The 42,781-nt window shown below is 70.3% G+C and carries 30 protein-coding genes (1 of these 30 only partly in view); 17 read left to right on the top strand and 13 right to left on the bottom strand.

Annotation, left to right across the window (positions count from 1 at the left end; translation table 11 throughout):
• Window positions 1-157: 157 nt before the first annotated feature.
• From ACFQ7F_RS08730 to ACFQ7F_RS08715, 4 genes are all read left to right on the top strand, one after another.
• Window positions 158-1,108 carry a serine hydrolase gene (locus ACFQ7F_RS08730; RefSeq protein ID WP_383268168.1) on the top strand — a complete coding sequence of 317 codons (951 nt, stop codon included), beginning with the start codon at window positions 158-160 and terminating at the stop codon, window positions 1,106-1,108.
• Window positions 1,109-1,228: 120 nt separating this feature from the next.
• Window positions 1,229-4,978, top strand: a complete 3,750-nt coding sequence (locus tag ACFQ7F_RS08725) for an ABC transporter ATP-binding protein (RefSeq protein ID WP_383268165.1) — start codon at window positions 1,229-1,231, stop codon at window positions 4,976-4,978.
• Between the two features lie 138 nt (window positions 4,979-5,116).
• Window positions 5,117-5,512 carry a hypothetical protein gene (locus ACFQ7F_RS08720; RefSeq protein ID WP_383268162.1) on the top strand — a complete coding sequence of 132 codons (396 nt, stop codon included), beginning with the start codon at window positions 5,117-5,119 and terminating at the stop codon, window positions 5,510-5,512.
• Between the two features lie 135 nt (window positions 5,513-5,647).
• A complete protein-coding gene (locus ACFQ7F_RS08715; RefSeq protein ID WP_383268159.1) occupies window positions 5,648-7,090 on the top strand; it encodes a S28 family serine protease in 1,443 nt (480 codons plus the stop codon).
• 117 nt (window positions 7,091-7,207) lie between these two features.
• Here ACFQ7F_RS08715 and ACFQ7F_RS08710 read toward each other — a convergent pair whose 3' ends face one another.
• The 6 genes from ACFQ7F_RS08710 to ACFQ7F_RS08685 all read right to left on the bottom strand — a co-directional run bounded on the left by ACFQ7F_RS08710 (window position 7,208) and on the right by ACFQ7F_RS08685 (window position 14,243).
• Window positions 7,208-7,858, bottom strand: coding sequence for a hypothetical protein (locus ACFQ7F_RS08710; protein ID WP_383268157.1), 651 nt, complete (start codon window positions 7,856-7,858; stop codon window positions 7,208-7,210).
• 113 nt (window positions 7,859-7,971) lie between these two features.
• Window positions 7,972-9,810, bottom strand: a complete 1,839-nt coding sequence (locus tag ACFQ7F_RS08705; RefSeq protein ID WP_383268154.1) for a glycoside hydrolase family 3 protein — start codon at window positions 9,808-9,810, stop codon at window positions 7,972-7,974.
• 351 nt (window positions 9,811-10,161) lie between these two features.
• Window positions 10,162-11,142 carry a LysR family transcriptional regulator gene (locus tag ACFQ7F_RS08700; RefSeq protein WP_383268152.1) on the bottom strand — a complete coding sequence of 327 codons (981 nt, stop codon included), beginning with the start codon at window positions 11,140-11,142 and terminating at the stop codon, window positions 10,162-10,164.
• Between the two features lie 106 nt (window positions 11,143-11,248).
• Window positions 11,249-12,052: a sugar phosphate isomerase/epimerase family protein gene (locus ACFQ7F_RS08695; protein WP_383268149.1), complete on the bottom strand. Its 804-nt coding sequence runs from the start codon at window positions 12,050-12,052 to the stop codon at window positions 11,249-11,251.
• Window positions 12,053-12,062: 10 nt separating this feature from the next.
• Window positions 12,063-13,025, bottom strand: coding sequence for a GNAT family N-acetyltransferase (locus ACFQ7F_RS08690; protein ID WP_383268147.1), 963 nt, complete (start codon window positions 13,023-13,025; stop codon window positions 12,063-12,065).
• 153 nt (window positions 13,026-13,178) lie between these two features.
• Window positions 13,179-14,243, bottom strand: coding sequence for a LacI family DNA-binding transcriptional regulator (locus ACFQ7F_RS08685; RefSeq protein ID WP_383268144.1), 1,065 nt, complete (start codon window positions 14,241-14,243; stop codon window positions 13,179-13,181).
• 121 nt (window positions 14,244-14,364) lie between these two features.
• Between ACFQ7F_RS08685 and ACFQ7F_RS08680 the strand changes: the two genes are divergently transcribed.
• From ACFQ7F_RS08680 to ACFQ7F_RS08660, 5 genes are all read left to right on the top strand, one after another.
• Window positions 14,365-15,531: a Gfo/Idh/MocA family protein gene (locus ACFQ7F_RS08680; protein ID WP_383268142.1), complete on the top strand. Its 1,167-nt coding sequence runs from the start codon at window positions 14,365-14,367 to the stop codon at window positions 15,529-15,531.
• Entirely contained in the window at window positions 15,528-16,691 is a 1,164-nt protein-coding gene (locus tag ACFQ7F_RS08675) for a dihydrodipicolinate synthase family protein (RefSeq protein ID WP_383268140.1), read from the top strand. Before ACFQ7F_RS08680 ends, ACFQ7F_RS08675 begins: the two co-directional genes overlap by 4 nt.
• Entirely contained in the window at window positions 16,688-17,521 is an 834-nt protein-coding gene (locus tag ACFQ7F_RS08670; protein WP_383268138.1) for a sugar phosphate isomerase/epimerase family protein, read from the top strand. The genes ACFQ7F_RS08675 and ACFQ7F_RS08670 overlap by 4 nt, the downstream gene beginning before the upstream one ends.
• 602 nt (window positions 17,522-18,123) lie before the next feature.
• Complete coding sequence (locus tag ACFQ7F_RS08665; protein ID WP_383268136.1) at window positions 18,124-20,490, top strand: ATP-dependent RecD-like DNA helicase; 2,367 nt, start codon at window positions 18,124-18,126, stop codon at window positions 20,488-20,490.
• 182 nt (window positions 20,491-20,672) lie between these two features.
• Window positions 20,673-21,965, top strand: a complete 1,293-nt coding sequence (locus ACFQ7F_RS08660) for a citrate synthase (RefSeq protein ID WP_363211302.1) — start codon at window positions 20,673-20,675, stop codon at window positions 21,963-21,965.
• A 510-nt stretch (window positions 21,966-22,475) separates the two neighbouring features.
• On the opposite strand, the gene ACFQ7F_RS08655 is transcribed toward ACFQ7F_RS08660, so the two are convergent.
• The 4 genes from ACFQ7F_RS08655 to ACFQ7F_RS08640 all read right to left on the bottom strand — a co-directional run bounded on the left by ACFQ7F_RS08655 (window position 22,476) and on the right by ACFQ7F_RS08640 (window position 26,751).
• Complete coding sequence (locus ACFQ7F_RS08655) at window positions 22,476-24,728, bottom strand: heavy metal translocating P-type ATPase (RefSeq protein WP_383268133.1); 2,253 nt, start codon at window positions 24,726-24,728, stop codon at window positions 22,476-22,478.
• Between the two features lie 99 nt (window positions 24,729-24,827).
• Complete coding sequence (locus ACFQ7F_RS08650; RefSeq protein ID WP_383268130.1) at window positions 24,828-25,148, bottom strand: heavy-metal-associated domain-containing protein; 321 nt, start codon at window positions 25,146-25,148, stop codon at window positions 24,828-24,830.
• Window positions 25,149-25,320: 172 nt separating this feature from the next.
• A complete protein-coding gene (locus ACFQ7F_RS08645; RefSeq protein WP_383268128.1) occupies window positions 25,321-25,518 on the bottom strand; it encodes a MarR family transcriptional regulator in 198 nt (65 codons plus the stop codon).
• Window positions 25,519-25,851: 333 nt separating this feature from the next.
• Window positions 25,852-26,751 carry a sugar phosphate isomerase/epimerase family protein gene (locus ACFQ7F_RS08640; RefSeq protein ID WP_383268125.1) on the bottom strand — a complete coding sequence of 300 codons (900 nt, stop codon included), beginning with the start codon at window positions 26,749-26,751 and terminating at the stop codon, window positions 25,852-25,854.
• A 175-nt stretch (window positions 26,752-26,926) separates the two neighbouring features.
• On the opposite strand from ACFQ7F_RS08640, the gene iolC reads away from it, so the two are divergent.
• From iolC to ACFQ7F_RS08600, 8 genes are all read left to right on the top strand, one after another.
• The gene (gene iolC, locus ACFQ7F_RS08635; RefSeq protein ID WP_383268191.1) at window positions 26,927-27,877 is read left to right on the top strand and encodes a 5-dehydro-2-deoxygluconokinase; all 951 of its coding nucleotides are present in this window, start codon (window positions 26,927-26,929) and stop codon (window positions 27,875-27,877) included.
• Window positions 27,870-28,775, top strand: coding sequence for a deoxyribose-phosphate aldolase (locus ACFQ7F_RS08630; RefSeq protein ID WP_383268122.1), 906 nt, complete (start codon window positions 27,870-27,872; stop codon window positions 28,773-28,775). Before iolC ends, ACFQ7F_RS08630 begins: the two co-directional genes overlap by 8 nt.
• A 9-nt stretch (window positions 28,776-28,784) precedes the next feature.
• Window positions 28,785-29,603, top strand: a complete 819-nt coding sequence (iolB, locus tag ACFQ7F_RS08625; protein WP_383268120.1) for a 5-deoxy-glucuronate isomerase — start codon at window positions 28,785-28,787, stop codon at window positions 29,601-29,603.
• Window positions 29,604-29,659: 56 nt separating this feature from the next.
• Complete coding sequence (iolD, locus tag ACFQ7F_RS08620; protein ID WP_383268118.1) at window positions 29,660-31,534, top strand: 3D-(3,5/4)-trihydroxycyclohexane-1,2-dione acylhydrolase (decyclizing); 1,875 nt, start codon at window positions 29,660-29,662, stop codon at window positions 31,532-31,534.
• A gap of 17 nt (window positions 31,535-31,551) precedes the next feature.
• Window positions 31,552-33,063 (top strand): CoA-acylating methylmalonate-semialdehyde dehydrogenase, encoded by a 1,512-nt coding sequence (gene mmsA / locus ACFQ7F_RS08615; RefSeq protein WP_383268115.1) that lies wholly within the window; start codon window positions 31,552-31,554, stop codon window positions 33,061-33,063.
• Between the two features lie 268 nt (window positions 33,064-33,331).
• Window positions 33,332-35,983, top strand: coding sequence for an alpha/beta fold hydrolase (locus ACFQ7F_RS08610; protein ID WP_383268112.1), 2,652 nt, complete (start codon window positions 33,332-33,334; stop codon window positions 35,981-35,983).
• A 47-nt stretch (window positions 35,984-36,030) separates the two neighbouring features.
• Window positions 36,031-36,891: an ABC transporter permease gene (locus ACFQ7F_RS08605; protein WP_383268188.1), complete on the top strand. Its 861-nt coding sequence runs from the start codon at window positions 36,031-36,033 to the stop codon at window positions 36,889-36,891.
• Window positions 36,892-37,350: 459 nt separating this feature from the next.
• Window positions 37,351-39,009, top strand: coding sequence for a von Willebrand factor type A domain-containing protein (locus tag ACFQ7F_RS08600; RefSeq protein ID WP_383268110.1), 1,659 nt, complete (start codon window positions 37,351-37,353; stop codon window positions 39,007-39,009).
• Between the two features lie 28 nt (window positions 39,010-39,037).
• On the opposite strand, the gene ACFQ7F_RS08595 is transcribed toward ACFQ7F_RS08600, so the two are convergent.
• The 3 genes from ACFQ7F_RS08595 to ACFQ7F_RS08585 all read right to left on the bottom strand — a co-directional run.
• Window positions 39,038-40,789 carry a hypothetical protein gene (locus ACFQ7F_RS08595; RefSeq protein WP_383268107.1) on the bottom strand — a complete coding sequence of 584 codons (1,752 nt, stop codon included), beginning with the start codon at window positions 40,787-40,789 and terminating at the stop codon, window positions 39,038-39,040.
• 132 nt (window positions 40,790-40,921) lie between these two features.
• The gene (locus tag ACFQ7F_RS08590; protein ID WP_383268104.1) at window positions 40,922-42,235 is read right to left on the bottom strand and encodes an acyl-CoA dehydrogenase family protein; all 1,314 of its coding nucleotides are present in this window, start codon (window positions 42,233-42,235) and stop codon (window positions 40,922-40,924) included.
• A 76-nt stretch (window positions 42,236-42,311) separates the two neighbouring features.
• Window positions 42,312-42,781, bottom strand: partial view of an SCP2 sterol-binding domain-containing protein gene (locus tag ACFQ7F_RS08585; protein WP_383268101.1) — the 3' portion only. 19 nt of this gene lie beyond the right edge of the window; only the last 470 of its 489 coding nucleotides appear in the window; its start codon lies off the right edge, out of view; its stop codon occupies window positions 42,312-42,314.

Raw genomic sequence — 42,781 nt, 5'->3', positions numbered from 1 at the left:
ACTTCTTTTGCAACCGCCTTGTCACAGGTCGGGTGTCTGATCCGATGGTGTGCAACCTCGTGGTGTTTTCGTTAGTCATGAGGGGCGAGTGCGCCGGGGGGCGTGCTTGTACGGGCCCCGAGGGTCTTGTACGGACCCAAGGGATGGGAAGACTCCGATGATTCACCCGATATCCGGGATACCCGGGATATCCAGGCGTGCCCGCGTGCTCTCGGCGGGCCTCGCCGCCGGGGTGCTCGTGCCGCTCGGCGCGGTCGCGACCGCCACGCCCGCCGCCGCTGCCGCGGCGGCGCCGAAGGTCACCTGCACATCCGCGCAGGCCGGCCTGGCCGCCAAGCTGACGAAGGACATCACGGCGGCCCTGAAGAACCGCAAGGGCACCGTCGCGATCGGCCTCCGCGACCGCACCACGGACACCACCTGCACCCTACGCTCGACCACCGCGTTCGACTCGGCGAGCGTCGTCAAGGCGACCGTCCTCTCCACGCTCCTTTGGGACGCCCAGAAGACCGGCCGCGCGCTGACGTCCCGCGAGAAGAGCCTCGCGACCTCCATGATCACCAAGTCGGACAACGACGCCACCAGCACGCTCTGGCGCCAGCTCGGCGCGGCCAAGGTGACGGCCTTCCTCAAGGCCGCCAAGATGACGAAGACCGTGCCGGGGTCCGGCGGCTACTGGGGCCTCACCCGGATCAACGCCACCGACGAGCAGAAGCTCCTCGCCCTGGTCACCGGCAAGAACACCGTCCTGACCGACGCCTCCCGCGCCTACGTCCTCAAGCTGATGGGCAAGGTGATCCCCTCGCAGCGCTGGGGCACCCCCGCGGGCGCGCCGTCCGGCGTCTCGATCCACGTCAAGAACGGCTGGCTGCAGCGGTCGACCCACGGCTGGCGTGTGCACAGCATCGGCGCGTTCAAGGGCGGCGGCCACGACTACACCCTCTCCGTGCTCACCCACGGCAACAGCACCATGAACTACGGCGTCGCCACCATCCAGGGCGTCGCCAAGGCCGTCCACAAGGATCTGGCGCCCACGACCCCCGCCGCCGCGCGCTACACCCCGACGGACACGCCGCGGGAGGCGTTCGTGGCGGTCCCCGCCGGCTGACCGAGGCCTAGGTCCTCAGACCCCTCTTTGTTGCGGCGGGATGAAATCCGCATCCCGCCGCGTTGGGCCTCTCGGCAGGTCAGGACGACGGGTCGACGGGTCGACGGGATGAGGCAGCACGTGGTGGAGCAACGGGGTGGGGTCGAGCGGGAGGAATCCCGCGAGAAATCCGGCTGGGCGAAACGTCTGATCGGGTACGCGTGGCGGCACCCGAAGGACGTCTTGCTCGCGCTCGGCTCCTCGCTCGGCGGCATGGCCGTCATGGCGCTCGTCCCGCTCATCACCAAGGTGATCATCGACGACGTCATCGGGGACGAGACGCGCTCGATGGGCCCCTGGGCGGGCGCCCTCATCGGCGCCGCCGTCCTCGTCTACGTCTTCACCTACATCCGCCGCTACTACGGCGGCCGCCTCGCCCTCGACGTCCAGCACGACCTGCGGACCGACATGTTCGGGACGATCACCAGGCTCGACGGGCGGCGGCAGGACGAGCTGTCCACCGGCCAGGTCGTCGGACGAGCCACCAGCGACCTCCAGCTCATCCAGGGTCTGCTCTTCATGCTGCCGATGACCATCGGCAACGTCCTGCTCTTCGTGATGTCCCTCGTGATCATGGCGTGGCTCTCCGTGCCGCTCACCCTCGTCGCGCTCGCCGTCGCCCCCGCCCTCTGGTTCATCGCCAAGCGCAGCCGCAGCAAGCTGCACCCCTCCACCTGGTACGCGCAGGCCCAGGCCGCCGCCGTCGCCGGAGTCGTGGACGGCTCCGTCTCCGGCGTACGCGTCGTGAAGGGGTTCGGCCAGGAGGACCAGGAGACAGGCAAGCTCAGGGAGGTCGGCCGCAAGCTCTTCGCGGGGCGCCTTCGGACCATCCGCCTGAACTCCAAGTACACGCCCGCCCTGCAGGCCGTGCCCGCGCTCGGGCAGGTCGCGATGCTCGCGCTCGGCGGCTGGCTCGCGGTGCGGGGGCAGATCACGCTCGGTACGTTCGTCGCCTTCTCCAGCTACCTCGCCCAGCTCGTCGGGCCCGTGCGCATGCTCGCCATGGTGCTCACCGTCGGCCAGCAGGCCCGCGCGGGCGCCGAGCGCGTCATGGAGCTCATCGACACCGAGCCGACGCTGAAGGACGGCACCAAGGAGCTGCCCGCCGACGCTCCGGCCACGGTCGAGTTCGACGACGTCTCCTTCGCCTACGAGGACAACCGCCCCGTCCTTGACGGGCTCTCCTTCGAGATCAGGCCCGGCGAGACCCTCGCCGTCGTCGGCACGTCGGGCAGCGGCAAGTCCACCGTCTCGCTGCTGCTTCCCCGCTTCTACGACGTGACGCACGGCGCCGTCCTCATCGGCGGGCACGACGTGCGCGAGCTGACCGCCGACTCGCTGCGGGCCGCCATCGGCCTCGTGCCCGAGGACTCCTTCCTCTTCTCCGACACCATCCGCGCCAACATCGCGTACGGACATCCGGAGGCCACCCAGGGGGAGATCGAGACCGCGGCCCGCGCCGCTCAGGCCGACCGCTTCATATCCGAACTGCCCGACGGGTACGACACCACCGTCGGCGAGCACGGACTCACCCTCTCCGGCGGCCAGCGCCAGCGGGTCGCCCTGGCCCGCGCCATCCTCACCGACCCCCGCCTTCTCGTCCTGGACGACGCGACCTCAGCGGTGGACGCGCGCGTCGAGCACGAGATCCACGAAGCCCTGCGCGACGTCATGGCAGGGCGCACGACCCTCCTCATCGCCCACCGCCGCTCCACCCTGAACCTCGCCGACCGCATCGCCGTGCTCGACGGCGGAAAGCTCGCCGCGATCGGCACGCACGAGGAGCTGACCGAAGGATCGGCGCTCTACCGGCGCCTGTTGACCGACCCCGACGAGCTCGGCGGCGTCTCGCCGGGACACACGGTCCCGGTCGAACTCCCCGAGGACACCTCCGTACGTGATGAGCTCGACGCCGAGTTCGACGCCGAGCGCGGCATCACCCCGCAGCTCTGGGTCGGCGACCGCGAACCCAAGGACACCGCGATGTCCGGGATGCCCGCGACGCCCGAACTCCTCGCGCAGGTCGACGCGTTGCCCCCGGCCACCGACACCCCCGGCATCGACGAGGCGCGTGCGGTCACCACGGAGGATTCGTACGGGCTCCGCCGCCTCCTCGCCGGATTCGGCAAGCCCCTGCTGCTCGCGCTGCTCCTGGTCACCGTCGACGCGGGCATGGGTCTGCTGCTCCCCATACTGATCCGGCACGGCATCGACGAGGGCGTCTCGCAGCTCGCGCTCGGCGCCGTGTGGGCGGCCTCCGGGCTCGCCCTGCTCGCCGTGCTCGTCCAGTGGACGGCGCAGATCGGCGAGACGCGGATGACGGGACGGACCGGCGAAAGGGTGCTCTACTCCCTCCGCCTGAAGATCTTCGCCCAGCTCCAGCGGCTCGGACTCGACTACTACGAGCGGGAGTTGACCGGGCGCATCATGACCCGGATGACCACGGACGTGGACGCGCTCTCCACCTTCCTGCAGACGGGTCTGGTCACCGCCTTCGTCTCCGTCGTCACCTTCTTCGGCATCATGGTCGCGCTCGTCGTCATCGACCTGGAGCTCGCACTCGTCGTCTTCGCGACGCTGCCGCCGCTGATCATCGGCACGTTCTTCTTCCGCCGCTCCAGCGTCAAGGCGTACGAACTGGCGCGTGAGCGTGTCTCGGTGGTCAACGCCGACCTCCAGGAGTCCGTCGCCGGGCTCCGCATCGTGCAGGCCTTCCGGCGCGAGCGCTCGGGCCGCGAGAAGTTCGCCAAGGGCAGTGCCGACTACCGCAGCGCGCGCATCCGCGGGCAGTGGCTGATCTCCATCTACTTCCCGTTCGTGCAGCTGCTCTCGGCGGTCGCCGCGGCCGCGGTCCTGATGGTCGGCGCGGGACGCGTGGAGGCGGGGACGCTGACGACCGGCGCCCTGGTCGCCTACCTCCTCTACATCGACCTGTTCTTCGCGCCCGTCCAGCAGCTCTCCCAGGTCTTCGACGGCTACCAGCAGGCCACCGTCTCGCTCGGCCGCATCCAGGAACTGCTCCAGGAGCCGACATCGACCAAGGCCGCGGACGAGCCCCTCGACGTCCTGTCCCTGCGCGGCGAGATCGCCTTCGAGGACGTGGACTTCGCGTACGGCTCCGCCGCCGAACCGGAGGAGGCGCTGAGCGACGTGGCCCTTCGCATCCCTGCGGGCCAGACCGTCGCCTTCGTCGGCGAGACCGGCGCGGGCAAGTCGACCCTGGTCAAGCTCGTCGCCCGGTTCTACGACCCGACCGGCGGCCGGGTCACCGTCGACGGCACCGATCTGCGCTCCCTCGACCTCACCTCGTACCGCCACCGCCTCGGTGTCGTACCGCAGGAGGCCTACCTCTTCGCGGGGACGGTGCGCGACGCGATCGCGTATGGGCGGCCCGACGCCACCGACGCCCACGTGGAGGCCGCGGCCCGCGCGGTCGGCGCGCACGACATGATCGCCACCCTGGACGGCGGCTACCTCCACGAGGTCTCCGAGCGTGGCCGCAACCTCTCCGCAGGCCAGCGCCAGCTGATCGCGCTCGCCCGTGCGGAGCTCGTCGACCCGGACATCCTGCTCCTCGACGAGGCGACCGCGGCCCTCGACCTCGCCACGGAAGCGCAGGTCAACCAGGCCACCGACCGCATCGCGGGCAAGCGCACCACGCTGGTCGTCGCCCACCGCCTCACCACGGCCGCCCGCGCGGACCGCGTGATCCTGATGGACCACGGCCGGGTCGCGGAGGACGGCACGCACGAGGAGCTGCTCGCGCTCGACGGGCGTTACGCGAGGCTGTGGCGGACGTTCGTGGGGGAGGCCGAGCCGTCGACCGCGTAGCCGGCCGGACGCATCGGATGGCCTGTCGAACAAATCAGGTGGCCAGTCGAACAAATCGGGGCGGGCGCGCAACCGGATGCGCCATGGTCCGCGTCCGTACATCAGTACGCTGATGCGGAAGTGTCGGGAGGGGAACTGGTGAGCAGTGGTCGAATACGGCGGAGCCTCGCGCTCGGCGCGGCCGTCCTTGCGGCTGCCGTCCTGCTCGGTGCCCTGGGCGCCGGTGCGGCGCAGGCACAGGCGTCGGCAGGCCGTTGCGCCGGGCACAAGGTGCGCACGCTCTCCTTCAGCACCGGCAAGGTAGTCGTCTACAAGAACCGCGGATACGTCTGCGCCGTCACTCTGGCCAAGCGCCCCGGCGCCCGCAAGACGATGTCGGTCAGCGTCCAGGCCCGAGGCAACCGCCCGGCCAGGGACAAGGGCAGCTACACGCATCACGCGGGCCCGGTGACGGTGCACGCGGGACACCGGTGTGTGTGGGTGAAGGGCAAGGTGGGCGGGGGGAGCACCAGCTCGGGCTGGATCCTGTGCTGACGGGATCCTGTACTGACGGCGATGTCCTCTTTGTGGCGTACTGCGTCCGAGTGTGACGCAAGAGCCCCTAGGCGTGAGCGAGTTGCTCCGATAAGTTCCGGCGGACGCAATCGCGAAACACCCAGGGGAGAGTGCATGCGCAAGGCGCTCAGATGGCTGCTGTCGCTCGTGGTGCTGATAGGCACCGCGGGCACACTGAGCACGGCAGGGGCGGCCACCGCCGCCGAGCCGAGGGCCATCGACACACAGGCCGTCGACACACAGGCCGCGGACATCAAGGACCGGCTCCTCGCGATACCGGGCATGAGCCTGGTGGAGGAGAAGCCGTACACCGGCTACCGCTACTTCGTCCTCAATTACACCCAGCCGGTCGACCACCGGCACCCCTCCAAGGGCACCTTCAAGCAGCGCCTGACGGTCCTGCACAAGGACACCGTCCGCCCCACGGTCTTCTTCACCGGCGGTTACGGAGTCTCGACGACCCCCAGCCGCAGCGAGCCGACGCGGATCATCGACGGCAACCAGATCTCCTTGGAGTACCGCTACTTCACGCCGTCACGGCCCGAGCCCGCCGACTGGTCCAAGCTCGACATCTGGCAGGCCGCGAGCGACCAGCACCGCATCTTCAAGGCGCTCAAGCCCATCTACGGCAAGAAGTGGCTGACGACCGGCGCGTCGAAGGGCGGCATGACGGCCACGTACTACGAGCGCTTCTACCCGCGTGACATGGACGGCGTCGTCGCGTACGTCGCCCCCAACGACGTGGTGAACAAGGAGGACTCGCGCTACGACGAGTTCTTCAAGACGGTCGGCACCAAGGAGTGCCGCGCCAAGCTGGAGGCCGTGCAGCGCGAGGCGCTGGTGCGCCGGGAGCCGCTGGAGAAGAAGTACGCCGAGTTCGCCGCAGCGGGCAACTACACCTTCAAGACGGTCGGGAACCTGGACAAGGCGTACGAGGCCGTCGTCCTCGACCTGGTGTGGGGCTTCTGGCAGTACCAGCCGGAGTCCGCGTGCGCCGACGTCCCCGACGCCAAGACCGCATCGGACCAGGTGATCTTCGACTACGTCGACGCGGTGGGCGGCTGGACCTCCTACACCGACCAGGGCCTCACCCCGTACACGCCGTACTACTACCAGGCCGGTACGCAGCTGGGCTCGCCCGACATCTCCCAGCCCTGGCTCGGCGACCTGAGCCGCTACGGCTACCAGCCGCCGCGCAACTTCGTGCCGCGTGACATCCCGATGAAGTTCAAGTCGGGCGCCATGGCGGACGTGGACCGCTGGGTGCGGCACAACTCGCAGCGGATGCTGTACGTCTACGGCGCGAACGACCCGTGGGGTGCGGAGCCGTTCCGCCCCGCCAAGGGCGCCAAGCACGACTCCTACGTCTTCACCGCCCCGGGCGCCAACCACGGAGCGAACGTGGCCGGCCTCGTCCCCGCGGAGAAGGCCAAGGCCACGGAACGGATCCAGGCCTGGGCCGGGGTCTCCACTCCGGCGGCTCCCAAGCCCCTGGCTCCGTACGACGCGAAGCTCGACCGCAAGGACGCGCAGAAGCAGCTGACTCTGCGCCCGTAGGTGTTCAGCCCGTCCGGCGCTTGAGGACGAACCCGGCGAAGCCGGTGATCGACGGTACGTGTCGGTCCCGGCGGAGCCGGGTTTTCGGGAAGGGGCGGGGTTGGGGAAAAATCCCGCTCATACCCGCACCGCACACCCCACCGGCTTCCCACCCCCCAGCGACACGTACAGCTGCGTAGCAGCAGGACACAGGGCCCGCTGCGAGACCGCCACCGTCACCCGGTACTCCGGGGCCTTCGCGCCGGAACCATCGCAGGCGGTCTCCCGCACCTCCCCCCGCCCCGCGCCGTACACACAGTCCCCGACGACGGTCCGGGGCCCACCCCCACCCCCGGGATCCCCGGGATGCGGCGACTCAAGGTTCCGCATGCACGCGTACCCCCGCGGCACCTCCCCGTTCCCGTCCTCGTCCCCCGCGGGCCGGTTCTCACTGATGTGGAGCACGAAGTCCGTGCGGGCAGGACATGACGGGCCCTCCGCGACCTTGCCGTCGTAGCGGGCGATGACCCGTGCCGCAGCCCGCTCACTCGTGCACGGCACCTCCGTGAAGGTCTCACGCCCCCGCGAACTGCACTCGTCCACGGCGAGGAACACGGCTCCGTACCCGGACGGCACCGACGAGGACGGCTGCCGGTCGTCGAGCCGCCCCGATGCCCCCGATTCCGATCCCGACCCCGGATCCGATGACTTCTGGCAGCCGGTCACGGCGGCGAACACCGCAAGCACCGCCACCACCGCGATGTTCCTGCCAAGCAGGGTGAGCAGCATGGCAAACCCCCCGATATGTGCACCCAGCGTGACCCGCGTGGGCGGGCGCACGCCAGGTGCGTGGGGTGCTTTGGGCCAGGTGGAGGTGGTGAGCCGGTGGCGAGACGTACGGCTCAGTACGTCAGGCCGTACCCGACCGGGTACAGCACCTGCGCCGGATCATCCGCCCGCTGCACCGGCACGGGCAGCCGCCCCTGCGGCTCCGTGCGCCCCGCGATCACCCTTGCCGCGGCGCGCAGTTCGACGTCCGTCCAGCAGTACGCGGCAAGGGACGCGCCCACGGACGGCACCCGCGCCACGTCGTACGGATTGCGGATCGCGAGGGCGACGACCGGGACTCCGGTCGCCACAAGCGCCTCCACCAGGGCGATCTGCGCACTCCCGGCGCCCACGTTGTACGTGCCCACGAGCACCGCGTCCTTGCCCGCGGCAGCCGCCACCGCCTCGGCGATCTTCGCTGCGGAGGGGGCCGTACCCGTCGGCAGTACCGTCGGTGTGAAGCCGAGGTCCGTCAGCTCGCGCCCGAGGACGGTCGTCGGCGGCCCCGTGGTCCCCGACGGCGACGCCGGATCCGCGCCCACGACGAGTACGTCACGCTGCGTACGCCGCGACAGCGGAAGCAGGCCGCCCTCGTTGAGCAGCAGCGTCGTCGTCTCGTCGGCGATCCGGTCGGCCGCGGTGAGATGCGCGCGCGTACCGACCGCCCGGTCGACGCCGCGCGAGGTGACGTACGGGTCGGAGAACAGGTCCAGTTTTGATTTGAGGCGCAGGATCCGCAGCAGCGACACGTCGAGCCGCGCCTCCGTCAACTCGCCGTCCCGTACCGCCTGGAGCACCGCGTTCCAGGCGATCTCCGGCTTCGGCGGGTTCAGGAGCTGGTCGACGCCCGCCTTCAGGGCGAGCACCGGTACGCGGTCGTCGCCGTACTTCGTGCGGACGCCCTGCATGCCGAGCGAGTCCGTCACCACGACCCCGTCGTAGCCGAGTTCCTCGCGCAGGATGCCGGTGAGGATGGGGTGCGAGAGCGTCGCCGGGTCCTCGGCCGGGTCGAGGGCCGGGACCACGATGTGCGCGGTCATGATCGAGTCGATGCCCGCATCCACCGCCGCCCGGAACGGCGGGGCGTCCAGGGTCTCCCACTGCTCACGGGTGTGGTGGATGTACGGCAGCTGGGAGTGGCTGTCGTCCTTGGTGTCGCCGTGCCCGGGGAAGTGCTTGGACGTCGACGCGATGTCCGCGCCCTGGTAGCCCTTGACCTGGGCGGCGACCAGACCGGCGACCGCTTCGGGGTCCGAGCCGAAGGAGCGTACGCCGATGACGGGGTTGGCGGGATTGACGTTCACGTCGGCGACCGGGGCGTAGTTCTGCCGGATGCCGAGCGCGCGGAGCTCGGCGCCCGCGATCCGGGCCGCCTTGCGCGCGGTGGAGTGCGAGCCCGCGGCGCCCAGGGCCATCGCGCCGGGCAGGAGCGTGGCGGGGATGCCCACGCGGGCCACGGCGCCGTGCTCCTGGTCGGTGGAGATGAGCAGCGGGACGCGGGAGGTGGGGGACTGCTCCGGGTGCTCCGGGGTGAGGGCCGCGCGCTGGATGCCGTTCGAGAGGTCGGCGATCTGGTGCGGGGCGCGGGTGTTGTGGGCCCAGCCGAAGTAGATGATGCCGCCGAGGTGGTACTTGGCGACCGCCTCCGCGGCGGTGCGTACACCCAGCTCAGAGAGGTTGGCGTCGATGTCCGCCTGGTCGGGCTCGGTGGCGGAGTGGCCGTACACATGCATCACGAAGAGCTGGCCGACCTTCTCCTCCAGACTCATGCGGGAGATGATCTCCCGCAGCTTCCGGTCGCGGCCGCGGTCACCGCTGCCCGCCGCATGGGCGGCGGAGGGCGCGGCAAGGGCCGTCGCCGCGACGGCCGTGGCGGTGAGGAGAGTACGTCTGGAGGCGTTTCGGTGGGACATGTGCGCTCCTTCGGAGACGGAAGCCGGACCGGAGCCGGACTGGGGAAACCGGCTGAAGGAAACTTTCCGAGTGCCACGGATATCCCGAAGATTTCTGCCGGTCAAGACAGTCGGCAGCCACTGTGGAGGGGAGGGGCCGTCACCGGTGCTGTTGGAGGGGGGCGCACCGGTGACGGCATGCTGCCGGCCACGGGCGGCAGAGAGGGTGGTCAGCGTTCGCAGCCAGCAGCGATGCCGACACCGCCTCGCGGAGACTCACCCGACAGCACGTCATTTGGACGGAGGCGTCCGCGCGGGGGTTCCCCGCTGAGGGCGATTTCCGGAAAGTGGTGCGCAGGGGAATCCTGAGATTCAGGAGGCGGCCATTTCGGCAATTTCCGTGCTCGCAGGGCCCGCGACCGTGGACTCGGGCGCCGCGACCGTGGTCTCGGGCACCGCCCCGTGCCAGTGACCCTGCAGTGTCCGTACCGTCTCGGCGATCGCGGGGCGCCGCGACGCCCCGGCCCGCCACAGTGCGTACAGCCGCCGCACCGGCAGCGGATCGAGCCGCACGGTGACCGCGCCGTCCGGAACCGGGCCGCGGCCGAGGCGGGGGATCAGGGCGATGCCGAGCCCCGCCGCGGCAAGGGCGACCAGGGTGGGGTTCTCCTCCGCGGTGTGGGCGATGTCCGGCTCGCAGCCCGCCTCGCGCAACGTGCGCACCAGCCACTCGTGGCAGACGAGCCCCGGCGGCTGGGTGATCCACCGCTCGCCCTTCAGCTCCTCGCGGCGCACGGAATCGCGCCCCGCGAGCCGGTGGCCGACGGGCACGACGAGGTCGCACATGTCGTCGCCGATGACGGCCTGTTCGACGCCGGGTGGCGTCGGCAGCGGGGCGATGTCCCAGTCGTGCACGACGGCCATGTCCACCGCGCCCTTGGCCACCAGGTCGATGGAGAGATGCGGGTCGACCTCCGACATCCGGGCGTCGAGGGCTGGATGCCGCCGGGCGAGATCCGCGAGGACACCGGGCAGCAGACCGCGCGCCGCCGAGGCGAACGCGGCGATGGTCAGACGCCCTGCGGGCAGCCCGCGCCGCTCTTCGAGCTCGGTCTCCGCGCGCTCCACTATCGCCATCAACTCCTGCGCGGTGGACACGAGATGACGTGCTTCCTCGGTGAGCGCGACGCCCCTGCCCCGCCGTTCGAGGAGGGTGGTGCGGGTCTCGCGCTCCAGCTTGGCGATCTGCTGGGAGACGGCGGACGGGGTGTAGCCGAGCGCGGTGGCCGCGGCGCCGACGGTGCCGTGCACGGAGACGGCGTGCAGGGCGCGCAGCCGGGCGAGATCGAGCACGGGAGCCCCCTCCAGGGCGATACCCGTCGGCGTCGCCTGATTCGTCAGCGTTGCTTCATCCCATCATGCGGATATCCGCGCTGGTCCTACATGGTTGCGGCCGGTGTCAGGCAGGCCGGTTCAGGAGCCGCGACAGGAAATCCCGACCCGGGCCGAGAAGTTCGGGCAGCGGCGCAGCACCCTCGTACCACCGCTTCTCGTACTCCCAGCACAGCCAGCCGTCCCGCTGCTCCCCGCCGAGCAGCGCGTCCACGCACTCGGCGAGCGGCAGAACCCCCTCGCCGAGAGCCAGTGGCGTCGTGTCGTCGGCGGACGCGATGTCCTTCACCTGTACGTAGCCGAGGTACGGGGAGAGCGCGGCGTGGCTGTCGGTGGGGGACTCGCCGCCGAGCCAGGTGTGCATCACGTCCCACAGGGCGCCCACGTGACGGTGGCCGACCGTGCCGAGCACACGGGTCGCCGCCGCGCCCGTGCGGTGCGAGTCGTGGGTCTCCAGGAGGATGCGTACGCCGAAGTCAGCGGCGTACTCGGCCGCGGTGCCGAGCCGACGGGCCGCCGTCGCGTCGGCCTCCTCGGGGCTCTGCTCGGTGCCGCCGCCGGGAAAGACGCGGATGAAGGGGGCGCCGAGGTCACGGGCGAGGGTGAGCAGGGAACGTATGTCTTCGAGGACGGGCCCGTCGTCGCCGGGCGCCGCCACCCGCGCGTACCCGGAGATTCCGAGGATCTCGATGCCCGCGGACTTGAACTGGGCGGCCACATCCGCCCGCTCGGTCAGGCCGATCCCCGGGTGGACCGGCTCCTCGGGATGCGCGCGCAGCTCGATGCCGTGGTAGCCGTGGGTGGTGGCCAGGTTCAGCACGTCGGCGATGGGGAGCCCGGGCACGCCGAGGGTGGAGAAGGCGAGTTTCATGACGCCGACCCTAGGGGGTGTCCCCGAGATGCAGTTGCCAGTCCTGCCCCATCAGGTCGACACCGAAGGAGCGGTGCGGCTTCTCGTCGACGAGGACGAAGCCGTGCCGTTGGTAGATGGCGCGGGCGGAGCCGAGGATGTCATTGGTCCACAGGACCATCTCGCGATAACCGACACTACGGGCGAACTCGACGCACGCACCCACGAGTTGAGCCCCGATTCCATGCCCCCGCGCGTCCGGCTCGACGAGCAGCAGCCGAAGCCGGGCGGTCCCCGGCGCGTCGTCGCGCACGCACATCACGCACCCCACGCGCCGCCCGTCGAGCTCGGCGATCCACACCCGCTCCAGGTGGGGGTCATGGTCCTCCGCGAAGTCGGCGACGATCCGGGCGACCAGGCCTTCGTAGTCGATGTTGAACCCGTACTCGGCGGCGTACAGGGCGGCGTTGCGCTCCACGACCCACCCCAGATCGCCGGGGCCGGGCTCACGGAGAACAGGACGCGCGACCGCCGCCCCACCCCCGCCCTTCCCCTCGCCGCCGCTCAGGATCTCCCGCACGGTACGCATCGCGGTCGCGAGGCGTGGCCGCTCGGCGGCCGGGACGTCCGAGAGCAGCGAACCGACGGCTTCGCTCGACCGCTCGTCAAGGAGGGCGGCGGTCTCGCGCCCCCGTGCGGTGAGCGTGATGCGCTGGCGTCGCGGGTCGCGCGCGGAGGGCTCGCGCTCGACGATCCCGGCCTTCTCCAGCTTGCCGAGCAGACGGCTCAAGTACCCCGCGTCCAAGGACAGTTCGCCGCGCAGATCGGCGGCGTCGAGGTGGCGTGCGTGATTGAGCTCGTACAGGACGCGGGCTTCGGTCAGGGTGTACGGGACGTAGAGCTGGCGGCTGTAGTCGAGGGCGCCGATGAGGTTCGTGTAGAAGCGGTTGAAGGCGCGGATCTCTTGGACGGGCGCGTCGGAGGCATGCGGCATCACGGATCACTCCAGGGGGCATCGAGGCGAATTACCCTTGACTGAGTCAACGGTACGCCGAGCCGCCCGCGACCGCTACGCCTTTCCGGAGCATGATGTGTGATGCGTGCGTGATGCGGCGACCACCCCCCGGGAGCCGGATCTCGGCGCGGTTCAGCGTGGCGGCGCCGTCGACCCCCGCACCATCAGCTCCGCCGCGATCGTCGCCACACCCCCGGGCGGCGCCTCCTCCACGCCCGTGGCGAGGCGGCCCGCGCGGGCGCCCGCCTCGTACAGCGGCAGTCGTACGGTCGTCAGGGCGGGGACGGCGTCCACCGAGAAGGGTAGGTCGTCGAAGCCTGCCACCGAGATGTCCTGCGGGATGCGCAGGCCGCGGTCGCGCAGGGCGGCGGACGCGCCGAGGGCAACCGTGTCGTTGGCGGCCACGATGGCGGTCAAGTCCGGTGTGCGGCGCAGGAGTTCCAGGGTGGCCTCGTAGCCGGAGCGGCGGGTGTAGGGGCCGTGGACGGTCAACTCGTCCTGGGCGGCGCTCTTGCCGTTCCCCGCGTCGGACGCCGCGAGCGCGTCGCGGTGGCCCTCAAGGCGGTGCCGGGTGGTCGTCCGCTCCAGCGGGCCCGCCACGTACCCGATCCTGCGGTGCCCCAGCGTCAGCAGATGCTCCGTGAGCCGCCGCCCGCCGCTGCGGTTGTCGAAGGTGAGCGTGGCCGCCACCGCGTCCGAGTCCTCCAGCGGTGGCCGCCCGCAGAGCACGATCCGGGTGCCCGCGTCCGCGAGGCGGGCCAGCTTCGCGGACATCGCGGCGGCGTGGGCGGGGTCCTCCAGGGCACCGCCGGTCAGGATGACCGCGGCGGCGCGCTGGCGCTGGAGCAGGGTCAGATAGGTCAGCTCACGCTCCGGGGAGCCCCCCGTGTTGCAGACCACGGCCATCCGCTCACCTCCGGCGCGCCCGCCGGGACCGCCGATCTCGGACTGGACGGCGCCCGCCATGATCCCGAAGAAGGGGTCGGCGATGTCGTTCACGAGGATGCCGACCAGGTCGGATGTGGCCGCGGCGAGCGAGCTCGCGGGCCCGTTGAGCACATAGTCGAGATCGTCCACGGCGCGAAGGACACGCTCCCGGGTGGCCGCGGCCACGGGGTAGTTGCCGTTCAGTACGCGGGAGACGGTAGCGGGGGAGACCTGGGCTCGGGCCGCCACGTCCGCCAGGGTCACGGTCATCTCGTCGTCCTCCGGTCACGGCTCTGGTCCGAAGCCCTTGTCCGAACCTTGTGCGGCAGGCTAGCTTCTTCTTGGATAGAAAGCGCTTGCTATACGCTTACCTGCGTACGGAGGGACCCCTGTGACTCGCAAGACGGTGCGCATCGCCATGAACGGTGTGACGGGACGGATGGGCTACCGCCAGCACCTCGTCCGCTCCCTGCTCGCCCTGCGCGAGCAGGGCGGACTGGCCCTGGGCGACGCCGAGGGCACGGTGCTGTGGCCCGAGCCGGTCCTGGTGGGCCGCAGAGAGCACGCACTGCGGGAGATCGCGGAGCGCCACGGACTTGACGTCGGATCGAGCGTCTCGACGGACCTGGACGCGGTACTCGCCGACCCCACCATCGACATCTACTTCGACGCGCAGGTCACGTCCGCGCGCGAAGAGGCCATCAAGGGGGCCATCGCGGCGGGCAAGCACATCTACACGGAGAAGCCGTCCGCGACGGGCCTCGCCGGAGCTCTGGAACTGGCCCGCCTCGCCCAGGCGGCCGGCATCAAGCACGGCGTGGTCCAGGACAAGCTCTTTCTGCCGGGACTGCTCAAGCTGAAGCGCCTGATCGACGGCGGCTTCTTCGGCAAGATCCTGTCCATCCGGGGCGAGTTCGGCTACTGGGTCTTCGAGGGCGACTGGCAGAGCGCCCAGCGCCCCTCCTGGAACTACCGCTCGGAGGACGGCGGCGGCATCGTGGTCGACATGTTCCCGCACTGGGAGTACGTCCTGCACGAGCTGTTCGGCCGCGTACGCAGTGTCCAGGCGCTTGCCGCGACCCACGTACCGCAGCGCTGGGACGAGCAGGACAAGCCCTACGACGCGACGGCGGACGACGCCGCGTACGGCATCTTCGAACTCGATGGCGGCGCGATCGCGCAGATCAACTCCTCCTGGACGGTCCGCGTGAACCGCGACGAGCTCGTCGAGTTCCAGGTGGACGGCACGGAGGGCTCGGCGGTCGCGGGCCTGCGCAACTGCCGCGTACAGCACCGCGGTACGACCCCCAAGCCGGTCTGGAACCCGGACCTGCCCGTCACCCACTCCTTCCGGGACCAGTGGCAGGAGGTCCCCGACAACCAGGAGTTCGACAACGGCTTCAAGGCGCAGTGGGAACTGTTCCTGAAGCACGTGTACGCGGACGCGCCCTACCGCTGGGACCTGCACGCGGGCGCGCGCGGCGTGCAGCTCGCGGAACTGGGCCTGAAGTCCTCCGCGGAGGGCCGCCGCATCGAGGTGCCGGAGATCGCACAGTGACGCTCCTGCTCCCGCGCGCGGACGGCACCACGCGCCCGTACGAGCCCCGCGAGGCCCCCTCACAGGTGGTGTCCGGGGGCGGCTCCCCCCTTACCTCCCGCACGGTGTTCTCCGCGGCACACGTGGTCGCGGACCCCTACGCCGACGTCTCCCCGGACTCCCCGGCGGCCGTCGACTGGGACGCGACCCTCGCCTTCCGCCGCCACCTGTGGGCGCAGGGCCTGGGCGTGGCCGAGGCGATGGACACGGCGCAACGTGGCATGGGCCTTGACTGGAAGGGCGCGGCGGAGCTGATCACGCGTTCCGCGGCGGAGGCGAAGTCGGTGGGCGGCGCGATCGCCTGCGGCGCGGGAACGGACCAGCTGACCGCTGCTGCCCCCGACCTGCTGACGGTCCGCTCCGCATACGAGGAACAACTCACCCTGGTCGAATCGAGCGGCGCGCAGGTGATCCTGATGGCGTCCCGGGCGCTGGCCGCGACGGCGAAGTCACCGGACGACTACCTGGAGACGTACGGCCACCTGCTCCGCCAGGCGAGCGAGCCGGTGATCCTGCACTGGCTCGGCCCGATGTTCGACCCGGCGCTCACCGGCTACTGGGGCAGCGAGGACCTGGACGCGGCGACCGACACGTTCTTGGAGGTCATCGCCGCACACCCGGACAAGGTCGACGGCATCAAGATCTCCCTCCTCGACCCGAAGCGCGAGATCGCCCTGCGCCGCCGCCTCCCCGACGGCGTCCGCTGCTACACGGGCGACGACTTCAACTACCCCGAGCTGATCGCGGGCGACGAGCAGGGCTTCAGCCACGCCCTCCTCGGCATCTTCGACCCGCTGGCTCCGCTGGCGGCACAGGCGGTACGCCGTCTCGACACCGGCGACAGAGAAGCCTTCCGCGCCTGCCTGGACCCCACGGTCGCCCTGTCCCGCCACCTCTTCCAACCCCCCACGCGCTTCTACAAGACGGGCGTGGTGTTCCTGGCCTGGCTGGCGGGCCACCAGAACCACTTCACGATGGTGGGCGGCCTCCAGTCGGCACGCTCGCTGCCGCACCTGTCCCACGCCTACGAGCTCGCGGACGAGCTGGGCCTGTTCCCGGACCCGCTCCTCGCCGAGTCCCGCATGAAATCCCTGCTCAACGTGTACGGAGTCCAGCAATGAGCGAGGCCTTGGCGCGCTTCTCCATCAACCAGATGACGGTCAAGCAGCTCTCGCTGCCCGAACTGGTCTCCGCGTGCACGGACTTGGGGGTCACCGGGGTTGGCCTCTGGCGCGAGCCGGTTCAGGCATACGGCCTGGAGGCGACCGCCAAGCTCATGCGCGACGCGGGCCTGACGGTCACCACGCTCTGCCGGGGAGGGTTCCTCACCGCCATCGACGCCGACGCGCGCGTGGCGGCCATTGCCGACAACAGGGCGGCGATCGACGAGGCGGTGACCCTCGGCACGGACACGCTGGTCCTGGTCTCCGGCGGCTTGCCCGCGGGCAGCAAGGACCTGCACGGGGCGCGCTCGCGGATCGCGGACGCGCTGGCGGAACTCGCCCCGTACGCGGAGTCCCGGGGCATCCGCCTGGCCATCGAACCCCTCCACCCCATGTTCGCCTCGGACCGCTGCGTGGTCTCCACGCTGGCCCAGGCCCTCGACCTGGCTGAGCTCTTCCCCGCCGCGCAGGTCGGGGTCTGCGTGGACACGTACCACGTGTGGTGGGACGACCAGGCGCCCGCGCAGATCGCCCGCGCCGGGCGGAGCGGCCGCCTGCACGCCTTCCAACTGGCCGACTGGATCACCCCGTTGCCCGAGGGCGTACTGAACGGGCGTGGCCAGCTGGGGGAAGGCTCGGTCGACCTGCGGTCGTGGCGCTCCCTGGTGGAGGAGGCGGGCTACGCGGGCCCCATCGAGGTGGAACTCTTCAACGAGGAACTGTGGTCGAGGGACGGCCACGAGCTCCTGTCGGAAACGACCGGGGAGTACGTGCGGCACGCCTGCTAGGCCTGGCCGCTCGGCCCACACCGGCCCGGCCGTCCCCGGCATCACCTTTGCTGAACAGGCCTCTCCCGCCCGCCCGATTGCTCCGCGGCATCGGGTGGGCGACCGGGCCTTTCCCGCGCCGCGGAGGGCTACTTCTTTCGGGCGGACCGCCTCGCACGCTTCGTCAGCACAGTCAGCACCACCGGGATCAGCAAGTTGATCCCGCGGGTCACAGCGGCCGCCGGCAGCCCCGTCCTCTTCGCCACTGCCTTCGCCACCGGCCTGCTCACCTTCGCAAGCACCCCGGACGCCACTCCGCCCGCCGCAAGCCCCCCGAGTCCCCCGAACGCCCCAGATTTGTCGCTCATACCTAAAACGCTACTTCCGCCCCAGTTCGTCGGCACCCTGAAAACTTCCGAAAACTCGTGGCCTCGCCCGTGCAACCCTTCCCGCCCGACGCGGGTCGTACTGTGCGTCGGGGCTTCCGGAGGGGGATCTGGGGGGATCGCGGAGCGCCGACAGGGGAGGGGAGACCCGAAGGGGCCCGGTCGAAAGACCGGGCCCCTTCGAAGCGTTATCCACAGGCTTTCCACGCTGTCAGCGGCGAGCGATAGCGTCAGCTCATGTCGAGTACAGGAGCGGCAGCGTCCGCACCGTCCGCAGCGGTGGTCGAAGGGGTCCTGGAGCGGATCACCTACGCCAACGAGGAGAACGGGTACACGGTCGCCCGCGTGGACACCGGCCGAGGCGCCGGCGACCTCCTCACCGTCGTCGGCGCTCTGCTTGGCGCGCAAGTGGGGGAGTCCCTCCGCATGGAGGGCCGCTGGGGCTCCCACGCGCAGTACGGCAAGCAGTTCACGGTGGAGAACTACACGACCATCCTCCCCGCCACCATCCAAGGCATCCGCCGCTATCTCGGCTCGGGCCTCATCAAGGGCATCGGCCCCGTCATGGCGGACCGCATCACCACCCACTTCGGCGTGGACACCCTCGACATCATCGAGAAGGAACCCAAGCGTCTCGTCGAAGTCCCCGGCCTCGGCCCCAAACGCACCAAGATGATCGCCGCGGCCTGGGAGGAACAGAAGGCCATCAAGGAAGTGATGATCTTCCTTCAGGGCGTGGGCGTCTCCACCTCCATCGCCGTCCGCATCTACAAGAAGTACGCGGACGCCTCCATCTCCATAGTGAAGAACGAGCCCTACCGCCTCGCCGCCGACGTCTGGGGCATCGGCTTCCTCACCGCGGACCGCATCGCCCAGTCCGTCGGCATCCCGCACGACAGCCCGGAACGGGTCAAGGCAGGCCTGCAGTACGCACTGTCCCAGTCCACCGACCAGGGCAACTGCTACCTCCCGGAGGAGCGCCTCATCGCGGACGCGGTGAAGCTACTCCAGGTGGACACGGGCCTGGTCATCGACTGCCTCGCGGAGCTCGCCACGGAAGACGAAGGGGTCGTACGGGAGAGGGTCCCGGGGCCCAACCACGGCCCTAACAACGGCCCCGACCACGGACCAGGCGGTCCCGAGGGGGAAGAGGACGTCACCGCCGTCTACCTGGTCCCCTTCCACCGCGCGGAACTCTCCCTCTCCGCCCAGCTCCTGCGCCTCCTGCGGACCCCGGAGGACCGCATGCCCGTCTTCCAGGACGTCGACTGGGACAAGGCCCTCTCCTGGCTCGCCACCCGTACGGGCGCCGACCTCGCCCCCGAGCAGCAGGAGGCGGTCAGGCTCGCGCTGACGCAGAAGACCGCCGTCCTCACCGGAGGCCCCGGCTGCGGCAAGTCCTTCACCGTCCGGTCCATCGTGGAGCTGGCCCGCGCCAAGAAGGCCAAGGTCGTCCTGGCCGCCCCCACGGGCCGAGCCGCCAAGCGCCTGGCCGAGCTCACCGGCGCCGAGGCCTCCACCGTCCACCGCCTCCTCGAACTGAAGCCGGGCGGAGACGCCGCCTACGACAAGGACCGGCCGCTCGACGCCGACCTCGTGGTGGTCGACGAGGCATCCATGCTGGACCTGCTCCTGGCCAACAAGCTGGTGAAAGCCGTCGCCCCCGGCGCCCACCTCCTGTTCGTCGGAGACGTGGACCAGCTGCCGAGCGTCGGCGCCGGCGAGGTCCTGCGCGACATGCTCAGCGAGCAGAGCCCCATCCCCGCGGTCCGGCTCACCCACATCTTCCGCCAGGCCAAGCAGTCCGGCGTCGTCACGAACGCCCACCGCATCAACTCGGGGGTTCCTCCCATCACGCAGGGGCTCAATGACTTCTTCCTCTTCGTGGAGGACGAGACCGAGGACGCGGGGAGGGTCACGGTGGACGTGGCCGCGCACCGCATCCCGGCGAAGTTCGGCCTCGACCCGCGCCGCGACATCCAGGTCCTCGCGCCCATGCACCGCGGCCCCGCGGGCGCGGGGAACCTGAACGGCCTGCTCCAGCAGGCCATCACCCCGAGCAGGCCGGACGTACCGGAGAAGCGCTTCGGCGGCCGGGTGTTCCGCGTCGGCGACAAGGTCACCCAGATCCGCAACAACTACGAGAAGGGGCAGAACGGCGTCTTCAATGGCACCGTCGGAGTAGTCACCTCGCTCGACTCCGACGAGCAGCGGCTCACGGTCCTGACGGACGAGGACGAGGAGATTCCGTACGACTTCGACGAACTGGACGAACTGGCTCATGCGTACGCGGTCACCATCCACCGCTCCCAGGGCAGCGAGTATCCGGCCGTGGTGATCCCCGTGACGACGGGGGCGTGGATGATGCTGCAACGGAACCTGCTCTATACGGCGGTCACGCGCGCCAAGAAGCTGGTCGTCCTGGTCGGTTCGCGCAAGGCTCTGGGACAAGCGGTGCGCACGGTATCCGCGGGCAGACGCTGTACGGCCCTGGACTTCCGGCTCGCCGGAGGCCGTGGTTCCACCCCAGGATCGACCCCAGGGGTCACTCCAGGATTCACCCCCAGATCCGCCTCCCGAAATTTTGATCGATCAAACGAGTAGGAAAGGTCACACACCACTTCCGCAACCGGGGCGAAGAGGGGCAGGATGAGTAGGTTGGCGGCACTCAGTGCCGCCAATAGGCCCAATGGTCGACCCCGAGTGCACTCTCCAGGGCCAAATGGGGGATGGTAGAGACAGTCAGGGCACCTCGAAGAAGAGGCACAACGTCGGTGAGGGATGACGTGAGCGACAACTCTGTAGTACTGCGGTACGGCGATGGCGACGAGTACACCTACCCGGTGATCGACTCAACCGTCGGCGACAAGGGCTTCGACATCGGGAAGCTCCGCGCCCAAACCGGTCTGGTGACCCTGGACAGCGGCTATGGCAACACGGCCGCTTATAAATCCGCCATCACCTACCTCGACGGCGAGCAGGGAATCCTGCGGTACCGCGGCTATCCGATCGAGCAGCTGGCCGAGCGCTCCACCTTCACCGAGGTGGCGTACCTGCTGATCAACGGTGAACTGCCGAAGGTCGACGAGCTCGCCAGTTTCAAGAACGACATCACGCAGCACACGCTGCTGCACGAGGACGTCAAGCGGTTCTACGACGGCTTCCCGCGCGACGCCCACCCGATGGCGATGCTGTCGTCCGTGGTCAGCGCGCTGTCGACGTTTTACCAGGACAGCCACAACCCGTTCGACGAGGAGCAGCGCGACCTCTCGACGATCCGCCTGCTCGCCAAGCTTCCGACGATCGCGGCGTACGCCTACAAGAAGTCCGTGGGCCACCCGGTCGTCTACCCGCGCAACGACCTCGGCTATGTCGAGAACTTCCTGCGCATGACCTTCTCCGTGCCGGCCGCCGAGTACGACCTCGACCCGGTCGTCGTCTCCGCGCTCGACAAGCTCCTGATCCTGCACGCGGACCACGAGCAGAACTGTTCGACCTCCACCGTGCGTCTGGTGGGCTCGTCGCAGGCGAACATGTTCGCCTCGATCTCCGCCGGTATCTCGGCCCTCTGGGGCCCGCTGCACGGTGGCGCCAACCAGTCCGTCCTGGAGATGCTCGAGGGCATCAAGCAGGACGGCGGCGACGTCGACAACTTCATCCGCAAGGTGAAGAACAAGGAAGACGGCGTGAAGCTCATGGGCTTCGGGCACCGCGTCTACAAGAACTTCGACCCCCGGGCGAAGATCATCAAGGCGGCGGCGCACGACGTCCTCTCGGCTCTCGGCAAGGACGACGAGCTGCTGGACATCGCGCTCAAGCTCGAAGAGCACGCGCTGGCCGACGACTACTTCGTCGAGCGCAAGCTCTACCCCAACGTGGACTTCTACACGGGCCTCATCTACCGCGCGATGGGCTTCCCGACCGAGATGTTCACCGTGCTGTTCGCGCTCGGCCGGCTGCCCGGCTGGATCGCGCAGTGGCACGAGATGATCAAGGAGCCCGGATCCCGCATCGGGCGCCCGCGTCAGATTTACACCGGCGAGGTTCTTCGGGACTTCGTGCCGGTCGAGGGTCGCTGACCCGCACGCCGTGACGCTGTAGGCGCGACCAGGAACGCACCAAGCGAAAAGCGCCCCGCCGCCGATCCCCCCACGGGTCGACGGTCGGGGCGCTTTCCTGTTTCCCGGTGCGGATTCCCCCCACGGGATCCGGCCGGGCGTCTGTGGTGGCAGCGCGCCAGTTGTACTGCAGGTACTGCAGGTACTACCTGTACTGCTCGTACTGCCTGTAGTGCTGCTCGTGCTGCGATCTGCCGGGACGCGTACGTATCGGGAGGGCCGCTCAAAGCTCCCCGGTGCACGTGCCCCGGCCAACGCATTCCTAGGAACATCCCCCAAGATGTCCCCGATGTCTAGAGACGTCCCCCAAGACGTCCCTGGCATCGCCTCTTAGACTCGCGAACCCCCTGAATGGTTACGTTCGTTCGCCTGTGATCTGCGTCTCTTGCATATGTCCTGTACATGCGCAAGCGGCCCGATATGCCGATCGGGACTCATGAGTGAGAATACTGCAACCGGTATGTGAAGGGACTATGTAAACGCTCTGAGACGAAGGCTGTTGGTCACGACGAAGACCGAAGAGAACGCCATCGCGGCCCCAGCGATCATCGGATTCAGCAGTCCGGCCGCCGCCAACGGCAGCGCGGCGACGTTGTAGCCGAAGGCCCAGAAGAGATTGCCCTTGATCGTGGCGAGGGTCTTACGGGAGAGCCTGATCGCGTCGGCGGCTCCGCGCAAGTCCCCGCGCACCAACGTCAGATCGCTCGCCTCGATGGCCGCGTCCGTGCCCGTGCCCATCGCGAGACCCAGATCGGCGGTGGCGAGCGCGGCGGCGTCGTTCACCCCGTCCCCGACCATCGCGACGACCTTGCCCTCGCCCCGCAGCCGTCGTACGACATCGACCTTCTCCTCGGGCAGGACCTCGGCGTACACGGCGTCCGCGTCGATGCCGACGGCCTTGGCCACCGACTGGGCGACGGCCCGGTTGTCCCCGGTGAGCAGCACCGGCGTCAGACCCAGGGCGCGCAATTCCCGTACCGCTTCGGCGCTGGTGTCCTTGACCGTGTCCGCGACGGCGAGGACGCCGCGTGCCACGCCGTCCCAGGCGACCAGGACGGCCGTACGTCCCGCCGCCTCGGCCTCCGCCCTGAGGGCCGCCACCGAAGTGAGCCCCTCGACTCCCGCGTCCGCGAGCAGCCGCTCACGGCCCACGAGCACCACATGCCCTTCCACCGTGCCGCGCACGCCGGACCCCGCGACGTTCTCGAACCCCTCCACGGCGGGCAGGGCGCCCACAGGGAGCCCCAACTCGGCGGCGGCGCCCGCCGCGACCGCCCGCGCCACAGGGTGCTCGGAGGCGTGCTCCAGGGCCCCTGAGAGCCGCAACAGCTGCTTCTCCTCGGTCTCCCCGGCGGCGTACACGTCCCGCAGCGTCATGCGCCCCGTCGTCACCGTCCCTGTCTTGTCCAGGACGACGGTGTCCACCCGGCGTGTGGACTCCAGGACTTCGGGGCCCTTGATGAGGATGCCGAGCTGCGCACCGCGCCCCGTGCCGACCATCAGGGCGGTCGGCGTCGCCAGGCCCAGTGCGCACGGGCAGGCGATGATCAGGACGGCGACGGCCGCCGTGAAGGCTGCGGTCACATCGCCGGTGACGCCCAGCCAGGCGCCGAGCGTGGCGGTGGCGATCAGCAGAACCACCGGCACGAAGATCCCGGCGATCCGGTCGGCAAGGCGCTGCACCTGCGCCTTGCCGGTCTGCGCGTCCTCGACGAGCTTGGCCATCCTGGCCAGTTGGGTGTCCGAGCCGACCCGCGTGGCCTCGGCGATGAGCAGCCCCGAGATGTTCGTGGTCGCCCCCGTGACCGCGTCGCCCACGGTCACGTCCACCGGTACGGACTCGCCGGTCAGCATCGACGCGTCGACCGCGGAGACGCCTTCGACGACGGTGCCGTCGGTCGCGACGGCCTCTCCCGGCCGGACGACGAAACGGTCGCCGACCACGAGACGCGCGACCGGAACACGGACCTCCGAGCCGTCCCGCAGTACGGCGGCGTCCTTGGCGCCCAGTTCGAGCAGCGCGCGCAGGGCCGCGCCCGCCTTCCGCTTCGAGCGGGCCTCAAGCCAGCGCCCGAGCAGGATGAACGTGATGACACCGGCGGCGACTTCGAGATAGATCGTCGATGCGGCATCGCTGCGCGACACCGTGAACTCGAAACCGTGCCGCATCCCCGGCATCCCCGCGTCCCCGAGGAAGAGCGCCCACAGCGACCAGCCGAACGCGGCGAGCGTGCCCACCGACACCAGCGTGTCCATGGTCGCCGCGCCGTGCCGCAGGTTCGTGAACGCGGCCTTGTGGAAGGGGTATCCGCCCCATACGACGACGGGCGCGGCCAGGGTCAGCGAGAGCCACTGCCAGTTGTCGAACTGCAGCCAGGGGATCATCGCGAGCAGGACCACGGGCAGCGAGAGCACCGCCGAGCCGATGAGGCGTTGGCGCAGGGTGTCGGGCTCGGTGATGTCGGCGGTCGTGGCCGGCTCTCCCGGCTCCGCCGCTTCCGGCTCCGGGGCAGCGGGGACGATCTCCTGCGCGCTGTAGCCCAGCTTCTCGACTGTCGCGATCAGCGATGCGACCTCGACCCCTTGGGCGTACGAGACTTTCGCCTTCTCCGTGGCGAGGTTGACCGACGCGGTCACGCCCTCCACCCGGTTCAGCTTCTTCTCGATGCGGGCGGAGCAGGAGGCGCAGGTCATCCCGCCGACGGCGAGTTCGACTTCGTTCATGGCTCTCTCGTACGTCTGGGGCGGGGATGGGACGGGGGTGGGACGGCTGCGGGCCCTGTGACGGTGTCACAGGGCCCGGGGTACCCGGCAGGGGGTGGGTCAGACCTTGCTGACACCGACGAGTTCGTAGCCCGCCTCGTCGACCGCGGCGCGGACCGCGGCCTCGTCGAGCGGGGCCTCGGAGACCACGGTCACCTGGCCGGTGGCGGCCACCGCCTTGACGGAGCTGACGCCTGCGATCTCCGAGATCTCACTGGAGACAGCACCCTCGCAGTGACCACAGGTCATGCCCGTCACCTCGTACACGGTCGTCACGGCACCCTGCGGCGTCCCGGCGGCGCCGTCGGAGTGGCAGGAACCGCTGGGGGAGCAGCAGGAGCCGGAGGTCTCGGCCTGCGGGAGCTCGGTCTGGGCGCTCATGTCGTTCTCCTCGATGAGGGTGCGGCGTGTGTGCGTACGTATGCGTCGTAATGTGCAGGAGTGGTCCCGGTGTTCCCGGAGACCCCCTGACACTCACCACACTATACCCCTAGGGGGTACACCTCAACGGGAGGCGGGTGAGGAGACCGAGGGTGGTGGCCCGTCGGGGCGGTCAGTCTCTGCGCCCGCGGTTGCGCGGCCTCGCGGCCACCCAGGCGCGGACGGTGTCCGCGTACCAGTAGGGCTTTCCGGACTCCACGTGATCGGGGTCGGGGAGCAGGCCGTGCTTGCGGTAGGAGCGCACGGTGTCCGGCTGCACGCGGATGTGTGCGGCGATCTCTTTGTACGACCAGAGCCTTCGGTCGGTCATCTGTGGCACCTCCCTGCGGGCGCCGCAGGGGCGGCTCGGGGGGAGCCGTCGGGGGAGCTGCGGTGCGACGCTGGCGATCACTCAGCCTGTGCCCGGTGAACGACACGGAGTGAGCGCAGGGGGGTGGCTGTCGACCTGCTGTGACGGAAGACCCGCGTATACGGGACATGTGTGACACGGAGAGGTTGTTTGTGACGCTTGTGATGCATTCCGGGCACACCGGTCCGGCGCAGAGTGGGCGCACGGAGGGGGCGCGACAGGCGCACAGTCACGGAGCATACCCACGGGGCGTGCCTCAGGGCGCGCCCGAAGGGGCGCGCGTTCAGCGCGGCGTCACGCGCCGCAGGAGCGCAAGTACGAGCGGGTCCGGCGGGCGATGGGCAGGGGCTTGTCCGGCGGGCAGGGGTACATGTCCTGCTCGACGATGGCGAACAGGTCGACGCCCAGCTTCTGGGCCGCCGCGAGGACCGGCTCGATGGCGGGCACCCCGGTCGGCGGCTCGCACATCACGCCACGGGCCACGGCGGGCCCGAACGGCATCTCCTGGTCGCGCACTTCGGCGAGTACGGCCGGGTCGACCTGCTTGAGGTGCAGATAGCCGATGCGTTCGCCGTACGTCTCGATCAGCTTCACGTTGTCGCCGCCGCAGTAGGCGTAATGGCCCGTGTCCAGACAGAGCGAGACGAGATCGGAGTCGGTCGCGTCGAGGAAGCGGGTGACGTTCTCCTCGTCGTCGATGTGCGTGTCGGCATGGGGGTGGACGACCACGCGCAGGCCGTAGCGCTCGCGCACCTCGTACGCCAACCGCTCGGTCTGGAGCGTGAGCTGACGCCACTGCTCCGGGGTGAGCGTGCGGTCCTCCAGGACCTCGCCGGTCTTGTCGTCGCGCCAGAAGGACGGGATGACGACGAGATGCTCGGCGCCCATCGCCTGGGCGAGGGCGGCGTTGTCGGCCACATGGGCCCAGGTCTTGTCCCATACGGAGGGTCCGTGGTGCAGGCCGGTGAAGACCGTCCCGGCCGAGACCTTCAGGCCGCGCCGCTGGGTCTCGGCGGTCAGTTCGGCGGGATCCGTGGGCAGATAGCCGTATGGGCCGAGCTCGATCCACTCGTATCCGGAGTCCGCCACCTCGTCGAGGAAGCGGCTCCAGGGGACCTGTCCCGGATCCTCGGGGAACCACACGCCCCACGAGTCGGGTGCCGAGCCGATGCGGATGCGTGACAGCGTCGTCATGCCCGCCAGCTTTCAGGGCGCCGCGGAACGATGTCAAGGAGTGGTCCGAATGTAAGGACAATGTGTTGACAGGGTTCGTGGGGCGGCATAGACCTAGGGAGGATCCAAGGAGAGGGTTCAAGGGGCCGATGCCGACAAGGAGTGCAGGGTGACCGATCCGTACGACGTCATCACGATGGGCCGGATCGGGGTGGATCTGTATCCCCTGCAGGCCGGGGTGTCGCTCGCCGATGTCAGCACGTTCGGCAAGTTCCTGGGCGGCTCGGCGTCGAACGTCGCCGTCGCCGCGTCACGTCTCGGCCGCCGGGTCGCAGTCGTCACGCGCACCGGCGAGGACCCCTTCGGGGACTATCTGCACCGGGAGCTGCGGCAGTTCGGGGTCGACGACCGATGGGTGAGCGGGGTCGCGGGTCTTCCGACCCCGGTGACCTTCTGCGAGGTCTTTCCGCCCGACGACTTCCCGCTCTACTTCTACCGGCAGCCGAAAGCCCCTGACCTGGAGATGTACGAGAAGGAGCTCGACCTCGGCGCGATCGCCTCCGCACGGGTGTTCTGGATGACGGGCACGGGGCTTTGCGCGGAGCCGAGCAGGTCGGCGACGCTGGCCGCGCTCCGTGGACGGGCGAAGGCCGGGCTCACCGTCTTCGACCTCGACTGGCGGCCGATGTTCTGGGAGCGGGTCGATGACGCGCGGGGCTTCTACGGGCAGGCGCTCGCGCAGGCCACCGTCGCGGTGGGCAACCTCGACGAGGTGGAGGTGGCCACGGGAGAGCGCGAACCCCGCGCCGCCGCCTGTGCGTTGCTGGCTGCCGGTGTCGAACTCGCCGTGGTCAAGCAGGGGCCCAAGGGGGTGCTCGCGATGAACAGCTCGGGCGAGGCCGCCGAGGTGCCGCCGCTCCCCGTGACGGTGCTCAACGGCCTCGGGGCCGGGGACGCCTTCGGCGGTGCGCTGTGTCACGGGCTGCTCGAAGGGTGGGAGCTGGAGCGGATCATGCGGTATGCCAACGCGGCGGGGGCGATCGTCGCGTCGCGCCTGGAGTGTTCGTCCGCGATGCCGTTCCCCGACGAGGTCGAGGCGGCGCTCGCCGCGGGAGCCGTGACAGCGGGAGCCGTGACGCATGGCTGACCACATGGCCAACCGCAGGGTCGACGTCGCCGCACTCGTCCGGATCCGGGCCCGGCACCCCGAAGCCATCGCCGAAGCCGCCGCGCTTCGCCCCAGGCGCCCGCTCCTCGGCGGCAGCGGGCGGCTGATGATCATCGCTGCCGACCACCCCGCGCGAGGCTCCCTCTCCGTCGGCGGGGACAAGCTGGCGATGGCCAACCGCGCGGACCTGCTCGAACGGCTCTGCCTCGCACTCTCGCGCCCCCGCGTGGACGGCGTGCTCGCCACCGCCGACATCCTCGAAGACCTCCTCCTGCTCGGCGCCATCGACGGCAAGATCGTCATGGGGTCGATGAACAGGGGCGGGCTCGCGGGGGCCTCGTTCGAGCTCGACGACCGGTTCACGGGCTACCGGGCCGAGGACATCGACCGGCTCGGCTTCGATGCGGGCAAACTCCTGCTCCGGGTCGACTACGAAGATCCCGGCTCCCTCGCGACCATGCACTCCAGCGCCCGTGCCATCGATGCCATGGCCGCAAGGAAGCTGCCGGTCTTCGTCGAGCCCTTCCTCTGCCGGCGCGCGCCCGACGGCGGCCTGCCGCGCAACGACCTGAGCGCCGAGGCAGTCACCACGTCCATCGCCATCGCGTCGGGGCTCGCCGGGACATCGGCGTACACCTGGCTGAAGGTCCCCGTGACCGAGAATCCGGACGACATGGCGCGCGTCATGGAGGCCTCGACACTGCCCGCCGTCCTCCTCGGAGGCGACCTGGGTGACGACAGCGACGCCGCGTACGAGAAGTGGCGGGGCGCGCTCCAACTGCCCACCGTGCACGGGCTCGTCGCGGGGCGCACGCTGCTGTACCCGGCCGACGGCGATGTGGCGGGCGCCGTCGACACCGCTGTCGGACTGCTGTAGGAGGGCCACATGACGTACGTACCGAAGGGCAGCGCGGCCGAGGGGCCGTACGCCCTTGAACTCGACCCCAAACGGTCCGGGCTTGTCTATTCCGCACTGCGCGTGGTCGACATCGAACCCGGCGCCACGCACTCCTTCGCGACCGGGGAGAGTGAATGGATCGTGCTCCCGCTGACCGGCGGCTGTACGGTGCACGCGGAAGACGAGATCATCGAACTCCTCGGCCGACAGAGCGTGTTCAGCGGAGTGAGTGACTTCGCCTACGTGCCCCGTGACGCCCACATCCAGATCGCCTCCGGCGCGGGAGGCCGCTTCGCCCTGGCAGGAGCGAAGTGCGAGCGTCGACTCCCCGCCCGCTACGGCTCCGCGCCGGAGGTTTCCGTCGAGCAACGTGGCAGCGGCACGTGCACCCGCGAGGTCCGCAACTTCGCGTCCGCCGACGCCTTCGACTGCGACCGCCTCATCGCCGTCGAGGTGATCACACCCGGGGGCAACTGGTCCTCGTACCCGCCGCACAAGCACGACGAGCACCGCCCGGGAGCCGAGGCCGAGCTCGAAGAGATCTACTACTTCGAGATCGAGGCCGCGCCGGACGGCGGGCCCGAGGGCTTCGGCTATCAGCGGGTCTTCCCGTCGCGGCCCGGCGGCACCGACGTCCTTGCCGAGGTCCGTACGGGCGACGCCGTGCTCGTCCCCGACGGCTGGCACGGCCCGTCGATCGCCCAGCCGGGGCACAGCATGTACTACCTGAATGTGATGGCCGGTCCGGGGGAGGAGCGGGAGTGGCGCATCTGCTTCCATCCCGATCACACGGAGGGGTACCGATGACGGCGGAGGAATACCGATGACAGGGAAGCGAAATCGATGACAGGGGAGCGAAATCGATGACCTCGATCAGGCTGACCACCGCGCAGGCCCTCGTCCGCTTCCTGTCCCGGCAGTTCACCGAGCGCGACGGCGAGCGGCAGCGGCTCATCGGCGCGACCTGGGGCATCTTCGGCCACGGCAACGTGGCGGGCATCGGCCAGGCACTCCTGGAGTACGGCGACGACATGCCCTACCACCAGGGCCGCAACGAACAGGCCATGGTGCACGCCGCCGTCGGGTACGCCCGTCAGTCGGGCCGCCTGTCCACGCAGGCCGTCACCACGTCCATCGGGCCCGGTGCGACCAACCTCGTCACCGGCGCCGCGCTCGCGACCATCAACCACCTGCCGGTGCTCCTGCTGCCGGGCGACACCTTCGCGACCCGCCCCGCCGACCCGGTGCTCCAGCAGCTCGAAGTCCCTTACGCGGGTGACGTATCGGTCAACGACTGTCTGCGCCCGGTGTCGAAGTACTTCGACCGGATCACCCGGCCCGAGGCCCTGATCCCGGCCGCGCTCGCCGCGATGCGCGTCCTGACCGACCCGGCCGACACCGGCGCCGTCACCCTCGCGCTTCCGCAGGACGTGCAGGCAGAGGCGTACGACTGGCCGGAGGAGTTCTTCGAGGAGCGGGTGTGGGGCGTACGGCGTCAGGCCCCCGACCCGCGTGAACTGGCGGCTGCCGCGCGGGCCGTGCGCGAGGCGCGTCGCCCGCTGATCGTCGCGGGCGGCGGAGTCCACCACAGCGCGGCCGAGGATGCGCTGCGGGAGCTGGCTGACGCGACCGGGATCCCCGTCGCCTCCACCCAGGCCGGCAAGGGCTCCCTGCGGTTCGACCACCCGGCGGACGTCGGCGCCATCGGGCACACGGGCACGGCCACCGCCGACGAACTGGCCCGCACCGCCGACCTGGTGATCGGCGTCGGCACCCGCTACAGCGACTTCACCACGGCATCGGGCACGCTCTTCACCGAGCCCGGCGTCCGCTTCCTCAACGTCAACATCACCGCGTTCGACGGCCACAAGATGGCGGGCACGCCCCTGATCGCGGACGCGCGCGCGGGCCTGGAGGCCCTTACCGGCGCCCTTGAGGAGTGGCGGGTCCCGCCCGCGTACGTCGCCGAGTACACCGAGGACAAGGTTCGATGGGAGCAGCGCGTCGATGCGGCGTACGCGGCCGATGAACCCGACGTACGGCCCACGCAGCTCCAGGTCCTCGGTCTGCTCGACGCGCTTGTCACGGACGAGGACGTGATCATCAACGCGGCCGGATCACTCCCCGGAGATCTCCACAAGCTGTGGAGGACGCGCTCGCCCCGGCAGTACCACGTCGAGTACGGCTACTCCTGCATGGGATACGAGATCCCCGCCTCGATCGGCGTCGCGATGGCGGCGCCGGACCGCCCGGTCTGGGCCCTTGTGGGCGACGGAACGTATCTGATGATGCCCACCGAGATCGTCACCGCGGTCCAGGAGAACATCCCGATCAAGGTCGTGATCCTGCAGAACCACGGGTACGCGTCCATCGGCGGGCTCTCCGAGTCCGTGGGCGGCGAGCGGTTCGGGACCGCCTACCGCTTCCGGGCGCCCGACGGCACGTACACGGGCGCCCCGCTGCCCGTCGATCTCGCGGCCAACGCGGCCTCGCTCGGGATGCGGGTGATTCGCGCCAAAACAGTGGCTGACCTGCGCGATGCTCTTGCGGAGGCGCGTGCGGCCGACGGTCCCACATGTGTCTACGTGGAGACGGAAACGGCAGACACAGTGTCGCCCCCGCCCCCGGCGCAGGCGTGGTGGGATGTGCCCGTGGCCGAGACCGCGGACCGACCGTCCGCCATCAAGGCCAGGAAAGAGTACGACCGGCACGTCTCAGCCCGACGCCGCCACCTGTGAGAGTAGGGATGCTTGTCATGACGAAGACCGTCAATCACTGGATCGGTGGGAAGCCCGTTGGGAATGCCGCGGGTGCGTCGGGTACGTACGGCCCGGTCACCGACCCCGCGACCGGCGCCGTCACCACGCAGGTCGCCTTCGCGTCCGTGGACGAGGTGGACGCCGCCGTCGCCTCCGCGCGCGAGGCTTACACCACGTGGGGCAAGTCGTCGCTCGCCAAGCGCACCTCGGTGCTCTTCGCCTTCCGGGCGCTGCTCGACGCCAACCGTGACGCGATCGCCGAGCTGATCACCGCCGAGCACGGCAAGGTGCACTCGGACGCGCTCGGCGAGGTCGCCCGTGGTCTGGAGATCGTGGACCTCGCGTGCGGGATCACGGTCCAGCTCAAGGGCGAGCTGTCGACGGAGGTGGCCTCGCGTGTGGACGTCGCGTCCATCCGCCAGCCGCTCGGCGTCGTCGCGGGCATCACGCCGTTCAACTTCCCGGCCATGGTGCCGATGTGGATGTTCCCGCTCGCCATCGCGTGCGGCAACACCTTCGTGCTGAAGCCGTCGGAGAAGGACCCCTCGGCCGCGATGAAGATCGCGGAGCTGCTCTCCGAGGCGGGCCTCCCGGACGGCGTCTTCAACGTCCTGCACGGCGACAAGGTGGCCGTGGACCGGCTGCTCTCGCACCCGGACGTGGCGGCCGTCTCCTTCGTCGGCTCCACGCCGATCGCCCGCCACATCCACACCACAGCGACCGCCAACGGCAAGCGCGTCCAGGCGCTCGGCGGCGCCAAGAACCACATGCTGGTCCTGCCGGACGCGGACCTCGACGCGGCTGCGGACGCGGCCGTCTCGGCGGCGTACGGCTCGGCGGGCGAGCGCTGCATGGCCATCTCGGCCGTGGTCGCGGTCGGGTCGATCGCCGACGAGCTGGTCGCGAAGATCAAGGAGCGGGCCGAGAAGATCAAGATCGGCCCCGGCAACGACCCGGCGTCGGAGATGGGCCCGCTCATCACGGCGGCGCACCGCGACAAGGTGGCGTCGTATGTGACGGGCGCGGCTGCCGAGGGCTGCGAGGTCGTCCTGGACGGCACCGGCCACACGGTCGAGGGCTTCGAGGACGGCCACTGGATCGGCCTCTCGCTCCTTGACCGCGTGCCGGTGACGGCCGACGCGTACAAGGACGAGATCTTCGGCCCCGTGCTTTGCGTCCTTCGGGTCGACACGTACGAGGAGGGCGTGGCGCTGATGAACGCGTCGCCCTTCGGGAACGGCACGGCGATCTTCACCCGCGACGGCGGCGCCGCACGGCGCTTCCAGCTGGAGATCGAGGCCGGGATGGTGGGCGTGAACGTCCCGATCCCGGTGCCGGTGGGCTACCACTCCTTCGGTGGCTGGAAGGACTCGCTCTTCGGAGATCACCACATCTACGGAAATGACGGGACGCACTTCTACACCCGGGGCAAGGTCGTCACCACCCGCTGGCCGGACCCGTCGGACGCGCCGGAGGGCGTGGACCTGGGGTTCCCGCGGAATCACTAGCGGCTGCGCGCTGGAGGGGCTGATTGGTTTCAGCCCCTCCGGCGTTTGAGGAGCGGGGTCTGGGGCGGAGCCCCAGGTAGGTCCGGGGCGCAGGCACGCCACGCGGCGAAGCCGCAAGACGATACAGCCGGGAAGGGGCGGGGTCGGGGAAAGTTCCTGCCGTACCGCAGCCGTGGTACGGCGGGCCCCCGGCCTACTCCCCAGGGAGACAACCGGGTTCACACCACCGGCTGCCCCGGATGTCAGCCCTCGCCCGTACGGTTGACGCATGGATCTACGACTGCCGAAGCTGCCCAAGCGCAGACTCCTCGCCGCAGCGGCCGCCCTCGCGCTGCTCGCGGGCGCGGGCACCTGGACGGCGGCGGCGTCGGACGACGGGCCCGCCGTGCACCGTGAGGACCGCGTCATGCAGATGACGGGAGCGGGCGGCGCGAAGATCGACACGTCGTACTTCACCGCGGGTGACGCCTCGAAGAAGCGCCCCGCCGTCCTCATCGGCCACGGTTTCGGCGCCAACAAGGACGAGCTGCGCGCACAGGCGGAAGGCCTGGCGAGCAAGGGGTACGCGGTCCTGACCTGGTCAGCCCGCGGCTTCGGCAAGTCCACCGGCAAGATCGGCCTCAACGACCCGAAGGGCGAGGTCGCCGACGCCTCCCACCTGATCGACTGGCTGGCGAAGCGGCCCGAGGTGCAGCTGGACAAGAAGGGCGACCCCCGGGTCGGCATGACCGGCGCGTCGTACGGAGGTGCGATCTCCCTCCTCACCGCCGGTTACGACGACCGCGTGGACGCCATCGCCCCCCAGATCACGTACTGGAACCTCAGCGACGCCCTCTTCCCCAACGGCGTCTTCAAGAAGCTCTGGGCGGGTCTCTTCATCAACACCGGCGGCGGCTGCGAGCGGTTCGAGAAGCAGCTCTGCGAGATGTACAACCGGGTCGCGGAGGCCGGAAAGCCGGATGCCGCGGCGCGTAAGATCCTCGCCGAGCGCAGCCCCGTCGCCGTGGGCGACCGCATCAAGGTGCCCGCCCTGCTCTTCCAGGGGCAGACCGACTCGCTCTTCCCGCTGGGTCAGGCCGACTCCATCGCCAAGGCGCTCCGCGCCAACCACGCGCCCGTGTCCGTCGACTGGATCTCCGGCGGCCATGACGGCGGCGACCGCGAGACGGGCCGGGTGAACGGCCGCATCGGATCGTGGTTCGACCGCTATCTGAAGGACGACAAGAGCGCGGACACCGGCCCCGGATTCCGGGTCACCCGCACCGGAGGGATGGACTCCACCAACGGGGCCGCGACGACGCGGGGCGCGAGCGGCGACCGCTACCCCGGCCTGGAGAGCGGGCAGCGGGAGATCGCGCTCACCGGGCGCGAGCAGCGCTTCGAGAACCCCGCGGGCGCCGCGCCGCCCGCCATCTCCGCCCTTCCCGGCGCGGGCGGCGGCGGACTCAACCAGCTGTCCTCGCTCGGCGTCGGAGTCTCCCTCGACTTCCCCGGCCAGAACGCGAGCTTCGAGTCGGCCCCGTTCAAGGAAGACCTGCGCATCACCGGATCCCCGAAGGCGCGCCTGCACGTCAAGTCCAGCAGCGAGGACGCCGTGCTCTTCGGCAAGGTGTACGACGTAGGTCCTGGCGGCAAGCAGAAGGTGCTGCCCTCCCAACTGGTCTCGCCGATCCGTGTGGAGGGCGCGAAGGCGGGCAAGGACGTCACCGTCACCCTGCCCGCCGTCGACCACGACGTACAGAAGGGCCACCGCCTTCGCCTCGTCCTCGCCTCGACGGACCTGGGCTACGCCTCTCCGACGCAGCCAGCCACGTACAGCGTCGCCATGAAGGGCGACCTGTCGGTCCCCACCGCGCCCGACGTGGAGACGGCGGCGACGCCGCTGCCCGCCTGGGTGTGGTGGCTCCCGGCGTCCGGAGCGGTGATCGCGGTGCTGCTCCTGCTCACCGCGCGGCGCCGGACGACGGCGCCCGCGCCGGACCCGGAGCTCGCGGAAGTGCCGCTGCGGATCACGGACTTGAGCAAGCGGTACGCGAAGTCGGTGGACCGTTACGCGGTCCGTGACCTCTCCTTCAGCGTCGAGAAGGGCCAGGTGCTCGGCCTCCTCGGCCCGAACGGCGCGGGCAAGACGACGACCCTGCGCATGCTCATGGGCCTCATCCGGCCCGACGCGGGCGAGATCCGCGTCTTCGGGCAGGCGATCCGGCCCGGCTCGCCCGTCCTCTCCCGGGTCGGCGCGTTCGTCGAGGGCGCGGGCTTCCTGCCGCACCTCTCCGGGCGCGAGAACCTGGAGCTGTACTGGAAGGCCACCGGGCGCCCCGCCGAAGACGCCCGCATGGACGAGGCGTTGGAGATCGCCGGGCTCGGCGACGCGCTCGCCCGCGCGGTGCGGACGTACTCGCAGGGCATGCGGCAGCGGCTCGCGATCGCCCAGGCCATGCTCGGCATGCCGGACCTGCTGATTCTCGACGAACCGACGAACGGCCTCGACCCGCCACAGATCCGCGAGATGCGCGAGGTCATGATCCGGTACGCGGCGGGCGGCCGCACGGTCATAGTCTCCAGCCACCTCCTCGCCGAGGTCGAGCAGTCCTGCACGCATCTGGTGGTCATGGACCGCGGCCGTCTCATCCAGGCGGGCCCGGTCTCCGAGATCGTCGGCTCCGGCGACACGCTCCTGGTGGGCCTCGCGGACGACATCTCCGACCCGCTGGTGGACAAGGTGGCCGCGCTGCCCGGCGTCGCATCGGCGGTCCGCGCGGACGCCGGTCTCCTGGTGCGCCTCGACGGCACGGAGTCCGGCAGCGCCGCACGGCTGCTTCCCGAACTGGTGCGCCTGGAACTGCCCGTGGAGTCCATGGGCCCGCACCGCCGCCTCGAAGACGCGTTCCTGACCCTGATCGACGGAGGCACCGCATGAGCGCCACAGCCACGGGGCCCGGCACGGGGCCCGGCACGGAGCCGGGCATGAAGCCGGGCACGGAACGCGCCACGGCTCCCGGATACCGCCCCGGCCGCACGCTGCCGCTGCGGGTCGAGGCGATGCGCCAGCTGAAGCGGCGCCGCACGCTGGTGATGGCCGGGGTGATGGGCCTGCTGCCCTTCGTCCTCGTCCTCGCGTTCACCATCGCCGGATCACCGGAGTCCAGAAGCGGCCGGGTGACGCTGATGGACACGGCCACGGCATCCGGCGCGAACTTCGCGGCGACATGCCTGTTCGTCTCGGCGGGCTTCCTCCTGGTCATCCCCGTCGCACTGTTCTGCGGGGACACGGTCGCCTCGGAGGCGAGCTGGTCGTCCCTGCGCTACCTCCTCGCGGCTCCCGTGCCACGGGCCCGCCTGCTGTGGTCGAAGCTGGCCGTGGCGCTCGGCCTCAGCGCGGCGGCAATGGTGCTGCTCCCACTGATCGCCCTGGCGGTCGGAACAGCGACGTACGGCTGGGGACCGCTACAGATCCCGACGGGCGGCGCCCTCCCCGCCGGAACGGCGGCGCAGCGCCTCGTGATCGTCGTGGCGTACATCTTCATCTCCCAACTGGTCACGGCCGCGCTCGCGTTCTGGCTCTCGACCAAGACGGACGCGCCGCTGGGAGCAGTGGGCGGCGCGGTGGGCCTGACGATCGTCGGCAACGTCCTGGACGCGGTGACGGCACTCGGCAGCTGGCGCGACTTCCTCCCGGCGCACTGGCAGTTCGCATGGGCGGACGCGATCCAGCCCCGCCCGGAGTGGGGCGGAATGATCCAGGGCTCGGCTGTCTCGGTGGCGTACGCGCTGGTGCTGTTCGCGCTGGCGTTCCGGGGGTTCGCGCGGAAGGACGTGGTCAGCTGAGGCCCTGGGAGCGGCTTCCGTTCCCGGCGATCGAGGTGCGTCGCCGGGACGCCATCTCTTGGGATGGCGCGTAGAAGGAGAAGTCCCGAGGTCTTGTCCGGGCGCAGGGCGCAGGGCGCAGGGCGCCGGGCGCGGGGAGTGCCGCTTCTTGCGATGCAAGGCTCTGACCGGTCCTGGACGCTGAGCATCGGGGTGGCGCTTGCGAGCGTGAATCTCATCGTGCTGAAACGGTCTGGCCTGATGGGTTCGACGCGGCAGCCGCGGGAGTCCTCCCCGCACACGATGCGCCGCCGCTCCGTCCCCTGAGTGTCTTCCCTCAGGACCCCTCCTAGCAGGAGCGCGTGCGGCCCGCCGTGCCCGCCGTGCCCGCATCGAGACTCTTCCGCAACGCTTTCGAGTGAGCGTTCGCGGTGTCCCGCGCGTCACAGTCATGTGAAGCGACGACGCGAGGGGGCCGGGATGGGGACCTGGAAAGTACGGCAGGGGCTGCTTGCCGTGGCCGTGGCGGGTGGGCTGTTGCTCAGCGGGTGCAGTTCCGGTGGCGGGAACACGGACCGGGCCAGCGACAGCAGCGGGAAGGAACGGCGCGGCACCGCGCCCCTGCCCGCGCCGGGCCCCGCATCGCCCGGCACCGGTGACGCGGCCACCCCCGGTGGACAAGGCGAGCAACAGGACGGCAAGCAGCGGGACTTCGCGCCGCCGCCCGATTATCTCTCCACCTTCGCCCTGGACGTGGACACCGCCTCCTACGGCTTCGCCCGCCGCACCCTCGCCGAAGGCCGCCTCCCGGACCCGGCGACCGTACGCCCCGAAGAGTTCGTCAACAGCTTCCGCCAGGACTACCCGCGCCCCGAGGGCGACGGCTTCTCCGCGAACGTGGACGGCGCCCGTACCGACGCCGACGGCTGGTCTCTGATGCGGGTGGGGCTCGCGACCCGCGGGGACAGCTCGGACGGCGAACGCCCGCCCGCAGCCCTCACCTTCGTGATCGACGTCTCCGGTTCGATGGCGGAGCCCGGCCGCCTCGACCTGGTCAAGGAGTCGCTCGCGATCATGACCGACAAGCTGCGCGACGACGACTCCATCGCGCTCGTCACCTTCAGCGACAGCGCCGAGAAGGTGCTGCCCATGACCCGCCTCGGGGACCACCGCGGCAAGGTGCACTCGGCCATCGACGCAATGGAGCCGACCCAGTCCACCAACCTGGAAGCGGGTATCCGCACGGGGTACGACACCGCGGTGGGCGGTCGGCGCGACGGCGCCACCAACCGCGTCGTCCTGCTCTCCGACGCCCTCGCCAACACCGGCGAGACCAGCGCGGACGGCATCCTGGAGCGCATCTCCGACGCCCGCAGCGAACACGGCATCACCCTCTTCGGGGTGGGCGTCGGCAGCGACTACGGGGACGCGTTGATGGAACGCCTCGCCGACAAGGGCGACGGCCACACCACGTACGTGTCGGACAGCGAGGAGGCCAGGAAGGTCTTCTGCGAGCAGCTCCCGGCCAACATCGAACTGCGCGCCCGCGACGCGAAGGCGCAGGTCGCCTTCGACCCGAAGACCGTCAAGCAGTTCCGGCTCATCGGCTACGACAACCGCGCGGTCGCCGACGACGATTTCCGGGACGACAGCGTGGACGGCGGCGAGGTCGGGCCCGGCCACACGGTGACGGCGCTGTATGCCGTACGGATGAGGCCCGCCACCAGCGGGCACGTGGCGACGGCCAGCGTCCGCTGGCTCGACCCCGACAGCCGTGCCCCGCACGAGGAGTCGAACCAGATCGAGTCGGGCGACCTGGAGGGCGGCCTGTGGAACGCCGACCCCGGGCTGCGGACCACGGCGGTCGCCGCCTACTTCGCGGACGCGCTGCGGCAGGGAACCTCTGCCACCGCCCCCGAGCCGATGTCCACCTCCACCGGTTCCCCCGAGCGGCAGTCCCTCCCCGGCGCGCCCTCGCTGGCCGAACTGGCAAGGAGCGCAGATGAGTTGTCATCGGACGGCGACGACGACAAGTCCCTGCGCGACCTCGCGACCGCCGTCCGGCAGGCGGACCGTCTCACCGGGGGATACGGAGGCGGCGGAGGCGGGGGAGAGGACGAGGGCGAGATCACCGGCTAACCGTCAGTAGGGGGCAGTTGGCTGGCCGCTAGCGGCCACAGAGTTTCCGTTCGGCCTGTACCGGGTCGTTCGGGAAGCGGAACGACGTCCGCTCCCACACCCCGGTGACATTGCGCAGGAACCGCCCCGGCGTCATCGGATCCCGCGTCGCCGCCCGCAGCTCGGCCAGTGGCCCGCAGCCGAGCGCCCGCCGGGCGGCGGCGACACCCGCCGGATCGAGGCCCTCGGGGAGGGCACCGCGGCCACGGTCGGCGAAGATCCACGTGTCGGGCAGCCGCTTGTCGTGGCCCACGCGGCCGTTGATGCGCTCGGAATGGGCGGCAAGCGGATAGGCGAGGCCGATCGGATCGAGGGCGGCGCCGTTCAGGGGGACCACGGTGCCGCTGAAGCCGAGGGTGCTGTAGACGCCGGTGACGGTGGGGGAGTTGGCGGCGGCCGGGGTCCTGGCGAGGAACAGGCTCGGGGTTCCCGCGCGATCGGCGTCGCGTACGAGACGTGCCCACGCCATGTTGCTCGGATAGCCCGCGAAGTCGTGGTGGAGGGGGTGGGCGGCGGCGTTCTGCTGGACGTACACACCGCGTTCGTCCGCCACTCCGCCGGGCCCGATCCGCCCCTCGTACGGCATGCGCAGCCAGCCCGCGCAGGCCACGGCCCAGATCCCGATGCCCACCGCCGCGATGGTCCACGCGCGCGTGAGGGGCACCAGGAAGACCGGCAGGAGCATGAGAAGCAGACCCGGCAGGAACATCCGGCCGTGCATGAAGTCGCCGCCCACCTTGATGACGTAGCCCCAGCAGAGGAGCCCCGCGACGACGGGCGCGAGCGCGGGGACCAGCGGTGCGGAGACCAGCGGTGCTGGGACCAGCGGTGCTGGGACCAGCGGTGCTGGGACCAGCGGTGCGGCGTCCCGCCTCTGCGCCGCCGACGGCAGCAGGGCCGCGAGCAGGAACAGCGCGGGCATCCACAGGAGATAGGGCTCCCCGAAGTCCACGAGGTAGCCGAACCCGCGCCCCCACAGACTCTGCGAGGCCTCCTTGGTCACGCCGGGCAGCGGCATCAGCTGTCCGTAGTACCCGACCCGGAAGATCTCGTACGCGACCGGCAGCGCGAGGGCCGCTCCGAGCCCGCCGAAAGTGGCCCGCCGCGAGGGCTGCACCATCAGCCACTGGGCCCCGAGGAAGACCGCGGACACCAGCGCCAGGTCGGGCCGTACGAGCGGGCCGAGCCCGAGGATCACGCACGTCACGGGCGAGTGCGCGCGCGTCACCAGCAGCAGCCAGGCCCCCGCGATCCAGCAGGTGGCGAGGCCGGTCTCCAGGCCGGAGGTGGCGAAGTCCCAGACGGGCGGCAGGGCGAGCAGGACGAGGCAGCCGAGAGGAAGGACCGCCTTGTCCGCGTACAGCCGCAGCGCCCCGAGCGAGGCGAACGCGAACCCGGCGGCGGTCAGCAGCAGCCCCCCGTACATCGCGGCCCTCGCGATATCGATGCCCGGCAACCCCGCAAGCACGAGCAGCCACTGCCAGAGGGTGCCGGTGGAGGACTCGGCGCGCTCGCCCGCGTTGAAGACGGGGCCGTTGCCGGCCAGGATCTGGCGGACCGTACGGACGTAGATGTGCCCGTCGTCGGACATCCAGCGCCGCTGGAACCCGGCGAACGCGATGACGCAGGCCGGGAGCAGACAGAGGACGCCACGCCGGATACGGCGCCCGACGTCGCGGCGGCTGTTGAGCAGCCCGAGGGCGGCGTCGGGCTCGCGGAGGGAGAGTTGCGTCGACGTCATGATCTTTTTATCGGCGCAGGTCAATGGGGGCTTTAGGTTATTTTGTGCATAATCTCCCCGAGCTCTTGGAGAGCGGGGCCGCCCCCCCCCCACGACTGCCTGAAGGTTCAGGCCCCACGGCGGGCTGAATGCTCAGCGAATCTGCCGTCCGGAAATCGCCCGAGCGATCACGAGGCGCTGAATCTCACTCGTCCCCTCGAAAATCGTGTAGATCTTCGCGTCCCGGTACATCCGCTCCACCGGATGCTCCCTGCTGTACCCCGCGCCCCCCAACACCTGCACAGCCTTCTCCGTGGCCGCCACCGCAAGCTCCCCGGCCCGCAGCTTGGACATCGAGCCCTGCCCCGCGTCGAACGACTTGTCGTTGCGCGCCATCCACGACGCCTGCCAGATCAGCAGCCGCACCGCCTCGATCTCGGTCCGCAGATCGGCGAGCGCGAAGGCGATGGACTGGTTCTCGATGATGGGGCGGCCGAAGGCGACCCGGGAGCCCGCGTAGTCGAGCGCGTACTCGTAGGCGGCCCGCGCGATGCCGAGCGCCTGCGCCCCCACCGTCGGCCGGCTCACCTCGAAGGTCGCCATGGCGGCTTGCCCACGGCCTCCGGAACCGCTTCCGGAACTACCTCCGGAACCGCTTCCGGAACTACCCCCGGAACCACTTCCGGAGCCGGAACCACTTCGGGAACTGCTTCCGGAACCCGTCTTGGTTCCTTCGCGGGCCCGGGCGAGCCGGGCGTCGAGCCGCTCCTTGCCGCCGAGCAGACAGTGCCCCGGCACGCGTACGTCGTCCAGGAACACATCCGCGGTGTGCGAGGCCCGCAGCCCCAGCTTCTTTATCTTCCGGGCGCCTTCGAGACCCCGGGTGCCGGGCGGCACGATGAACGCCGCCTGCCCCCGTGAGCCAAGGGCCGGATCGACGGACGCGACCACCACGTGGACGTTCGCGATGCCGCCGTTCGTGATCCACGCCTTCTGGCCCGACAGGGTCCACTCGTCGCGTGCCTCGTCGTACGTCGCGCGCGTCCGCATCGCCGACACGTCGGAGCCCGCGTCGGGCTCCGAGACGCAGAACGCGGCGACCTTGGGCTCGTCCTCGTCACCGAAGCACTGCGGCACCCACTCGGCCAGCTGGTCCGGCGTGCCCGCGGAGAAGATCCCGGCCACCGCGAGCGACGTGCCGAACAGGGCCATCCCGATGCCCGCGTCGCCCCAGAACAGCTCCTCGTTGGCGATCTGCAGCGAGAGCCCGGTGGGGTCGCCGAACATGTCGGCCAGGGACTCGAATCCGTACAGGCCGATCTTCGCGGCCTCCTGGATGACGGGCCAGGGCGTCTCCTCGCGCTCGTCCCACTCGGCGGCCGCCGGCCGCACCACATCGGCCGCGAAGCCGTGCACCCAGCCGCGCAGGTCGCGCTGTTCCTCGGTCAGTTCGAGCGAGAAGGCCATGGTGTGGCCCCTTCCGGAAGTCGGCGTGTCAGTCGGTGCGTCGGGTTTATGACATGCGGTTGGGAACGGGCCCGGGTCAGGCCTTCGGGATGTCGAAGTAGCGGGTGAGGCCGGCGGCGAGCGCCACATCGCCCGCGACCTTGAGCTTGCGCATCATGAACATCGTCACGGGGTTGGCGTTGCCGGAGACCAGCTTGAGGAACTCGGCGTCGGCCATGACGAGCGTGACGCGCGGCTCGGCGTTCGAGCGGCCTTCGCGGACGGTGCAGGTGCCCTCCGAGATGTCCGTCTCGTAGACCGTCTCGACCGTCTCGACCGACTCGTCGACTCCCGTGATCTTCCAGCGGATCAGGGCCTTGAGCGTGCCCGCGGCCTCCGGCTTGAACTGCCGTCCCATCCGCCCGAACACCTCCTTCAGGACGCGGGCGCGCAGCTCCGCATCCTTGGCGATCTCGGTGATCTCCTTGCCGGACAGGCCCTTCACGATCTTCGCGAACTCCTCGGGAGTGACGCTCGCGAAGTCCAGACCGGCCACACCTTCCGCAC

The organism is Streptomyces sp. NPDC056486 (assembly GCF_042795295.1).
Lineage (GTDB): Bacteria > Actinomycetota > Actinomycetes > Streptomycetales > Streptomycetaceae > Streptomyces.
Note: the sequence above shows the minus strand (reverse complement) of the source record. Positions and strands in the feature narration are given on the sequence as shown.

What these genes read in the sequence shown, in the direction of transcription:
- ACFQ7F_RS08730 (WP_383268168.1), top strand. Translation starts at nt 158, where the DNA reads ATGATTCACCCGATATCCGGGATACCCGGGATATCCAGGCGTGCCCGC.
- ACFQ7F_RS08715 (WP_383268159.1), top strand. Translation starts at nt 5,648, where the DNA reads ATGCGCAAGGCGCTCAGATGGCTGCTGTCGCTCGTGGTGCTGATAGGC.
- ACFQ7F_RS08710 (WP_383268157.1), bottom strand. Translation starts at nt 7,858, where the DNA reads ATGCTGCTCACCCTGCTTGGCAGGAACATCGCGGTGGTGGCGGTGCTT.
- ACFQ7F_RS08705 (WP_383268154.1), bottom strand. Translation starts at nt 9,810, where the DNA reads ATGTCCCACCGAAACGCCTCCAGACGTACTCTCCTCACCGCCACGGCC.
- ACFQ7F_RS08695 (WP_383268149.1), bottom strand. Translation starts at nt 12,052, where the DNA reads ATGAAACTCGCCTTCTCCACCCTCGGCGTGCCCGGGCTCCCCATCGCC.
- ACFQ7F_RS08690 (WP_383268147.1), bottom strand. Translation starts at nt 13,025, where the DNA reads ATGCCGCATGCCTCCGACGCGCCCGTCCAAGAGATCCGCGCCTTCAAC.
- ACFQ7F_RS08685 (WP_383268144.1), bottom strand. Translation starts at nt 14,243, where the DNA reads ATGACCGTGACCCTGGCGGACGTGGCGGCCCGAGCCCAGGTCTCCCCC.
- ACFQ7F_RS08670 (WP_383268138.1), top strand. Translation starts at nt 16,688, where the DNA reads ATGAGCGAGGCCTTGGCGCGCTTCTCCATCAACCAGATGACGGTCAAG.
- ACFQ7F_RS08665 (WP_383268136.1), top strand. Translation starts at nt 18,124, where the DNA reads ATGTCGAGTACAGGAGCGGCAGCGTCCGCACCGTCCGCAGCGGTGGTC.
- ACFQ7F_RS08655 (WP_383268133.1), bottom strand. Translation starts at nt 24,728, where the DNA reads ATGAACGAAGTCGAACTCGCCGTCGGCGGGATGACCTGCGCCTCCTGC.
- ACFQ7F_RS08650 (WP_383268130.1), bottom strand. Translation starts at nt 25,148, where the DNA reads ATGAGCGCCCAGACCGAGCTCCCGCAGGCCGAGACCTCCGGCTCCTGC.
- ACFQ7F_RS08645 (WP_383268128.1), bottom strand. Translation starts at nt 25,518, where the DNA reads ATGACCGACCGAAGGCTCTGGTCGTACAAAGAGATCGCCGCACACATC.
- ACFQ7F_RS08640 (WP_383268125.1), bottom strand. Translation starts at nt 26,751, where the DNA reads ATGACGACGCTGTCACGCATCCGCATCGGCTCGGCACCCGACTCGTGG.
- iolC (WP_383268191.1), top strand. Translation starts at nt 26,927, where the DNA reads ATGGGCCGGATCGGGGTGGATCTGTATCCCCTGCAGGCCGGGGTGTCG.
- ACFQ7F_RS08630 (WP_383268122.1), top strand. Translation starts at nt 27,870, where the DNA reads ATGGCTGACCACATGGCCAACCGCAGGGTCGACGTCGCCGCACTCGTC.
- iolB (WP_383268120.1), top strand. Translation starts at nt 28,785, where the DNA reads ATGACGTACGTACCGAAGGGCAGCGCGGCCGAGGGGCCGTACGCCCTT.
- iolD (WP_383268118.1), top strand. Translation starts at nt 29,660, where the DNA reads ATGACCTCGATCAGGCTGACCACCGCGCAGGCCCTCGTCCGCTTCCTG.
- mmsA (WP_383268115.1), top strand. Translation starts at nt 31,552, where the DNA reads ATGACGAAGACCGTCAATCACTGGATCGGTGGGAAGCCCGTTGGGAAT.
- ACFQ7F_RS08610 (WP_383268112.1), top strand. Translation starts at nt 33,332, where the DNA reads ATGGATCTACGACTGCCGAAGCTGCCCAAGCGCAGACTCCTCGCCGCA.
- ACFQ7F_RS08605 (WP_383268188.1), top strand. Translation starts at nt 36,031, where the DNA reads ATGAAGCCGGGCACGGAACGCGCCACGGCTCCCGGATACCGCCCCGGC.
- ACFQ7F_RS08600 (WP_383268110.1), top strand. Translation starts at nt 37,351, where the DNA reads ATGGGGACCTGGAAAGTACGGCAGGGGCTGCTTGCCGTGGCCGTGGCG.
- ACFQ7F_RS08595 (WP_383268107.1), bottom strand. Translation starts at nt 40,789, where the DNA reads ATGACGTCGACGCAACTCTCCCTCCGCGAGCCCGACGCCGCCCTCGGG.
- ACFQ7F_RS08590 (WP_383268104.1), bottom strand. Translation starts at nt 42,235, where the DNA reads ATGGCCTTCTCGCTCGAACTGACCGAGGAACAGCGCGACCTGCGCGGC.